The sequence below is a fragment of the Pantoea sp. RIT413 genome, assembly GCF_003057675.2.
Taxonomy (GTDB): domain Bacteria; phylum Pseudomonadota; class Gammaproteobacteria; order Enterobacterales; family Enterobacteriaceae; genus Pantoea; species Pantoea eucrina.
In genome coordinates this window covers 1-57,187 of the sequence record NZ_QBJB02000005.1, presented here as the reverse complement: position 1 = coordinate 57,187, position 57,187 = coordinate 1, and the positions used below count along the sequence as shown (strand labels likewise).

Annotated in this window: 53 protein-coding genes and 1 tRNA gene (1 of these 54 cut by a window edge); 37 read left to right on the top strand and 17 right to left on the bottom strand. The window is 57.5% G+C overall.

The window, feature by feature from the left end:
- The 3 genes from DBY66_RS08950 to tolC all read right to left on the bottom strand — a co-directional run.
- Positions 1-53, bottom strand: partial view of a glutathionylspermidine synthase family protein gene (locus DBY66_RS08950; RefSeq protein ID WP_104085425.1) — the 5' end (the start) only. The gene continues 1,111 nt to the left of window position 1, outside the view; the window shows 53 of its 1,164 coding nt (coding positions 1-53); the start codon lies at positions 51-53; its stop codon lies beyond the left edge, outside the window.
- A 7-nt stretch (positions 54-60) separates the two neighbouring features.
- The gene (locus DBY66_RS08945; RefSeq protein WP_039380215.1) at positions 61-735 is read right to left on the bottom strand and encodes a DUF1190 family protein; all 675 of its coding nucleotides are present in this window, start codon (positions 733-735) and stop codon (positions 61-63) included.
- Positions 736-874: 139 nt separating this feature from the next.
- Complete coding sequence (gene tolC, locus DBY66_RS08940) at positions 875-2,344, bottom strand: outer membrane channel protein TolC (protein WP_104085426.1); 1,470 nt, start codon at positions 2,342-2,344, stop codon at positions 875-877.
- A 213-nt stretch (positions 2,345-2,557) separates the two neighbouring features.
- Here tolC and nudF point away from each other — a divergent pair, with 213 nt between their 5' ends.
- The 6 genes from nudF to DBY66_RS08910 are packed head-to-tail and all read left to right on the top strand — an operon-like array spanning position 2,558 to position 7,940.
- A complete protein-coding gene (gene nudF / locus DBY66_RS08935; protein WP_039380210.1) occupies positions 2,558-3,193 on the top strand; it encodes an ADP-ribose diphosphatase in 636 nt (211 codons plus the stop codon).
- Positions 3,190-3,615 carry a DUF1249 family protein gene (locus DBY66_RS08930; protein WP_039380208.1) on the top strand — a complete coding sequence of 142 codons (426 nt, stop codon included), beginning with the start codon at positions 3,190-3,192 and terminating at the stop codon, positions 3,613-3,615. The genes nudF and DBY66_RS08930 overlap by 4 nt, the downstream gene beginning before the upstream one ends.
- A 42-nt stretch (positions 3,616-3,657) precedes the next feature.
- A complete protein-coding gene (gene cpdA / locus DBY66_RS08925) occupies positions 3,658-4,485 on the top strand; it encodes a 3',5'-cyclic-AMP phosphodiesterase (protein WP_039380205.1) in 828 nt (275 codons plus the stop codon).
- A gap of 3 nt (positions 4,486-4,488) precedes the next feature.
- Positions 4,489-5,070 carry an esterase YqiA gene (yqiA, locus tag DBY66_RS08920; RefSeq protein WP_039380202.1) on the top strand — a complete coding sequence of 194 codons (582 nt, stop codon included), beginning with the start codon at positions 4,489-4,491 and terminating at the stop codon, positions 5,068-5,070.
- Positions 5,071-5,115: 45 nt separating this feature from the next.
- Complete coding sequence (gene parE, locus DBY66_RS08915) at positions 5,116-7,011, top strand: DNA topoisomerase IV subunit B (RefSeq protein WP_039380200.1); 1,896 nt, start codon at positions 5,116-5,118, stop codon at positions 7,009-7,011.
- A gap of 29 nt (positions 7,012-7,040) precedes the next feature.
- A complete protein-coding gene (locus DBY66_RS08910) occupies positions 7,041-7,940 on the top strand; it encodes a LysR substrate-binding domain-containing protein (RefSeq protein WP_039385639.1) in 900 nt (299 codons plus the stop codon).
- Between the two features lie 53 nt (positions 7,941-7,993).
- On the opposite strand, the gene DBY66_RS08905 is transcribed toward DBY66_RS08910, so the two are convergent.
- The gene (locus DBY66_RS08905) at positions 7,994-8,302 is read right to left on the bottom strand and encodes a putative quinol monooxygenase (RefSeq protein ID WP_039380197.1); all 309 of its coding nucleotides are present in this window, start codon (positions 8,300-8,302) and stop codon (positions 7,994-7,996) included.
- Between the two features lie 31 nt (positions 8,303-8,333).
- Positions 8,334-8,915: an NAD(P)H-dependent oxidoreductase gene (locus DBY66_RS08900; RefSeq protein ID WP_071669235.1), complete on the bottom strand. Its 582-nt coding sequence runs from the start codon at positions 8,913-8,915 to the stop codon at positions 8,334-8,336.
- 161 nt (positions 8,916-9,076) lie between these two features.
- Between DBY66_RS08900 and DBY66_RS08895 the strand changes: the two genes are divergently transcribed.
- The 4 genes from DBY66_RS08895 (at position 9,077) to ftsP (ending at position 14,634) form a co-directional block, all read left to right on the top strand.
- On the top strand, positions 9,077-9,841 hold the full coding sequence (locus tag DBY66_RS08895; RefSeq protein ID WP_094110971.1) for a transporter substrate-binding domain-containing protein: 765 nt from the start codon (positions 9,077-9,079) through the stop codon (positions 9,839-9,841).
- A gap of 213 nt (positions 9,842-10,054) precedes the next feature.
- A complete protein-coding gene (parC, locus tag DBY66_RS08890; protein WP_104085428.1) occupies positions 10,055-12,325 on the top strand; it encodes a DNA topoisomerase IV subunit A in 2,271 nt (756 codons plus the stop codon).
- A gap of 38 nt (positions 12,326-12,363) precedes the next feature.
- Positions 12,364-13,101, top strand: a complete 738-nt coding sequence (locus DBY66_RS08885; RefSeq protein WP_039380186.1) for a 1-acylglycerol-3-phosphate O-acyltransferase — start codon at positions 12,364-12,366, stop codon at positions 13,099-13,101.
- Between the two features lie 105 nt (positions 13,102-13,206).
- On the top strand, positions 13,207-14,634 hold the full coding sequence (ftsP, locus tag DBY66_RS08880; RefSeq protein WP_071669236.1) for a cell division protein FtsP: 1,428 nt from the start codon (positions 13,207-13,209) through the stop codon (positions 14,632-14,634).
- Between the two features lie 52 nt (positions 14,635-14,686).
- Here the strand turns inward: ftsP and dkgA are convergent, their stop codons facing one another.
- The gene (gene dkgA / locus DBY66_RS08875) at positions 14,687-15,514 is read right to left on the bottom strand and encodes a 2,5-didehydrogluconate reductase DkgA (protein ID WP_108569913.1); all 828 of its coding nucleotides are present in this window, start codon (positions 15,512-15,514) and stop codon (positions 14,687-14,689) included.
- 193 nt (positions 15,515-15,707) lie between these two features.
- Between dkgA and DBY66_RS08870 the strand changes: the two genes are divergently transcribed.
- Entirely contained in the window at positions 15,708-16,625 is a 918-nt protein-coding gene (locus DBY66_RS08870; RefSeq protein WP_039380180.1) for an AraC family transcriptional regulator, read from the top strand.
- Between the two features lie 3 nt (positions 16,626-16,628).
- On the opposite strand, the gene DBY66_RS08865 is transcribed toward DBY66_RS08870, so the two are convergent.
- Both DBY66_RS08865 and metC read right to left on the bottom strand, forming a co-directional pair.
- The gene (locus DBY66_RS08865) at positions 16,629-17,291 is read right to left on the bottom strand and encodes a DedA family protein (protein ID WP_108569912.1); all 663 of its coding nucleotides are present in this window, start codon (positions 17,289-17,291) and stop codon (positions 16,629-16,631) included.
- A gap of 97 nt (positions 17,292-17,388) precedes the next feature.
- Entirely contained in the window at positions 17,389-18,579 is a 1,191-nt protein-coding gene (metC, locus tag DBY66_RS08860) for a cystathionine beta-lyase (protein ID WP_104085429.1), read from the bottom strand.
- Between the two features lie 246 nt (positions 18,580-18,825).
- Here metC and exbB point away from each other — a divergent pair, with 246 nt between their 5' ends.
- From exbB to DBY66_RS08845, 3 genes are all read left to right on the top strand, one after another.
- Entirely contained in the window at positions 18,826-19,554 is a 729-nt protein-coding gene (gene exbB / locus DBY66_RS08855) for a tol-pal system-associated acyl-CoA thioesterase (protein ID WP_186368988.1), read from the top strand.
- 5 nt (positions 19,555-19,559) lie between these two features.
- Positions 19,560-19,982, top strand: a complete 423-nt coding sequence (gene exbD / locus DBY66_RS08850) for a TonB system transport protein ExbD (RefSeq protein ID WP_039380171.1) — start codon at positions 19,560-19,562, stop codon at positions 19,980-19,982.
- A 202-nt stretch (positions 19,983-20,184) separates the two neighbouring features.
- Entirely contained in the window at positions 20,185-21,507 is a 1,323-nt protein-coding gene (locus DBY66_RS08845) for an MFS transporter (RefSeq protein WP_108569911.1), read from the top strand.
- 39 nt (positions 21,508-21,546) lie between these two features.
- Here DBY66_RS08845 and DBY66_RS08840 read toward each other — a convergent pair whose 3' ends face one another.
- The 5 genes from DBY66_RS08840 to DBY66_RS08820 are packed head-to-tail and all read right to left on the bottom strand — an operon-like array spanning position 21,547 to position 26,745.
- Positions 21,547-22,509, bottom strand: coding sequence for a spore coat U domain-containing protein (locus DBY66_RS08840; protein ID WP_039380166.1), 963 nt, complete (start codon positions 22,507-22,509; stop codon positions 21,547-21,549).
- Positions 22,502-24,889, bottom strand: a complete 2,388-nt coding sequence (locus tag DBY66_RS08835) for a fimbria/pilus outer membrane usher protein (protein WP_233499579.1) — start codon at positions 24,887-24,889, stop codon at positions 22,502-22,504. Before DBY66_RS08835 ends, DBY66_RS08840 begins: the two co-directional genes overlap by 8 nt.
- Before the next feature lie 44 nt (positions 24,890-24,933).
- Entirely contained in the window at positions 24,934-25,623 is a 690-nt protein-coding gene (locus DBY66_RS08830) for a molecular chaperone (RefSeq protein WP_071669240.1), read from the bottom strand.
- A 22-nt stretch (positions 25,624-25,645) separates the two neighbouring features.
- Positions 25,646-26,122, bottom strand: a complete 477-nt coding sequence (locus tag DBY66_RS08825; RefSeq protein ID WP_039385638.1) for a spore coat U domain-containing protein — start codon at positions 26,120-26,122, stop codon at positions 25,646-25,648.
- Positions 26,123-26,175: 53 nt separating this feature from the next.
- A complete protein-coding gene (locus DBY66_RS08820; RefSeq protein ID WP_039380159.1) occupies positions 26,176-26,745 on the bottom strand; it encodes a spore coat protein U domain-containing protein in 570 nt (189 codons plus the stop codon).
- Between the two features lie 403 nt (positions 26,746-27,148).
- On the opposite strand from DBY66_RS08820, the gene DBY66_RS08815 reads away from it, so the two are divergent.
- The 3 genes from DBY66_RS08815 to DBY66_RS08805 all read left to right on the top strand — a co-directional run bounded on the left by DBY66_RS08815 (position 27,149) and on the right by DBY66_RS08805 (position 33,142).
- A complete protein-coding gene (locus DBY66_RS08815) occupies positions 27,149-29,236 on the top strand; it encodes a bifunctional diguanylate cyclase/phosphodiesterase (RefSeq protein ID WP_108569909.1) in 2,088 nt (695 codons plus the stop codon).
- Positions 29,237-29,417: 181 nt separating this feature from the next.
- Positions 29,418-30,020, top strand: coding sequence for a hypothetical protein (locus DBY66_RS08810; protein WP_108569908.1), 603 nt, complete (start codon positions 29,418-29,420; stop codon positions 30,018-30,020).
- A gap of 278 nt (positions 30,021-30,298) precedes the next feature.
- On the top strand, positions 30,299-33,142 hold the full coding sequence (locus DBY66_RS08805; RefSeq protein ID WP_104085436.1) for a bifunctional diguanylate cyclase/phosphodiesterase: 2,844 nt from the start codon (positions 30,299-30,301) through the stop codon (positions 33,140-33,142).
- A 154-nt stretch (positions 33,143-33,296) separates the two neighbouring features.
- Here the strand turns inward: DBY66_RS08805 and ftnA are convergent, their stop codons facing one another.
- Positions 33,297-33,803, bottom strand: a complete 507-nt coding sequence (gene ftnA, locus DBY66_RS08800) for a non-heme ferritin (RefSeq protein WP_039380152.1) — start codon at positions 33,801-33,803, stop codon at positions 33,297-33,299.
- A gap of 429 nt (positions 33,804-34,232) precedes the next feature.
- Between ftnA and prfC the strand changes: the two genes are divergently transcribed.
- From prfC to mrdA, 10 genes are all read left to right on the top strand, one after another.
- Entirely contained in the window at positions 34,233-35,822 is a 1,590-nt protein-coding gene (gene prfC, locus DBY66_RS08795; protein WP_039380149.1) for a peptide chain release factor 3, read from the top strand.
- 257 nt (positions 35,823-36,079) lie between these two features.
- Positions 36,080-36,667 carry a molecular chaperone OsmY gene (gene osmY / locus DBY66_RS08790; RefSeq protein ID WP_065648196.1) on the top strand — a complete coding sequence of 196 codons (588 nt, stop codon included), beginning with the start codon at positions 36,080-36,082 and terminating at the stop codon, positions 36,665-36,667.
- Positions 36,668-36,763: 96 nt separating this feature from the next.
- Positions 36,764-36,925, top strand: a complete 162-nt coding sequence (locus DBY66_RS08785) for a DUF1328 domain-containing protein (protein ID WP_065648197.1) — start codon at positions 36,764-36,766, stop codon at positions 36,923-36,925.
- 171 nt (positions 36,926-37,096) lie between these two features.
- Positions 37,097-38,149: a DUF6363 domain-containing protein gene (locus DBY66_RS08780; protein WP_104085438.1), complete on the top strand. Its 1,053-nt coding sequence runs from the start codon at positions 37,097-37,099 to the stop codon at positions 38,147-38,149.
- Positions 38,146-38,949, top strand: coding sequence for a TatD family hydrolase (locus DBY66_RS08775; protein ID WP_108569907.1), 804 nt, complete (start codon positions 38,146-38,148; stop codon positions 38,947-38,949). Before DBY66_RS08780 ends, DBY66_RS08775 begins: the two co-directional genes overlap by 4 nt.
- 220 nt (positions 38,950-39,169) lie before the next feature.
- Entirely contained in the window at positions 39,170-39,949 is a 780-nt protein-coding gene (gene deoC / locus DBY66_RS08770; RefSeq protein WP_108569906.1) for a deoxyribose-phosphate aldolase, read from the top strand.
- A gap of 424 nt (positions 39,950-40,373) precedes the next feature.
- Positions 40,374-41,696: a thymidine phosphorylase gene (gene deoA / locus DBY66_RS08765; RefSeq protein WP_108569905.1), complete on the top strand. Its 1,323-nt coding sequence runs from the start codon at positions 40,374-40,376 to the stop codon at positions 41,694-41,696.
- Between the two features lie 95 nt (positions 41,697-41,791).
- Positions 41,792-43,015 carry a phosphopentomutase gene (deoB, locus tag DBY66_RS08760; protein ID WP_039380136.1) on the top strand — a complete coding sequence of 408 codons (1,224 nt, stop codon included), beginning with the start codon at positions 41,792-41,794 and terminating at the stop codon, positions 43,013-43,015.
- A gap of 35 nt (positions 43,016-43,050) precedes the next feature.
- Complete coding sequence (deoD, locus tag DBY66_RS08755; RefSeq protein WP_039380134.1) at positions 43,051-43,764, top strand: purine-nucleoside phosphorylase; 714 nt, start codon at positions 43,051-43,053, stop codon at positions 43,762-43,764.
- Positions 43,765-43,912: 148 nt separating this feature from the next.
- Positions 43,913-45,787, top strand: coding sequence for a penicillin-binding protein 2 (gene mrdA, locus DBY66_RS08750; RefSeq protein ID WP_071669246.1), 1,875 nt, complete (start codon positions 43,913-43,915; stop codon positions 45,785-45,787).
- Positions 45,788-45,790: 3 nt separating this feature from the next.
- On the opposite strand, the gene DBY66_RS18100 is transcribed toward mrdA, so the two are convergent.
- The gene (locus DBY66_RS18100) at positions 45,791-47,107 is read right to left on the bottom strand and encodes a PAS domain-containing methyl-accepting chemotaxis protein (RefSeq protein WP_104085440.1); all 1,317 of its coding nucleotides are present in this window, start codon (positions 47,105-47,107) and stop codon (positions 45,791-45,793) included.
- Between the two features lie 196 nt (positions 47,108-47,303).
- Here DBY66_RS18100 and DBY66_RS08740 point away from each other — a divergent pair.
- Positions 47,304-47,379 (top strand) — tRNA-Phe (locus DBY66_RS08740).
- A gap of 255 nt (positions 47,380-47,634) precedes the next feature.
- Entirely contained in the window at positions 47,635-48,828 is a 1,194-nt protein-coding gene (locus DBY66_RS08735; protein WP_039380128.1) for an MFS transporter, read from the top strand.
- 104 nt (positions 48,829-48,932) lie between these two features.
- Here the strand turns inward: DBY66_RS08735 and DBY66_RS08730 are convergent, their stop codons facing one another.
- Positions 48,933-49,439 (bottom strand): DUF892 family protein, encoded by a 507-nt coding sequence (locus DBY66_RS08730; RefSeq protein WP_039380127.1) that lies wholly within the window; start codon positions 49,437-49,439, stop codon positions 48,933-48,935.
- Between the two features lie 18 nt (positions 49,440-49,457).
- Positions 49,458-49,655 carry a general stress protein gene (locus DBY66_RS08725; protein WP_039380126.1) on the bottom strand — a complete coding sequence of 66 codons (198 nt, stop codon included), beginning with the start codon at positions 49,653-49,655 and terminating at the stop codon, positions 49,458-49,460.
- A gap of 562 nt (positions 49,656-50,217) precedes the next feature.
- Between DBY66_RS08725 and DBY66_RS08720 the strand changes: the two genes are divergently transcribed.
- The 8 genes from DBY66_RS08720 to DBY66_RS08685 all read left to right on the top strand — a co-directional run bounded on the left by DBY66_RS08720 (position 50,218) and on the right by DBY66_RS08685 (position 56,983).
- On the top strand, positions 50,218-51,177 hold the full coding sequence (locus DBY66_RS08720; protein WP_108569904.1) for a LysR family transcriptional regulator: 960 nt from the start codon (positions 50,218-50,220) through the stop codon (positions 51,175-51,177).
- A 246-nt stretch (positions 51,178-51,423) separates the two neighbouring features.
- The gene (locus DBY66_RS08715) at positions 51,424-52,878 is read left to right on the top strand and encodes an NAD(P)/FAD-dependent oxidoreductase (protein ID WP_108569967.1); all 1,455 of its coding nucleotides are present in this window, start codon (positions 51,424-51,426) and stop codon (positions 52,876-52,878) included.
- Positions 52,875-53,357, top strand: coding sequence for a hypothetical protein (locus DBY66_RS08710; RefSeq protein ID WP_104085443.1), 483 nt, complete (start codon positions 52,875-52,877; stop codon positions 53,355-53,357). The genes DBY66_RS08715 and DBY66_RS08710 overlap by 4 nt, the downstream gene beginning before the upstream one ends.
- Positions 53,354-53,920: a peroxidase-related enzyme gene (locus DBY66_RS08705; RefSeq protein ID WP_104085444.1), complete on the top strand. Its 567-nt coding sequence runs from the start codon at positions 53,354-53,356 to the stop codon at positions 53,918-53,920. The genes DBY66_RS08710 and DBY66_RS08705 overlap by 4 nt, the downstream gene beginning before the upstream one ends.
- A 9-nt stretch (positions 53,921-53,929) precedes the next feature.
- Complete coding sequence (locus DBY66_RS08700; protein WP_039380122.1) at positions 53,930-54,667, top strand: amino acid ABC transporter ATP-binding protein; 738 nt, start codon at positions 53,930-53,932, stop codon at positions 54,665-54,667.
- Positions 54,668-54,687: 20 nt separating this feature from the next.
- Positions 54,688-55,503, top strand: coding sequence for a transporter substrate-binding domain-containing protein (locus DBY66_RS08695; protein WP_039380121.1), 816 nt, complete (start codon positions 54,688-54,690; stop codon positions 55,501-55,503).
- Between the two features lie 86 nt (positions 55,504-55,589).
- On the top strand, positions 55,590-56,276 hold the full coding sequence (locus DBY66_RS08690) for an amino acid ABC transporter permease (protein WP_199559920.1): 687 nt from the start codon (positions 55,590-55,592) through the stop codon (positions 56,274-56,276).
- A 14-nt stretch (positions 56,277-56,290) separates the two neighbouring features.
- On the top strand, positions 56,291-56,983 hold the full coding sequence (locus DBY66_RS08685; protein ID WP_039380119.1) for an amino acid ABC transporter permease: 693 nt from the start codon (positions 56,291-56,293) through the stop codon (positions 56,981-56,983).
- The last annotated feature ends 204 nt before the right edge of the window (positions 56,984-57,187 follow it).

Below are 57,187 nucleotides of genomic sequence, written 5' to 3'. Positions count from 1 at the left end.
TCAGTGGCTTTTGCGCGCCAGTCCGGGCGTTCGCTGATAGCAATACGTTGCATACGGCGCTTAGCCTCCCAGCGAGCGACTGCTGGTGCCGCTGGCGCTGCTGCGCTGCATACTGTTTTGCTTCGCGACCGTCTCACCAAAGCCACCGCGGGTAATGGTCGAGGTCGTGGCCGGTTTAGGTGCCATGGCGGTTTTAGGCACGTTCATGGTACGGCCAGAGGTCGCTGAGCCATAGTTTTTACCGGCGGCGTCTACGAACTGTCCGTTAGCCGGGCTGGCAGGCGTTTTAGGGGAAAACAGCGGCTGCTGAGCAAAACCGGCGCCGCCGCCCATCATACGTCCCATCATGTAGCCAGCCATCAGCGGCATCCAGAAGCCGCCGCTGTGCTGTGCTTCGGCATTGTTTGCGGTGGTGCCCGCACCCGCCTGAGCCGGTGCCTGCTGGCACTGATTTTCGCCAAATTCCGCCACGCAATCTTCGCGTGAGGCATATTTAGGCGCGGTGCGCTCCGCCTCTTTCAGCGCATTGTTATAAGCGGCTTTACACTGACCGCTCTGATCCGGATTGGCTTTCGCACAGTCGTCAGCATTCTGATAGAGCGAAACTGTTTCGTCGCTCTGTTCGCAGCCTGCCAGCATAAATACTGCAGTGACCGCCAGCGCGACGGGCGTAAGATGACGTGCCTGCCAGCCTTTACGAAAAGCGGCATGACGGATATTTTTTGTCCGTTTCATAGTGATTATCCTGTACCCAGAGTTGCAGTCAGGATAGGTGATGCGAGGGGGGATTTAAAGCGTGAAGCCTGACAGGGCGCGGATCTTTACGTAGCTATACGTTCAAATGCGAAAGGGGCCGCAGGGGCCCCTTTTGCTGTCAGCGGCTGAATGGATTGCCGCTGTTGCGCGCTGCCGGCTGAACAGACGCCGCCGGAGCGGAAGCTGCCGCCTGCGGTGCGCTGTCGGCCTGTGCAGTCTGCTGGCTATTTTCCGGCGCGACAACTTCAGGTGAGGTCGTCACCTCTTTGCCCAGCGCGCTGTTCAGCTGCTGCAGGTCCTGCTCATTGAGAGTCCCCAGCGCATATTTGATATTCAGCTGGTTAATCAGATAGCTGTAGCGCGCGTTGGAGAGCTGCTGTTTAGCGTTAAACAGCGTAGTGGTCGCGTCCAGTACATCAACAATCGTACGGGTACCCACCTGATAGCCTGCTTCAGAGGCGTCGAGTGAGCTTTGCGCAGAGATCACTGCCTGTTTGTACGCATCAATGCTGCTGATTGACGCATTCACGTTGTTAAACGAGGAGCGTACGGTCTGCACCGCGCTGCGATGCGCGCCTTCCAGCTGTTCGCTGGCGGCGACAAAGTTGTACTGCGCCTGTTTCACCTGCGAGGTCACTGAACCACCGCTGTAGAGCGGTAATGAGAAGCTCAGGCCGACCTGATTTGAACCCGAGATCGAGTCGTTATTGGTGATGCTCTGATTCGCCCGGCTGCCGCTATATTTATTGTTAGACAGACCGGTCGACGCCGTCAGATCCAGCGTAGGCATATGGCCCGATTCAGCATAGCGGATCTGCTCACGTGCCAGATCCTGGCTGAGGCGCGCAGAGAGCAGGTTAAGGTTGCGACTCTCAGCCTGCTTCAGCAGGCTGGCGACCGCATCAGGCCGTGCTGTTTTAAAGCGGTCGATGCTCAGCGAGGCCAGGGAGAGGTAGTCCATCCCGGTGATCTGACGCAGCGATTCAACCGCATTATCCAGCGTGTTTCGGGCCGTCACTTCATTCGCCAGCACGCTGTCATACTGGGCGCGGGCGTTCTGTACATCGGTAATCGCCACCAGGCCGACATTAAAGCGCTGCGTGGTTTGATCCAGCTCGCGATAAATGGACTGTTTCTGCGCTTCGGTATAGGAGAGCGTATCAATCGCATTCAGCACGTTGAAATAGGCGGTAGCGGTATTGAGGATCAGATCCTGCTGCGCAACCTGGTAGGTGACATCCTGAATGCCGGCAGTTTTTTCCTGCAGCGTCAGGCTGCGCCACTTTGACATATCAAAAATCGTCTGCGTTAATTGCAGCGAGGCACTTTTGGTGGTGGTATTCAGGCCGCTGCTATCACGATAGCCGTTGTTATAGGTGTAATCTGCACCCAGGCCCAGCTGCGGCAGCAACGGGCTGCGCGCTTCGTTGATCTTTTCAAACGCAGCGTCGCGATCGGCGGCAGAGGCACGCAGATCGGGATTGCTCAGGCGCGCCTGCTGATAAACCTGCAGCAGGTTTTCTGCCTGGCTGGCAAGGCTGAATCCGCCCAGGCTCAGTCCAATAAAAAATGGGAGCAGTTTTTTCATTTGCATTCCTTTTGTTGCAGCCTGTGACGCGAAAAGTGCTGCTGCTAAGCCAAAAAAATAATCGCCGATTTTACAGAGGCGCTGTCAGAGATAGGTTGGCTGAACGTGCCTTCTTTCCCTAATTTACGTAAATAATTCAGAAAGAACCACTCGGATGGAGCACAAGGGTTGGCTTTTCGATGCTCTATCCCAATCTGCATAAGGAACCAGACGATGGCGGGCGAAAAAAAATCCCCTGTGACTTTCACAAAAAACGATGTAGAAATTATTGCACGCGATACCCGTTATGACGGTTTTTTTTCCATCGTCAGCTATCGCTTTCGCCACCGCCTTTTTAATGGCGGAATGAGTGGTGAAGTGGTGCGTGAAGTTTTCGAGCGCGGACACGCCGCCGTGCTGCTACCCTATGATCCCCTGCGCGACGAAGTCGTCTTAATCGAACAGATCCGCATTCCGGCTCTTGATTCCAGCGCCACACCCTGGCTGCTGGAGATGGTGGCAGGTATCATTGAGCCCGGAGAAACGCCGGAAGAGGTCGTACGACGCGAAGCACAGGAAGAAGCGGGCCTGAATGTCGGGCGCGTGAAACCGGTTATCAGTTATTTAGCCAGCCCTGGCGGCACCTCTGAACGGTTGTCGGTGCTGGTGGGTGAAGTGGATGCCAGCCTGGCAGAAGGGAACCATGGGCTGGAGGAAGAGAATGAGGATATTCTCGTACATGTGGTGAGCCGCGAACAGGCTTATCGCTGGGTGGAAGAGGGGATTATTGATAACGCAGCTTCTGTCATTGCGCTGCAATGGCTGGCGTTGCACCATGAAACACTACGACGTGAGTGGAAGGTAAAATGAAACAGCGCTATACCCCTGATTTTCCCGAAATGATGCGCCTGTGCGAAACGAACTTCGCGCAGCTGCGTCGCCTGCTGCCGCGCAGTGATGAAGCAGGCGCCTCGGTGCTCTATCAGGTCAACGGCGCCCGTTATCAGCTGACGATTGAAGAATCAACGCGTTATACCACGCTGGTTGAAATCCGGCAGGTGGCGCCGGCGGTAAGCTACTGGAGTCTGCCCGCGATGTCAGTGCGGCTCTATCACGATGCGATGGTCGCTGAAGTGTGTTCCACACAGCAGATCTATCGCTTTAAAGCACGCTATGATTATCCTAATAAAAAATTGCATCAGCGTGATGAAAAACATCAGATTAACCAGTTTCTGGCTGACTGGCTGCGCTACTGCCTGGCGCACGGTGCTCTGGCCGTGCCTGTTTGCTAAACGCGTCTGACGCATTGATGGCGTGGAGATTAAGGAAACGCTTTGGATAGCCTGCTCACTTTTCCTGCGGCACCAGGATCCGCAATCCGGATCCTGCAGATCACTGATACCCATCTCTTCGCGGGGAAGCACCAATCTTTGCTGGGGGTTAACACCTGGGCGAGCTTCGATGCGGTGCTGGATGCTATCGCGGCACAGCAGCACGAATATGATCTGATTATCGCGACCGGCGATCTGGCGCAGGATCATACCGTGGAAGCGTACCAGCATTTTGTTGCCGGTATTGCCCGCCTGCAAAAGCCATGCGTCTGGCTGCCCGGTAATCACGATTTCCAGCCAGCCATGGTGAATACCCTCGCCGAAGCAGGCATAGCGGCAGATAAACATGTTCTGCTGGGGGAGCAGTGGCAGCTACTGCTGCTCGATAGCCAGGTATCCGGCGTGCCACACGGCATGCTGAGCGACTATCAGCTGGAGTGGCTGGCAGCGTCACTTGCGCGGTTTCCTGGGCGGCACTCGCTCATCCTGCTGCACCATCATCCGGTGCCTTCCGGCTGTACCTGGCTCGATCAGCATAGCCTGCGTAACCCGCACCAGCTGGAAGCGGTGTTACAGGCTTTTCCGCAGGCGCAGCATCTGGTGTGTGGCCACATTCATCAGGAGCTCGATCTTCACTGGCAGGGGCGCCGGGTTCTGGCCTCGCCTTCTACCTGCGTCCAGTTCAAACCGCACTGCACCAGTTTCACCATTGACACGCTGGCCCCCGGCTGGCGCTGGCTGACATTAGCGGCGGATGGCTCACTGGAGACGGAAGTGAATCGCCTGCAAAGCGATATGTTCCGGCCGGACCTTGACTCAGATGGGTACTGATTAATGGCCACGCTGCTCTATCTGCACGGATTTAATAGCTCGCCGCAGTCAGCCAAAGCGACGCAGCTGCAGGCGTGGTGCGCCGCAGCGCAGCCGCACATTAATGTTCTGGTGCCTCAGCTGCCCGCTTTTCCGGAGGAGGCCGCCAGCCTGCTGGAAGAGTTAGTGATGCAGCATACCGGCGAACCGCTGGGGCTGGTTGGCTCATCGCTGGGCGGCTATTTCGCGACCTGGCTGTCGCAATGTTTTATGCTGCCAGCGGTGGTGGTGAATCCGGCGGTACGCCCGTTTGAGCTGCTGACGGATTATCTGGGCGAGAACCGTAATCCCTACACCGGCCAGCAATATGTGTTAGAGTCACGCCATATTTACGATCTGAAAGTGATGCAGATTGACCCGCTTGATGCGCCCGATCTGCTCTGGCTATTGCAGCAGACCGGCGATGAGATCCTCGACTATCGCCAGGCACTGAATTACTACAGCGCATGCCGGCAGACGGTTGAAGCGGGTGGCAATCACGCCTTTATCGGATTTGAACGCCATTTTACGCAGATAGTAGATTTTCTGGGTTTATCCCTCTCCTAAGCTGCGTCATGGGCTCCTTTTTCTCTTGTTCATCAGACAAATACAATGAGCCAATCAAACTATAATGCTGACGCGATTGAGGTCCTGACCGGCCTTGAGCCTGTGCGTCGCCGTCCGGGTATGTATACCGATACCACCCGGCCAAACCATCTGGGTCAGGAAGTTATCGATAACAGCGTCGATGAAGCGCTGGCGGGCCATGCCAGCCGGGTCGAGGTGATCCTGCACGCCGATCAGTCACTGGAAGTGATCGACGACGGGCGCGGTATGCCGGTGGATATCCATCCGGAAGAGGGCGTACCGGCCGTTGAACTGATCCTGTGCCGGCTGCACGCAGGCGGTAAATTCTCCGGTAAAAACTATCAGTTTTCCGGTGGCCTGCACGGCGTGGGCATCTCGGTTGTCAACGCGCTCTCCACGCGGGTGGAAGTGACCGTACGGCGTAATGGTGAAGTGTATCGTATCGCTTTTGAGCATGGCGAAAAGGTTGAAGACCTGAAAGTGATAGGTACGGTCGCCAAACGTAACACGGGCACCAGCGTGCATTTCTGGCCTGACGTCAGCTTCTTCGACAGCCCGCGCTTCTCCGTATCGCGCCTGAAACACCTGCTCAAAGCGAAAGCGGTACTCTGTCCCGGCGTTGAGATTGTCTTTAAAGATAAGGTGAACAACAGCGAGCAGACCTGGCTCTATCAGGATGGTCTGACCGATTATCTGAGTGAGGCGGTCAACGGGCTGCCCACGCTGCCGGAAACGCCGTTTACGGGCAGCTTTGCCGGTGACGTGGAAGCGGTAGACTGGGCGCTGCTGTGGTTACCGGAAGGGGGCGAGCTGCTGACGGAAAGCTACGTTAACCTGATCCCGACCATGCAGGGCGGAACGCACGTAAACGGTCTGCGCCAGGGACTGCTGGATGCCATGCGCGAATTCTGCGAATACCGCAATATTTTACCGCGCGGCGTTAAGCTGTCAGCGGAAGATATCTGGGATCGCTGCGCCTATGTGTTATCGGTAAAAATGCAGGATCCGCAGTTTGCCGGTCAGACCAAAGAGCGTCTCTCCTCGCGACAGTGCGCGGCCTTTGTGTCGGCGGTGGTGAAAGATGCGTTCAGCCTGTGGCTGAATCAGAACGTGCAGGCGGCAGAAATGCTGGCTGAGCTGGCGATCTCCAGCGCGCAGCGCCGTATGCGCGCGGCGAAAAAGGTGGTGCGTAAAAAACTCACCAGCGGGCCGGCGCTGCCGGGCAAGCTGGCAGACTGCACCGCCCAGGATCTGAATAAAACCGAGCTGTTCCTGGTTGAGGGTGACTCAGCGGGCGGCTCGGCCAAGCAGGCACGCGATCGCGAATACCAGGCGATTATGCCGCTGAAGGGAAAGATCCTGAACACCTGGGAAGTCTCTTCTGATGAGGTACTGGCGTCGCAAGAGGTGCATGACATTTCCGTAGCGATTGGTATCGACCCGGATAGCGAAGATCTGAGCCAGCTGCGCTACGGCAAAATCTGTATTCTGGCGGATGCGGACTCCGATGGCCTGCACATCGCCACGCTGCTGTGCGCGCTGTTTGTGAAGCACTTCCGTTCACTGGTGCAGCAGGGACACGTCTATGTTGCGATGCCGCCGCTCTATCGTATCGACCTCGGTAAAGAGGTCTATTATGCGCTGGATGAAGATGAAAAAGAGGGCGTGCTGGAGCAGCTGAAGCGGAAAAAAGGCAAGCCGAACGTACAGCGTTTTAAAGGACTGGGTGAAATGAACCCGCTGCAGCTGCGCGAAACCACGCTCGATCCAAATACCCGGCGTCTGGTACAGCTGACCATTGCCGATGAGGATATTGAGCAGACTCTGCGCGTAATGGATATGCTGCTGGCGAAGAAACGCTCCGAAGATCGCCGCAACTGGCTACAGGAGAAAGGCGATCTCGCCGATCTCGACGTTTAATGACGGCGACGCGCGCTGAGGATAACACGGTGAAAATTACTCTCGAAGAGCTGCGCGCCTGGGTGGCGGTGGTCGACAGCGGTTCGATCACCGCCGCTGCAGAACAGCTGGAGCAGACCACCTCCGGTATCAGCCGCGCGCTCAGCCGGCTGGAGAGTAAGTTACAGACCACGCTGATGCACCGCACCACGCGCCGTCTGGCGCTGACCGATGAGGGCGCGATTTTTCTTGAGCACGCCCGCCAGATCCTCACCTCCGTTGAGCGGGCCGAAGAGCAGATAGCCCGCCGCCGTGAGACGCCTGCCGGGCGACTGCGCATTAACGCCAATACCCCCTTTATGCTGCACGTCATCGTGCCGCTGCTGGCGGAGTTCCGGCAACGCTATCCGCAAATTGAACTTGAACTCAACACCGACGACATCGTTATCGATCTGCTGGAACAGCAAACGGATATCGCTATTCGCATTGGCGAACTGCGCGACTCGACGCTGCGCGCCAGGGTGTTGGGCAGCAGCGCGACGCGACTGGTAGCCAGTCCGGACTATCTGGCAAAACATGGCATACCCGATAGCGTAGCCGCGCTGAGCCAGCACCAGCTGATCGGGTTCAGCCAGCTGGATACCCATAACATCTGGCCCGTCTGGCAGCAGGAGGGGGAGTTTCTGCGTATTAAACCCACCCTGACCGCCTCCAGCGGCGAAACGCTGCGCCAGCTGGCCCTGCAGGGGCTGGGTATTGTCAGGCTTTCTGATTTTGTCAGCCGGGAAGATCGCGAACAGGGGCGGCTGATGGATGTGCTGGCGAGCGAAACCCGGGAGCTACGTTTGCCGGTGCACGCCGTCTACTATCGCAACCAGACGCTGAGTTCGCGCGTCACCTGCTTTCTCGATTTCCTGCAGGAGAAAATCCAGCGTCAGCAGCTGATTTAAGCATTCGGGCGGCAGACGCTCCGGCATAGCCAGAGCGTTGCCTGAGGAGAGGGTCAGCTGGCCGGTTCCAGCACCAGGATTTTCACATCCACCACGTCGTCTTTGATGCGGGCGCGATGTGCATCCATATGCGGCATCTGCTGATGCTGCTCCAGCGCGCGCAGTGAGGCCCACTGCTCCAGCATAAAGATGGAGTCAGGTGAGTTTTGCTTCCATGGCACCTGCGCCTGATGGTCGAGCAGCGCATCATACTGATGGCAACCCTCTTCCTGCAGTACCGCCGGAATCAGCTCATTGATGGCATCCAGCACCGCCTGACGACGGCCCGGTTTAACACAAATTTCAGCGACGACTGTTAACATAGCGCTTCCTCTTTTCCCGTTGTGCTTACAGTTAAGCAAAGATTGCGCTGAGATGAGTCCGATAACGCGCAATATCGCGTGGCACATCGGGCTGTTTAATAACGTCGTTGCAGATAAAGGTGGGCAGCGCCTCCATTCCGAGGAACTGGTTGGCCTTATGGAAGTGCAGATAAAGGCCATCCACGCCCACGCCTTCAAAGAACTGATCGGCTTCAGTAAAGGCTTCCAGCGGCGCGTTCCACGTCAGCGACAGCATATATTTTTTACCCTGAATCAGGCCGCCGGAACCATATTTTTTGCTGGCGTCGCTGCGTGAGCGGCCATCGCTGGCGTAAAGTTTGCCGTGACCTTCGGTAAAGATCTCATCGATATATTTCTTCACCGTCCACGGCTCGCCCATCCACCAGCCCGGCATCTGATAGATCACCACATCGCTGTCCAGATACTTCTGGATCTCCTCTGCGACGTCGTAGTTACTGTCGGCCAGCGTGACAGAGACCTGATGACCGAGATCGCGCAGCTGACTGGCCGCGACGTCGGTCAGCGTATGGTTAAGTTCGCCTTTTGAGTGAGCAAAGGTTTTGCCACCGTCAATGATCAGAATGTTGCTCATACTGTTTTGCACCTGAATGTTAGTTTGATACGGCACACTCTACGCGCGAAAGTTGCGGGGAAAAACGTGCCACGGGTCACAATACTGTTGCTTATAAAGCAATAATGCTCCGGCGTGTGAAACACTCTGTGCGCAACCCGGAATTAAAATAAGAAGAGGCTATGAAAAAACAGATCACTATCGCGCTGCTGCTGGTAGCGGGCACGGCTCAGGCGCAGTCACGTCTCGATCTCATTCAGCAGCAGCAGACGCTGCGCGTCTGTACCACTGGCGACTATAAGCCCTACAGCTTTCTGCGCAGTGATGGAAAATATGAAGGGCTGGATATCAGCATGGCGGAGTCGCTGGCCGCCAGCCTGGGCGCCAGAGTCGCGTGGGTGCCGACCACCTGGAAAAAACTGAGCGCCGATTTTGTTGCCCGCCAGTGCGATATCGCGCTGGGCGGCGTATCGGTCACGCTGAAGCGTCAGAAAATCGCCTGGTTTGCCCGACCGCTCGGCACAGATGGCAAAATTCCGCTGGTGCGCTGTGAGGACAAAGCGCGCTATCAGACCATTGCGCAGATAAACCGGCGTGAGGTGCGGGTCATCGAGCCTGCCGGAGGCACTAACGAAGCGTTCGTGCACAGCCATCTGCCGCAGGCTACGCTGCAGCTGGCAGAGAATACGACCATCTTTCAGCAGCTGGCGGATAAAAAAGCGGACGTGATGATCACCGACGCGTCTGAAGCGCAGTTTCAGCAGCAGCACTATCCGTCGCTATGCGCCATTAATCCGGATAAGCCGATGCAGTATGGTGAAAAAGCTTACATGCTGCCGCGCGATGATATGAGCTGGAAACTCTACGTGGATCAGTGGCTGCATCTGGCGACTGCCACGGGCGAATATGCGGCGATCCAGCAAGCGTGGCTGGGTAAAGTGCCCTGATGCGGTATGACGTCACACCGGGTTTTCTGCAGCAAAATCAGCGGTTTTATCAAAGGGCAAAAGCGGCCGGATCCGCCTGCTGCGCTGTTGTTTTTTAACGCAAACCTTTCTGCCGCAGAGACACGGCTTCTCTGTGACTAACTCGCGTGAATAAGGTACTATCCTCGCCAAATGACCCGCCGGTGCGGGCCACGAAGTGAGGATGCAAACGTAATGAGCGAAATGACGCAGGATGGTGCAGAGCGTCTTGCCCTGCACAAGTTTACCGAAAAAGCGTACCTGGACTACTCCATGTATGTGATTATGGATCGCGCGCTGCCCTATATCGGTGACGGTCTGAAGCCGGTGCAGCGCCGTATCGTCTACGCCATGTCAGAGCTGGGCCTGAGCGCCAGCGCCAAATTTAAGAAGTCAGCGCGCACCGTCGGTGACGTGCTGGGCAAATATCATCCGCATGGCGACAGCGCCTGTTACGAAGCGATGGTATTAATGGCGCAGCCGTTCTCCTATCGTTATCCGCTGGTTGATGGTCAGGGTAACTGGGGCGCACCGGACGATCCCAAATCTTTTGCCGCGATGCGCTATACCGAATCGCGCCTCTCTAAATATGCGGAAGTGCTGCTCAGCGAGCTGGGCCAGGGCACGGTTGATTACATCCCGAATTTTGACGGCACGCTGCAGGAACCCAAAATGCTGCCGGCGCGGCTGCCCAACATTCTGCTTAACGGCACCACCGGTATCGCCGTCGGCATGGCAACGGATATCCCGCCGCACAATCTGCGCGAAGTGGCTGAAGCCGCGGTGCGGCTGATCGACAAACCCAAAACCACGCTGGATGAGCTGCTGGATATTGTGCAGGGTCCTGACTATCCGACGGAAGCAGAGATCATCACACCGCGTGAAGAGATCCGCAAGATCTACCAGAGCGGGCGTGGATCGGTACGTCAGCGCGCTGTCTGGAAAAAAGAAGAGGGTGAGGCAGTGATCACTGCGCTGCCGCATCAGGTCTCCGGCGCGCGCGTGCTGGAGCAGATCGCCGCCCAGATGCGTAACAAAAAACTGCCGATGATTGAGGATCTGCGCGACGAATCCGATCACGAAAACCCGACGCGGCTGGTGATTGTGCCGCGTTCTAACCGCGTCGATCTCGATCAGGTCATGCACCATCTCTTCGCCACCACCGATCTGGAGAAGAGCTACCGCGTTAACCTGAACATGATTGGTCTGGATAACCGTCCGGCAGTGAAAAACCTGCTGGAGATCCTCTCTGAATGGCTGGTCTACCGGCGCGATACGGTCACGCGCCGTCTGAATTACCGGCTGGAGCGCGTGCTGCGCCGCCTGCATATCCTTGAGGGGCTGCTGGTCGCGTTTCTGAACATTGATGATGTGATCCACATTATCCGCAGTGAAGATGAACCCAAAGCGGTCCTGATGTCGCGCTTTGCAATCAGCGAAACGCAGGCCGAAGCGATTCTGGAGCTGAAGCTGCGTCATCTTGCGAAACTCGAAGAGATGAAGATCCGCGGCGAGCAGGCCGAACTGGAGAAAGAGCGCGATCAGCTGCAGGCCACGCTGGCGTCTGAGCGGAAAATGAACAGCCTGCTGAAGAAAGAGCTGCAGGCTGACAGCCAGGCATACGGCGACGAGCGCCGCTCGCCGCTGCACGAGCGCGAAGAGGCGAAAGCGCTGAGTGAAAATGAGCTGGTGAGCGCTGAGCCGGTGACCATTGTGCTGTCGCAGATGGGCTGGGTGCGCAGCGCCAAAGGGCACGATATCGACCCTGCCGGCCTGAGCTATAAAGCGGGAGACAGCTATCGGGCGGCGGCGCGCGGCAAGAGCAATCAGCCGGTGGCATTTATTGACTCCACCGGCCGCAGCTATACGCTCGATCCCACCTCGCTGCCGTCGGCGCGCGGGCAGGGGGAACCGCTGACCGGCAAGCTGACGCTTCCGCCGGGCGCAGTGATGGAGCAGGTGCTGATGGAAGCGGACGATCAGAAGCTGCTGATGGCCTCTGATGCCGGCTATGGCTTTATCTGTACCTTTGCCGATCTGGTATCGCGCAACCGCGCCGGTAAAGCGCTGCTGACGCTGCCGGAGAATGCGCGCGTCATGACGCCGCTGGCGGTCAATTCCGGCGATGACATGCTGCTGGCAATCACCCAGGCGGGCAGAATGCTGATGTTCCCGGTGGCTGACCTGCCGCAAATGTCTAAAGGCAAAGGCAATAAAATTATCTCAATTCCTGCCGCAGATGCTGCCTCCGGTGCCGACCGGCTGCAGTGGCTACTGATTCTGACGCCGGGCAGCACTCTTACCCTCTATGTGGGTAAACGTAAGCTGATCCTGCGCGATGAAGATCTGCAGAAAGTGCGTGCCGATCGCGGCCGTCGCGGCAGCGTATCACGCGGCCTGCAGCGTATTGACAGCGTTGAAGTCAACGCGCCGGCACGCCCTAAGCGTGACGCAAGTGCAGAGTAATCAGGTTATCTGCGAAGGAGTATTTTTTTGAGGACGCTATGTTACTAATTTTACGCGCGATAATTATTATCATCTATTCCGTACTGGTCTGTGTCTTCGGCAGCATCTGGTGCCTGTTTTCGCCGCGCAACCCGCGCCATGTCGCGACGTTTGGCCATCTTTTTGGCCGACTCTCCGGAGTGCTGGGCGTTAAAGTTGAGCTGCGTAAGCCTCCTGAGGCGGCGAATTACGGTAATGCTATCTATATTGCAAACCATCAGAACAACTATGACATGATCACGGCGGCGAAAATCGTACAGCCGACCACCGTTACCGTGGGCAAAAAGAGCCTGTTGTGGATCCCGTTTTTCGGGCAGCTCTACTGGCTAACAGGCAACCTGCTGATCGATCGCGACAACCGGGCGAAAGCGCACGGCACTATCGGAGAGATTGTCGGGCAATTTAAAAAGAAGCGTATCTCATTCTGGATGTTCCCGGAAGGCACGCGCAGCCGCGGACGTGGCCTGCTGCCGTTTAAGACCGGCGCGTTTCACGCTGCCGTCGCCGCTGGCGTACCCATTATCCCGATCGTCGTCTCCAATACGCATGGCAAAATTAATATGAATCGCTGGAAGAATGGCCTGGTGATTGTAGAGATGCTGCCACCGGTCGATACCGCACAGTTTGAGACCACCTCTGTGCGTAAGCTGGCGACCCACTGCCGTGAAATAATGTCTGCTAAGCTGGAAGAGTTAAACGCAGAAGTCGCTGAACGCGAAAAAAACGGTAAAATCTGAGCCCTATCCGGGGGTGGTGGATGCCACCCCCGTGCACCACAGCAAAATTAACAACAACAACATGGACACGGCGTTTTACGCCCCGCTCAAAAGGTCTGAAGTTTTATGTCTTGCAGCAGACGTCACTTTATTCAGCTTTCTGCCGGCGTTGCGCTGGCCTCCCCGGCACTGACTTTTTCAGCCCGCGCCGCTACTCCGGCTGGCGATGTCCCGCTGCCGGTCCCGCCGCTGATTGAATCCCGCCGCGGACAGCCGCTGTTTCTGACGCTGCAGCGCAGCCACTGGTCGTTTACGGGCAGCGGCAGCAAAGTTCCGGTCTGGGGCATTAACGGCCTCTATCTGGGGCCGACGGTGCGGGTTTACAGCGGTGATGACGTTAAGCTTATCTACAGCAACCGGCTTAATGAGCCGGTGGCGATGACGGTCAGCGGCCTGCAGGTGCCGGGCGCGCTGATGGGCGGGGCGCCGCGCATGATGTCAGCGGGTGCTGACTGGTCGCCGGTGCTGCCCATTCGGCAGGGGGCGGCGACGCTGTGGTATCACGCCAGCACGCCGAATCATATGGCCCCGCACGTCTATAACGGCCTGGCGGGAATGTGGCTGATTGAAGATGAGGTCAGCAAATCGCTGCCGCTGCCTAAGCACTACGGCGTGGATGATTTTCCACTGGTGATTCAGGATAAGCGCCTCGATAACTTCGCCACCCCGGTCTATAACCCGCCATCAGAGGGCGGGTTTCTTGGTGATACGCTGCTGGTTAACGGCGTGCAGAATCCCTATGTGGATGTTTCCCGCGGCTGGGTGCGCCTGCGCCTGCTGAATGCCGCCAATGCGCGCCGCTTTGACCTGCGTTTTTCAGACGGTCGCCCTTTTACCGTTATTGCCAGCGATCAGGGGTTTCTGCCTTCGCCGGTCGCGGTGCAGACGCTCTCTCTGGCGCCAGGCGAACGGCGTGAGGTGCTGGTGGATATGTCGCAGGGGGATGAAGTGTCAATCACGGCGGGCACGGCGGCAGGGATTATGGATCGCCTGCGCGGCCTGTTTGAACCCTCATCCATTCTGACCAACACGCTGGTGCTGACGCTGCGCCCGACCGGTCTGCTGCCGCTGGTCACCGATAACCTGCCGATGCGACTGCTGGCCGATCAGATCCTCGACGGCGTGGCGGTGCGGACGCGCGAATTTCGTATTGGCGACAGCGTACCGGGCATTAACGGCGCGCTGTGGGATATGAACCGCATTGATACCACAACGCAGCAGGGAACGTTTGAGCGCTGGATTATTCACGCCGATCGCCCGCAGTCGCTGCATATTCAGGGCGTCATGTTCCTTATCAAAAGCGTCAACGGCGCGCAGTCGATGGGCGAAGATCGCGGCTGGAAAGATACCGTCTGGGTTGACGGCAGTGTGGAACTGCTGGTGAGTTTTCCGCAAAGCGCCAGCGATCACTTCCCGTTTGTCTATTACAGCCAGACGCTGGAACTGGCCGATCGCGGTACGGCAGGGCAGATGGTCGTCAATCCGCTTTCCTGAAGCAGAGTGTGAAAGGGCCGCCGCTGAGGGCGGCCGCAAACATCATACTGCTTTAGCCGTTAAATGCTTCCGGATCGGGTCCCAGACGCTGGCCCTTATCCAGTTTGGTGATTTCACTGATCTCACTTTTCTCCAGCCGGAAATCGAAGACGTTAAAGTTCTCTTCAATGCGTGCCGGGGTGACTGATTTCGGGATCACCACCAGGCCGCTGTCCAGATGCCAGCGGATCACAATCTGCGCGGCGCTCTTGCCATACTTTTTCGCCAGCGTGCGGATAATCGCCTGATCGAACACCCCTTCGCCGCCCTGCGCCAGCGGGCTCCAGGACTCAGTCTGGATCTGATGCAGTGCGTTCCAGGCGTGCAGCGTACGCTGCTGCAGCATCGGATGCAGCTCAATCTGATTCACGACGGGCGTCACGCCGGTTTCATCAATCAGGCGTTTCAGGTGGGCCTCATGGAAGTTGCAGACGCCGATGCTTTTGGTCAGACCCTGCTGCTGCAGCTCAATCATCTTCTCCCATGCCGCAACGTAGTGATCTTTTTCCGGGCAGGGCCAGTGCATCAGGTAGAGATCAACGCTGTCGAGCTGCAGTTTCTCCAGGCTGGTCTCCATCGCCTGCTGCACATTTTGCTGGTCATCATTCCACAGCTTGGTGGTGACGAAGATATCGTCGCGCGCTACCGGCGTATCCTTCAGCGCCCTGCCAATCGCCTCTTCATTTTTATAGGCGGCAGCGGTATCGATAGAGCGATAACCCACTTCCAGCGCTTTCAGTACGGCGGTATGCGCCTCTTCCTGACTTGCCTGCCAGACACCGAGGCCAAGCTGCGGCATCATATTGCCGTCGCGCAGTTTGATAATAGGTTGATCTGCCATAGGGGCTCCTTTTTCATTGCGATCGCTGAATGGAAAAACTGTGTGCTTAAGTCTAGACAACAAACGTGCAGTGCGGATCGCTCTGCCAGAGCGGACTCTGACCCTTTTCTGCAAAAATCTTGCCTGATCCTCCAGGGGAGTAGAGCTTTGTGCAGCGTTGCGGCACACTGAATTTTTTATCCGGAAAGCCGCCATGTCCCATGACGCCCTGTGTCGCCAGCTTGCCCGCCGGGTCGTCGCGCTAATGTGCGACCCGCAAAAACCGCACTGTGCAGTGAAAAATGTCCGGCTCATTTACGCCAGCGAAACGCTGCCGCGTACGCCGATGATGTATCAGCCCGGCATTGTGATCCTGTTTCAGGGACGCAAAACCGGCTATCTCGGCAGCACGGTCTTTCACTATGACGCCAGTAAATATCTGATGCTGACGGTGCCGTTGCCGGTTGAGTGCGAAACGGAAGCCACGCCCGATGCGCCGCTGGCGGGCATGTGTCTGAGCGTGGATACCGCTTCGCTGCAGGATCTGCTGCTGGATATCGGTGACGATGAGCAGTTTCAGCCCGCGGTGCAGACCTCGGGTATTCATTCTGCCTGGCTGAGCGAAGAGATGCTGTGTGCCGCAGAGCGGCTGCTGGATGTGATGAGCCATCCGCGCGATGCACGGGTGCTCGGCCCGCAGCTGGTCCGGGAAATCCTTTATTATGTGCTCACCGGTCCGATTGGCGGGGCGCTGCTGTCGCTGGTTAACCGGCAGACGCAGTTCAGTCAGATTGCGCGTGCGCTGCGGCGGATAGAAACGCATTTTGCCGGCAGCCTGAGCGTTGAGACGCTGGCGGCCGAGGTCAACATGAGCGTGTCCGCTTTCCACCACAACTTTAAGGCGGTAACGCAGACGTCCCCGCTGCAGTATCTCAAACGCTATCGCCTGCATCAGGCGCGGCTGATGATGCTGCAGGATGGCGTAAAGGCGAGTACAGCCGCGCTGCGGGTAGGGTATGAGAGTCCGTCACAGTTTTCCCGGGAGTTCAAACGGCTGTTTGGCACAACGCCGGGTGAAGAGGTCAGCCGCGCGCGTCAAACGGTGCAGACGCTGCCGTTTGACGCGGCGTGATAATTAAGAGGTTTTCTGACGGCGTTTTTTCCAGATCACCACAATGCTGCCGGCCAGCCCGGTAAACAGCAGCACCAGCGGCAGGATCATCAGAATAGCCATAACCTGATCTTCATGCCGCTTGATAAACGGCACCTGGCTGATGCCGTAGCCCATCGTAACGACAATGCCGACCCACAACACGCCGCTTAACCAGTTAAACAGCTGAAAACGGCTGTTACGCAGTCCGGAGATACCCGCCATGGTAGGCAGCAGCGTGCGCACAAACGCCAGGAAACGGCCCACCAGCAGCGCCATCAGGCCGTGGCGGTTAAACAGATGCCAGGCGCGCTGATGGTACTGCGCGGGCAGATGCATCAGCCAGCTTTTGACCAGCTTTGTATTGCCCAGCCAGCGCCCCTGCAGATAGCTCAGCCAGCAGCCGAGGCTGGCGGCAGTGGTCAGGATCACCATGGTCGGCACAAAGTCCATTACGCCTTTAGCAATCATGGCGCCCGCCAGCAGCAGCAGGCTGTCACCCGGCAGAAACGACGCCGGCAGCAAGCCATTTTCCAGAAACAGCGTCAGAAACATCACGCCGTAGACGATCCATACGACATCCGGATTGGCCAGCGCAGCAAAATCCTGATGCCAGAACGCCTGGACAATCTCATGTAAAACACCCATCTGCTATCCCGTCGAGTTACAAGGCTTTTATAGTAGCCCTCCGCAGCCGCCGGCGCGTTGATCTGACACGGCGAGCCACGGATGGTTGAAGGTTGGTTTAATTCGTTAAGCGGTCAAAACCCGCCTGCAGATCGGCCAGCAAGTCGCTGACGTGCTCCAGACCGATATGCAGACGTATCAGCGTGCCCGTAAAGTCGACGCCGCCTGCCGGGCGAATCGCCGCCAGCTCTTCGGGCTGGCTGGCCAGAATCAGCGACTCATAACCGCCCCACGAATAGGCCATGCTGAAATGATGGAAGCGATCGAGATAATTTGCCAGCTGCTGCGCATCCAGCCGCTCATGCAGCACAAATGAAAACAGGCCGCTGCTGCCGCTGAAGTCGCGCTGCCAGAAACGGTGTCCCGGGCTCTGCGCCAGCGCCGGATGATTGACCCGCGCCACTTCAGGCCGGCCAGTCAGCCACTCCGCCACCTGCAGCGCGCTCTCTTCGTGCTGGCGCAGGCGGGTGCCTAAGGTGCGCAGACCGCGGCTCGCCATATAGGCCGTATCCGCATCGACCATCTGCCCCATCAGGTAAGAGTTCTCACGCAGCTGCGGCCAGCAGCGGGCGTTGGCCACCGCGGTGCCAATCATGGCGTCGCTGTGACCAATGATATATTTGGTGCCGGCCTGGATAGAAATATCAATCCCGAACGACAGCGCGTTAAACAGCACGCCCGCCGCCCAGGTGTTGTCCAGCATGATAATCGCCTCGGGCGCTTTGGCACGTACGGCGGCAACAATCGCCGGGATATCCTGCACTTCCATCGTCACCGACGCCGGCGACTCAAGAAACACCACGCGGGTATTGGGCTGCACCAGTTCACCGATCTCACTGCCAATACAGTGATTAAACCAGGTGGTGGTGACCTGCATTTTGGTGAGGATTTTGCTGCAGAAATCCTGCGTCGGTTCGTAGACCGCTCCGCTCATCAGCACGTGATCGCCCGCTTCAACAAACGCCAGAATGGCGTTGGCAACGGCGGCTGCGCCGCAGGGATAGAGTGCACAGCCTGCGCCACCTTCCAGTTCGGTCATCGCATCCTGCAGCGAAAAGTGCGTAAGCGTGCCGCGACGGCCATAAAAGAGTTCGCCTTCAGCCCGCCCGGCGGTGGCGCGCTGTTTATCCGCGACGGTATCAAAAACCAGGGATGAGGCGCGCTGTATTACGCTGTTCACCGCGCCCTGCGTATAACGTTTATTACGTCCTGCGCTCACCAGCGCGGTATCCAGTTTTTTCGTAGCCATCACTGCCTGTCCTGACCCATCTTACAAAGCATTCACGTTACCACGAATCAGGGGAGGGGTTGAGCCTGTTTACCGATTATCAGAGTGGCACCAGCCCGGCAGTGCAGGCACAGCAGCAGCAGGCGCTGCTTTGTAAATAGTAATGAGAACGACTATCACTTAGATCCTTTTTTTTGCTATGATCGTCTCTTCAGTCGTGAACTCTACAACAGAATCTGGAGATGCAGCGTGGTAGCCAGTGATTTAATGCAGACAGACCTCTCCGTCTGGGGGATGTACCAGCATGCCGACATCGTGGTTAAAATTGTCATGATTGGCCTGTTACTGGCATCCGTCGTGACCTGGGCCATCTTTTTTGGCAAATATGCTGAACTGAGCGCCGCGAAACGTCGCCTGAAAAAAGAGCAGCAGGCGCTGGGCGCAGCACGCTCGCTGGCTGACGCTTACCGTACGGCAGAGAGCTTTAAAGCCAGCAGTCACAGTGCTGTACTGCTGGCCGATGCGCGCGAGGAGCTGACGCTGTCAGCGGGCACAGACGATCTGGCGGGCATCAAGGATCGCACCAGTTTTCGCCTTGAGCGTCGGGTAGGGGCGTTCGGTCGTCATGCCGGGCGCGGCAATGGTTTTCTGGCAACCATCGGTTCCGTGGCGCCTTTTATCGGCCTGTTCGGTACCGTATGGGGCATTATGAATAGCTTTATCGGCATCGCTAAAACGCAGACCACCAATCTTGCCGTGGTCGCGCCTGGCATTGCTGAAGCGCTGCTGGCGACAGCAGTCGGCCTGGTTGCCGCTATTCCTGCCGTGGTTATTTACAACGTTTTTGCGCGCATGATTGCCAATTATAAAGCGTCGCTGGGTGACGTCGCAGCCCAGGTGCTGCTGCTGCAAAGCCGCGATCTCGATCTCGGCACGGCGCACGTCGCGGCGGAAACCAGCCGTCCGGCCGCTACGCATAAGCTGCGCGCAGGATAATCATTATGGCGATGCGTTTAAACGATGAGGCCGCTGGCGACAGCGAAATGCATGAGATTAACGTCACGCCGTTTATCGACGTTATGCTGGTGCTGCTGATTATCTTTATGGTGGCGGCACCACTGGCAACGGTAGATGTACGCGTTAACCTGCCAGCGTCCACCAGCGCACCGCAGCCGCGCCCGGAGAAGCCGGTCTATCTCTCAATCAAAGCGGATAAGCAGATCTATATCGGCAATGATGCGGTGACGAAAGAGACGCTGGTAAACGCGCTGACTGCGCAGACCGCGGGAGATAAGCAGACCACTATCTTCTTCCAGGCCGATCAATCAGTGGACTATGCCACGCTGATGGCGGTGATGGACCAGCTGCGCGCAGCGGGCTATCTGAAGATTGGCCTGATGGGAATGGAAACGGCCGGCAAATAGCCGGACTGTTTTGCCGAAGAGAAAGCCGCTGATAACAGCGGCTTTTTTTATACCTGCTTTCTGCAGAGCGGCTGTCAGAACCGCCCCGCATTGTTAATTTCCTGTTACCTTTTGTCAGTCTTTGTAAAGCACAATGGTGATTCAGATCACATTCATTCCTGGCTTAGCAGGCTACAACGGGTAAAAAACCAGGAAGGACAGTATGAGCAGCCAGTTATCTCTGCAAAAACCTGCGCGCAGCGGGGCGAAAACCATCTTTAGCGTTACCAGCGGTAACTTTCTTGAGATGTATGATTTTATGGTCTTTGGCTACTACGCCACCGCCATCGCGAAAACCTTTTTTCCCGGCGACGATCCCTTTGCCTCTCTGATGCTGACGCTGATGACCTTCGGCGCCGGATTTCTTATGCGTCCGCTGGGCGCCATTGTGCTGGGTGCCTATATCGACCATCACGGCCGGCGCAAAGGCCTGCTGCTGACGCTGGGGCTGATGGCGATTGGCACACTGACCATTGCGCTGGTGCCGGGTTACGCCACGCTTGGCGCCGCGGCACCAATTTTGATCCTGCTCGGACGCCTGCTGCAGGGCTTCTCCGCGGGGGTAGAACTCGGCGGCGTCTCAGTCTATCTCGCAGAAGCTGCGCCCAAAGGACGTAAAGGGTTCTGGGTCAGCTGGCAGTCGGGCAGTCAGCAGGTGGCGGTGATTTTCGCTGCGCTGCTGGGACTGGGGCTGAATCATTTACTGGCGAAAGAGGCCGTTACCGAATGGGGCTGGCGTATTCCGTTTGTGGTGGGCTGTATGATTGTGCCGTTTCTGTTCTGGATCCGCCGCATGCTGGAGGAGACAGAGGCGTTCAGCCAGCGTAAAACGCATCCTTCGATGCGCCAGATTGTGCGTTCAGTCGGACAGAACTGGGCGCTGGTGCTGGCGGGCATGCTGATGGTGGTCACCACCACCGTTATGTTCTACATGATCACCGCTTTCACGCCAACCTTTGGCAAAACGGTGCTGATGATGAGCGATAAGCAGAGCTTTCTGGTAACGCTGTTTGTCGGAATATCCAATCTGTTCTGGCTGCCGGTTATGGGGGCACTTTCCGATCGGGTCGGACGGCGACCGCTGCTGATTATCTTTACCGTGCTAATGATCCTGACGGCCTGGCCGGTGCTGCACTGGCTCACCGGTTCCGCGAGCTTTGCGCATCTGGTCGAAGCGGAGCTGTGGCTCTCTTTTCTCTATGCCAGCTACAACGGTGCCATGGTGGTCTATCTGGCAGAGATTATGCCGGCAGAGGTGCGCGCATCCGGCTTTTCCCTGGCCTACAGCCTGGCGACCGCACTGTTTGGCGGCTTTACGCCAGCCATCTCCAGCTACCTTATTCATGCCACCGGCGATAAAGCGATGCCCGGCATCTGGCTCTCATTTGCTGCCGTCTGCGGACTGGCAGGCACACTGCTGATTGGCCGGATGGTGAGACAGTATCAGCAGCGCCACGCGGTAACGCCCGCCAGCGCCTCACTCTGATACTTTTCCGGCCGCGCCCTGCGGCCGGCTCTCTCCCCGCTAAAACGCCACGTCCACCACCACGTTATCCGTGTAGTTTCCGGCTGCCGGCGTCGCCTGCGTCGTCAGTATCCGGGCCGTGTAGGTAAAGTTGCGCGTTACCGTATCGGGATTCAGCGAGGTTGACGTTGTGCTGCTCCAGCGATCGCTGCCGGAGGGTCCCCAGCGCGAGGTCGTGGCCGCGTCTTTATAAATGTCATAGGCCAGCCGGCTGGCTCCATTTGCCATCTGCCGCGCGGTGCCGCTGAAATTATTGCCGTTGCTCAGCCCAACGCTATAGGTGCTCCCTTTAGAGCAGACCACGCTGATGGTCTGCTGAACGGCAGAGAAGCTGCCCGCCAGCGGCGCGCTGCCAAAGTTGAGGTTCGGGGCGGTAATGGTGGTGCAGTCGTTGGTGACCACCAGCGTCACGGTCAGCGGCAGGGCGGTGCCGCTGCTGGCTTGCACGGTTCCCAGACAGATACCGGCCACGCCGGCGCTGGTACAGACGCTGTAGCTTACCGTCAGCGTCAGGGTGGTGGTGTATGTGCCTGCCGCAATCACCTGGCCCGGCACGGTGCGGAAATAGAGCGGGATAGTGAAGTTGAGGCTGTTGCCCAGCGCCAGCAGCGCCGAGGCGTTCCAGCGATAGCTGTTGCCCTGACGCAGCTCGGTGGCGCAGGCGCTGTCAACACAAAGCTGGATCGGAACGTTATCGCTGCCGCCGGCGCTCGCTTTCAGCGTGGCGCGGGTCCCGTTCAGGTAGCTGGCAGCGGTAAACGCATAGGCAATATAGTCGTTGCCCAGCAGATTAAGCGTGGCGGAGCCGCAGTTGACATTCGTATTGGCGGACGTGGGGATAACCTGGGATTGCACAGAAAAGGTGGTCTGGCTGCCAAAGCTGGCCGGCGAAGCGGAGAGCGGGCAGAGCGCATAGCTGGCGCCGGGCAGCAGCAGTGCCAGCATCAATAGTAACTTAATCATGTTGTAATCCTGCTGAGGGTGTCTGCGCCAGCGCACCGGCGCCGGGCTGCGGGAGAGGTAGCGCGCAGACCAGCGGGCCATAGGTTTTCAGCGCCTCTGGTTCGCCGCGCGCGACGCTGAACGTGGTTTCACACTGGCGGCCATCGGGCGTGATAACCTGCAGCGTATTACGCGCCTGCAAATTCTCCAGCCAGACGATGCCGTCCCAGCCGACATAGCTGCTCTCTTTACCTGCGCGCAGCACCTGACTGGCAAGCGGCAGCGGCTGACCGCGCGTGTCGTGCAAAATAACGCTGGCGGCACGCAGCGGCTCAATCGGGAAGTCGAGCAGAAAACCGCTTTTACGCTTCACGGCAATGCGCTGCTCAACCCGGGATGCGGCGACGCTGGCAGGCAGATCCAGCGTATCGATATCATATTTTGCGCCGTAGTAGCTGCTGACCGCCGGGACCAGTAGATAGCCCTGGCCGTCAGTTTTCCCCATCGCCTGATTCTCGTAGCGCACGGTCACGCCGGGATAGCGGGTTTTCACCAGCACAAAGGCGTCGTTGATATCATTAGCAGCAAAGAGGCGGTTATCCATCAGCACCAGCGCACCGGAGAGATCTGCCCATTGCGTTGTATTGTCATCATCGCCCCAGAATCCGGCTGAGGTATCGATCCGGTTATTGCGATAGCGCAGGCTGCCCTGACGATAATCGCCGCTGTCGCCCCCCTGACGTGCCCAGGAGGCGTCCCAGGCGATCCTCCCCTCGGTGGGCATTGCCCGCGAGGCATACAGCCGCTGGTTACTGCGCCCCTGGCGATCGCGCTCCACGCTGACAGAGGCGCTGCTCTGTTCACCAAACGGGATCACCAGTGAAATCGCTCCGTCCCAGCCACCGAGGTCGCGATCGCGGCTGGCTGAGATATAGAGACTGCTGTTGCCCCACAGGTTTTTGCTCCAGGTCAGGTTCCACAGACGCGTGCGCTCACCGTAGCCGCCGCTGATATCGAGATAAGCGAGTCCCAGACTGCCGTAGTCGCTGAGCGACAGGCTGGCCGTATATTGTGCGCTGCGACGTGCGAGTGAATAGCGGCTGTCGGCGCTTTCACTGCGGCTGCCGATCAGCGCCAGATTACTGAACGTGGTATCGCGCAGAATGTGCTGGGTGCCAAGGCTGAACCAGCTGTTGTTATATTGATATCCCCAGCTGTACTGCGTGCCGCTCTGGCCCTGCGCGTCGCTCTGCGCCACCGCCGCGTTGATAACGCCCAGGCTTCCCGCTTTCAGCAGGCCGCCCGCACCGCCCATGACAACGTCATCACTGCCTTCAGCGTGCGACTCCAGCGTCAGCCAGTCGCTGATACCGTAGCGATAGGAGCCACTGGCAGCGGCAGCGCCGTAGTCGGCACTCTTCACACCATAATTTTGCCGGACAGCGCCGGCAGAGAAGGCGTAATCAGACAGGCCACTTTTTAACAGGCTGGCCGACACGTAAAAGGGCAGCGTGGTGGTGACCTGACGCCCCAGCGCATCGGTGGTGGTGATCACCGCATCCCCGGCACCATTGACAAAGGGGATGTTGGTCAGCGACCACGGACCGGGCTGCACCGCCGTTTGCGCACTGCGATAGCCGTTAATAAACAGATCGACCGAGGAGGGCACCGCCGCCTGGCCGCTGAAGGCAGGCAGCGGATAAGTTACTAAATCGGGACGCACGCTGAAATCACGCGCTATCTGCACCCCGCCCAGCCGCACGCTGTTGCTCCAGCTCAGGGCGTCAGTGATAAGGTCGCCCACCCGCCAGCTGAGCGCGGCGTCTTCATTCTCATTGCTGAACCAGGTGTCGTAACGCAGATATCCCTCCTGCTGACCGCTGAGCGATCCATTCAGCTGCTGCGTATAGACGCCGTTAGAGGAGAACTGTCCTGCCGGGCCGAACAGCCGTAACTCATTCCACGAGGAGAGGCGTGAGCCGGCCCGGTCGGTGTGGGTCAGATAAACGTCGTAATTCAGCAGCGCCCCGTTGCTGGCGCGCGCCGGAAAGCGGGGACGCTGCTCAGCCTGCCCGAGCCGCTGCGCCGGCAGCCAGGCCGGCGGCACCGTCAGCAGCAGCCGCTGCCGGGTTTCATCATAGGTGACATCCGCGCCAGGCAGCTGCCGAAGATCGACCCGCTCATCCGGCAGCTTTTCCGCCGCCACGCCCGCCTGCAGCAGATCGCTGCGGCGCAGCCAGAAATGATCCTGCTGATGTTCAACGGCAACAATATCGCCGCGCGCGCGCTGATTGATAATTAACTCCAGCATCAGCTGCTGCCCCTGTGCGCTGCTTTCCAGCGCGGGCGGAGGCGGCAGCGCAGACCAGCTCTCCGCACGCCCGTGCGCGGGCAGGATCATCAGTACGCTGCCCAGCAGCAGATAACGCGAGGGCGCAGGCGTCATTAGCGTGCGGCAGTACTGCGCCAGGCGCGGTTGTTGACATCGGCTGCCAGCTCTCCGCGCAGGGGCTGGCTGACCGGCCAGCGCTGGCTGCTGTGTGCCAGCACATAGCCAAACAGGCCGTTGCCCAGGGCGGCTCCGCCGGCGCGGACATTGCTCAGGCGCGCATGGCCGCTGCCGCTGTTGGTCAGCTCCAGCCAGCGCCTGCCGCCGCTGCTGACTTCGCGCCAGCTCAGCACCGCTTTCGCGCTGTCGCGCGTCAGACCGCTGCCGTAGACAAACAGCGGAACGGAATAGCGCATCTGAAAGTTAAGCCCGGCCTGATTATCACCGGGCTTACGCGGCGACGGGATCTCATCAAGTACCACGCGATAGGCGCTCTCCTGACCGGCAGGGGGCGGCGTCTGTTTGATCAGGCGCACCAGCTGTTTTTGCCCCGGCTCCAGCCGCACCATAGGCGGACTGGCGGCGACCTGCTGCTGCGTCTGATACTGCTCCTGGCCCTCGCGCTGCTGCCAGGCAAAAATGCGTACCTGCATAATGGTGCTGCTGCTGCCGCGGTTCTCCAGCCAGAGCTCGCTGGCTTTATCTTCAGAGGCTATGGCGGGGTCAATGGGCCAGATCATCAGCGAGTTGGCGGCCCGGACTGAGGGGATGATTAACAGCAAAAGCAGCGCGCACAGGTTTCTCATGGTTCATCCTTTTTTTTCAGCATCACCAGCTCAGGGTGACGGTCAGCGTGTCGGTATAGGTTCCGGCTTGCGCGGTGCCAGGCAGCGTCAGCTGACCATAAACAGGCAGCGTAATCGTATTCGCATTGCTATAGTTCAGCGCTATAGCGCTGTTAATGGGTATAGGCGCAGTCAGCGCAGCGTTACTGAAGAGCCGGTAGGCAACGGTATTGCTGCTGCTGGTGTGTTTGAGATTGCGGACAGAGGTGTAGTTAGCGCCGCCGTCAATACTCATGCTGACGGCGGTGCCTGGCGTGCAGGCCAGGTTCAGCGTTGTGCTCTGCAGGTAGCTTGCGCTGAAGTTTCCCGTAGCCACGCCGGAGTGCGAGCCAAAGTTGAGCGTACCAAACACGCCCGTATTGCTGCCCGACACCACGCAGCCCGCCACGATGGACGCAGCGACCTGAAAGTTTGCCACAGGCAGCGCATCTGCCGGCAGGCAGGCGAAGGCTGCTATCAGCCCCGCCGCCCGCCAGAGAGAGAGGGATAGCCTCACTGCGCGCGCACCCGTGCTCAGTAATTCACCGCCACGTTTATGGTGTCGGTATAGGTACCCGCCGGGATAAGCGGGTTAAAGCCGCCGCCGACGACCCGACCATAGATGGCATAGTTGGTGCCCAGCGTCGGATCGGTGGTGCCGCTGGCGGCAATGTTGGTGTTGTTCGCTATCGCGGTGGTAAAGGCGGCGTCGCTGTAGAGGGTATAGGCGATGCCCCGCGTATTATCCGAGCCCAGAATGAGGTAGCGCGGCTGGCCGCTGACGGTGCCGTAAATCGTGCCCGGCGCGCCGTTGCTGCTGGTGACCTGTACATTAAAGGTCTGTCCGGTTGTGCAGCGCACATAGATACCGCTGCCGGCCGCGCCCACCAGCGTGGCATTCAGCGTATCAAAGGTAGCTGCGCTGCTGCCAAAGTTCAGGGTACCGAAATTGACGCCGGTGGTGGCTGACTGACCGTTGACCAGGCAACCGGTCGTCAGCGTGAGCGTGGCGTTGATCGCCCCGGTAGTGGTGGCTGCCAGGGCCGTTACGGACGTCAATCCTGTGTACAGGCCTGCGGTCATAAGAAAAAGCTTGAGTTTCATAATCATTCCTTACTGATTATCCGGAGTCGATGCTTTTCCACCTGGCCTGTTAATAAAAAACGAACCCGTAAAATGCCGCTGGCAAAGAGAATTAAGGCGATATATGGCGCTTCCCCCAGATTAGCACTGAGGTTGCTTTATGATTTACATCAGTTTTATTTACTATAGTTCAGCCTGGTAGTACGTCTAATCTCTGACACGCTTTTTCTACTCATTATTTTTGCCCGCAGGCCGATAATAGAGTCATAACAGTGGCTGGCCTTGCTGCCAGCCTGCTGTCGTCTGGCGCGGGAAGAGGGCTGGATTTCTGCCTCGTTCAGGAAGGGCGATAGCGGTTCAAAAGCTGCAGGGATGCCGTTTACACGACTTTATAGCTGGAAACAGCGTTAATCCGGACTTCCCTATGCTGGTAACGTCATACGACTCATTCACGGTTATCGTTTCAATTATTGTCGCCATGCTCGCCTCCTTTACTGCGCTGGATATGGCAGGCCGGGTCGCCTCCTCGTCAGGTCGCGTCGCGCTCATCTGGCTGCTGGGTGGCGGTTTTGCCATGGGCGTAGGAATCTGGGCGATGCATTTCATCGGCATGCTCTCCATGAATCTCGATATGGAGATGAGCTATGATCCGGTGCTCACTGCAGCCTCCATGCTGGTTGCTATTCTCGCCTCGATTTTTGCCCTGCGGCTGGTCTGCGTGGGAGAGCTGCCGTGGCGGCGACTGGCTGGCGGCGCGCTGGTGCTGGGGTCGGGCGTAGTGGCTATGCACTATACCGGCATGGCGGCGCTGATGTTTATGCCGGGTATTATCTGGAACCGGGGCTGGATCGCCGTCTCGGTGCTGATTGCGCTGCTCGCATCAGGGGCTGCGCTCTGGCTGGCCTTTCACCTGCGTCACAGCTATGGCCGGGTAACGCTGCTGCGTTTTGGCGCCTCGGTTGTCATGGGGTGCGCCATTGCCGGCATGCACTACACCGGTATGGCGGCGGCCGGATTTCCGGCGAGCAGCCACGTCACACATCACGGGGTAAACAGCGACTGGCTGGCGATGATTGTCACCGTGGTGACGCTGGCGATACTCGGCATTACGCTGCTGGTCTCTATGCTGGATGCGCGTATGCAGGCGCGCACGTCAATTCTGGCGCGCTCGCTGGCAGAGGCGAACCGTGAACTGGCCCAGCTGGCGCTGCATGACAACCTGACCCGGCTGCCCAATCGCATTTTACTGGAGGATCGGCTCGATCAGGCGATCAACAAAGCCAATCGCGAGAAGTCGCAGTTTGCACTGATGTTTATGGATCTTGATGGTTTTAAAGCGGTTAACGATGCGTTCGGGCACCATATCGGCGATAAACTGCTGGTGAGCGTAACGGAACGTATGATGAGCCAGATGCAGGGGCACTATACGCTGGCGCGAATGGGCGGAGATGAGTTTGTGCTGCTGCTGGAGATTGACGATCCCAACGACGCCGCCTCGGTGGCCGATATGCTGGTGAAGGCCGTTGACCGGCCGTTTGCCATATCGCGTTATGAGCTGGTGGTCTCTTTAAGTATCGGGATTGCCGTCTATCCTGGCGACGGCAGAGATGAGCGCGAGCTGATGTTTAACGCTGATGCCGCGATGTACCACACCAAACACAATGGCCGCAACGGTTACACCTTCTTCCAGCCCTCAATGAATATTCTGGCGCAGTCGCAGCTGCAGCTTAACAACGATCTGTGGCAGGCGCTGGATAACCGTGAACTGCGGCTGTTTTACCAGCCGAAGTATTGTGCCCCCGGCGGGCCGATTCTCGGTTTTGAAGCGCTGCTGCGCTGGCAGCACCCGCAGCGCGGTCTGCTTACGCCTGATCTGTTTCTGCCTGGCGCAGAAAAAACCGGTTTAATCATAAATATAGGTAACTGGGTGATCGATGAAGCGTGCCGCCAGCTGCACTGCTGGCATCAGGAGGGGCATACCGCCTGGTCAGTTGCGGTGAACCTCTCTGCGCTGCAGTTTGAGCAGTCCGGGCTGATTACCACCGTGACGCAGGCGCTGAAAACGCATCAGATCCCGGCAGAGCAGCTGACGCTGGAGGTGACAGAGACCACGGCGATGCGCGATCCGGAAGAGAGCGTGCGTATCCTGACTGAACTCACCAGCATGGGGGTAAAGGCGTCGATTGATGACTTCGGAACCGGCTACTCCAGCCTGCTCTATCTGAAGCGGCTGCCCGCCAGTGAACTGAAGATCGACCGCGCGTTCGTGAATGAGCTGCAGGCAAATTCCGAGGACGCCACTATCGTCTCCGCTATTGTCGCGCTGGCGCAGTCGCTGGATCTGAAAGTGGTCGCGGAAGGGGTGGAGACGCCCGATCAGCAGGCTTTTCTGACCGGCCTTGGCTGCGACACGCTGCAGGGATACCTGCTCGGCAGGCCGCTGCCACCTGAGCGCGTAAATGAACTGCCCGATTTTGTCAGCAGCCAGTGCGATCTGGATAAAACCGCCTGAGTGTGCGTCTGCAACCTCTTTGCCGGAGAGCGATCGCTATCACAAACCGGCAACGCCGAAACGAAAAATTTGGCTTAAGTTACTAAGCGACTAATTAACAGGGATTTTTTCAGATATTGCCACATTGCATTACCGCCTGAAATTGCCACAATTAATTAACATTATTTGTCGGAGCACGTTCATGGCGTCCTGTTCTTCCAGCCTGCTGTTATCGATGTCGTTTGCTGCCGGCACCTTTTCAGCAGGCGCCTCCTTTAACCCGCAGCATCTGCGGCTCTCTCACGCCAGCGGCGGCGTGCCGAACAGCCCGCTGCCGCTGATTATCTGGCCGCGAGTGGTGCCGGATGACACGGAAGATAGCGCACGCTGGTTTGAAACGACCTTTACCGCCAGCGGCTGGCCTGCCGCATGGCGCGCGCCGGTATTCCCTTATACCCACTATCATCCGAATACGCATGAGGTGCTGGGCGTCGGGGCGGGCTGGGCTGAGATCCTGCTGGGCGGCGACAGCGGGCGTATGGTGGTGCTGCGTGAAGGTGATGCCGTGCTGATCCCGGCAGGCGTCGGGCATAAACAGGTTTACGCGTCAGACGATTTTTTCATGGTCGGCGCTTATCCGGAAGGAATGACGCCCGAAACAATACGCAATGAACCCTCGCGGCTGCGTGCAGCCAGAGAGCAAATTCAGCGCGTTCCTCTGCCCCCGCGCGACCCGCTTACCGGCGGCAAAGGGATGATGACCGACCTGTGGCTGCCGGTTATGCAGCAGCTGGCAGCCCGATAGGCCAGCGACAGCGTCTCGTCTCTCTGCCCATACCGGCTCTCTCCGGTATGCGGCTTTCCTGCACGCTCTTCCCCGACTGACCTGCCATAAATAGCAGGTAGCCACGAGGAATGATGCATTTCTCTGAACGTTTTCTCGCCACTGCCGATAACACTCCTGCCAGATTTTGTCTGAAATCGATTAGCGCTTGTCAGCGCTGCACTTTTGCGTTTAAGTCTGAAATAATTAAGAATCTTCTGAAAAGCCGATGCTGTATCAGGCCGGAACAGGCACAAAATATGAACAATAACTCTGATGTAATGTATCGGCTGCTGGTGCAGAGCGTCGTAGATTACGCCATTTACATGCTCAAACCTGACGGTACCGTTGCTAACTGGAATACCGGTGCGCAGCGCGCCAAAGGGTATACGCCAGATGAGATCGTTGGTAAAAATTTTGCGCTGTTTTATAGCGAAGAGGAGCGCAAAAACGGCGCGCCGCAGCGCGGTCTCTCTGTTGCTGCCGCAACCGGTAAGTTTGAAACCGAAGGCTGGCGCTATCGCAAAGATGGCAGCGCGTTCTGGGCTCACGTCGTGATTGACGCTATCCGGGATGAGCAGGGCGAGCTGCTGGGTTTTGCCAAAATCACCCGCGACTACACACAGCAGCAGGCGCAGCAGCGCAGGCAGCGTGAACAGGAGCAGCGCTTTCGTTTACTGGTAGAGGGCGTAACCGACTATGCGATTTATATGCTGGATCTGGAGGGCAACGTTGAGAACTGGAATGCCGGGGCTCAGCGGACAAAAGGCTACGTGGCAGAGGAAATTGTCGGACAGCACTTCTCCCGCTTTTACAGCGCGCAGGATCGTCTGAACCATCTACCGGAAAAGAATCTTACGACCGCGTTTAAAACCGGACGTTTTGAAGATGAGGGGTGGCGCTATCGTAAAGATGGTTCCGCTTTCTGGGCGCACGTTATCATCGACGCAATTCGCGACGACGCCGGGAAACTGATTGGCTACGCAAAAATTACCCGCGACTGCACTGAACAGCAGGCGCTGCTGCGCCAGCAGCGCGAACATGAAAAAACGTTTCGGCTGCTGGTGGAGGGCGTCACCGATTACGCTATCTACATGCTGGACCTGAAGGGGCGAGTCGTTAACTGGAACGCCGGGGCGCAGCGCGCTAAAGGATATCGCGCAGATGAGATTGTGGGGCAGCACTTCTCACTCTTTTACAGCGCGCAGGAGCGCCAGCTCCATCTGCCGGATGCAAACCTCGGCATTGCGCTAAAAACCGGGCGGTTTGAAGATGAGGGATGGCGCTACCGGAAAGATGGATCGGCTTTCTGGGCGCACGTGGTAATTGACGCGATTCATGATGAGAGTGGATGCCTGATCGGATTTGCCAAAATCACGCGCGACGTGACGGAGCGGCGTGAACATGAGCAGCAGCTTCTGCGCGCGCGCGATCTGGCACAGGCGCAGAGCAGCAGAATGTCGGAGCTGTCGACCTTTCTCGACACCATCATCAGCAACATCCCCTCCTGCGTGATTGTGGAGGATGCTATCAGCCGCGAAATTCTGATGGTGAATGCCAAGGCTGAGCAGCTGTTTGGGCTGAGCCGATCGCTGCTCATGCATAAGCGTCCGCACGAGTGCATGTCTGCCGAACTGAGCGACTACTTTAATAGCCTGGCGGATATTGCGCTGCGCAGTGAAGGCATTCACGCCCGCGAGCAGCTGCTGCTGACCGCCAGCGGTGAGCGGGTTCTGCATACCCGCGCCACCACCATCACCGGCAAAGATATGCGGCAAAATTATGTCATGCTGATCGTGGAAGATGTGACTGACCAGCGCGAAGCGGATGCGCGTATTCACCATATGGCGCATCACGACAACCTGACCAGCCTGCCTAACCGCATTCTGTTCCGGCAAAAACTCAGCGAAGCGCTGCGTAACGACACGGCACAGAACCAGATCAGCGCCACGCTTTGTCTCGACCTCGATAATTTCAAAAACGTGAATGATGCGCTTGGCCACCAGATTGGTGACGATCTGCTGCGCGCGGTGGCTAAGCGGCTGCGCAGCGTGCTGCGTGAGCGTGATACGCTGGCCCGCATCGGCGGCGACGAATTTGCTATTGTGCTGCCCGATATCCACAACGCTGACGAAGCGGCCACGGTGGCGCAGCGCCTGATCGAGGCGATTCAGCCGCCCATGAATGTCGAAGGGCATAATCTTACCGTGGGCCTGAGCGTGGGGATCGCCCTGACCACCCAGGCCGTCAACACGCCGGAACATATGCTGCGCTGCGCCGATATGGCGCTCTACGAGGCGAAGCGTAACGGCCGTAACCGCTATGAGCACTTTACGCCAGAGATGGATGACCAGGCGCGCAGCCGGCGCATCATTGAAAACGATCTGCGTGATGCGATTACCGGGCGGCAGCTCAGACTTTACTATCAGCCCATTACCAGTCAGAGCGGCATTATTGGTTATGAAGCGCTGATGCGCTGGCACCATCCGGTCAAAGGCTTGATCATGCCGGTGGATTTCATCCCGATTGCTGAAGAGACCGGGCTGATTCATATGCTGGGTGCCTATGCGCTGTATGAGGCGTGCCGCGAAGCGCAGAGCTGGAACACCGAACAGTCCGTTTCGGTAAATCTCTCACCGCTGCAGTTTAAAAACAGCTCGCTGGTGTCGGTGGTAGAGGGGGCGCTGAAGGAGTCAGGTCTGGCACCGCATCGGCTGGAGATGGAGATCACGGAGTCGGTGCTGCTGGACGATACGCTGGGCAATATCCGGACGCTGCAGAACCTCAAAGCGCTGGGCGTACAGATTGCGCTGGATGATTTTGGCACCGGCTACTCTTCGCTCAGCTATCTGCGCTCATTCCCGTTCGATAAGATCAAAATCGATAAATCTTTTATCAACGATATGGGCGACAGCCGCGAAGCGCTGGCGATCATCCGGGCAATAACCGGCATGAGCCGCAGCCTGGATATTCAGATCACGGCGGAAGGCGTGGAGAACAGCGAACAGTTTGCGAAGCTGCGTGAAGAGGGCTGCACGCTGTTTCAGGGGTATCTGTTTGGCCGCCCGCAACCCTCAGAGCTGCGACTGAAAGCGCTGGAGTAAGATGGCGCCATGGATGACGACGTGACAACGCAGAGGGCGCATTTATGTGCTCCTGACTGTCTGCAGGCTCGTCGTCCTCTGAGCGCACGCTTTCAGCATAAAAAAACGCCCGGCAAAACCGGGCGCTGCTGCTTGCTGTATGTCATCTTTTTTATTATTGACCGTGACCTTCCACGTTCATGCGGCCCAGGTCCTTGTCCACCAGGAACAGACCTTCACCTTTGTTACCCACCAGCGCCAGTTTATCGAGCACGGTTTTAAACAATTTCTCTTCTTCATGCTGCTCTGCCACATACCACTGCAGGAAATTAAAAGTGGAGTAGTCCTGCGATGTCAGCGCGGTGTGCACCAGTTCATTGATTTTCTGCGTGATCAGCTGCTCATGCTTCAGCGCTTCGCTCAGCACATCGCTCAGAGAGTTCCAGCTGACAGCCGGTGCCGCTATGCTGCCCAGTACCGGCATGGAACCCGCGTCGCTGACGTAATCAAACAGGCGCTGCATATGCTCCATCTCTTCACGCGAATGCATTTTCAGGAAAGAGGCGGCCCCTTCAAATCCTTTATCGCTGCACCAGGCGCTCATCTGCAGATAGAGGTTGGCAGAGAAGAACTCCAGATTAAGCTGGTCGTTCAGGCGAGAGGTCATTTCAGCAGTTAACATAGCTGCGTCCTTATTAAGCAGTCAGAAAAATTACGGCGAATTATGCAGCAATATCAGCGTTTATGTGAAGGGTTTTTTGCACGAAATTTTAATTTATATCATTGAATATAAATGGAATTATTCAATATTCTGAATGCGACGAATTCTCATTGTTAACTGATTGCCATTCGCCTGCCATGACCGGACGCGGACGGAGCCGTAAGAGGTTACCTGCGCGCTACAGTCGTGATTTCCCCGCCTGCTGAAATATTGTATGCTATGCCGCCTCAACGCTGACCGGATAACCGGAGCACCGCCAGCGCAGCCGCGAACCGCTGCTGTGCAGTGACGCCACGGCGTTGCCACTGGCACTGTTACCCACCGGACAGGTTCCGGAACGATTTATCTGCCGCGCGTTACAGACGCGCCGCCCTGAAGAAGAACGCACTCATGTCTAATGCTCCCTTTTTAGAAGAAGTGGCGCGCCGCCGTACCTTTGCGATTATCTCGCATCCGGACGCCGGTAAAACCACAATTACCGAAAAAGTCCTGCTGTTCGGACAGGCTATCCAGACTGCCGGTACTGTTAAAGGCCGCGGCTCCAGCCAGCATGCTAAATCAGACTGGATGGAAATGGAGAAGCAGCGTGGTATTTCAATCACCACCTCGGTGATGCAGTTTCCCTATCGTGAAAGCCTGGTCAACCTGCTGGATACGCCGGGGCATGAAGACTTCTCGGAAGATACCTATCGCACGCTGACCGCCGTTGACTGCTGTCTGATGGTTATTGATGCCGCGAAAGGGGTTGAGGATCGTACCCGCAAGCTGATGGAAGTAACCCGCCTGCGCGATACGCCCATCATCACCTTTATGAACAAACTGGACCGCGACATCCGCGATCCGATGGAGCTGCTGGATGAGGTTGAGAGCGAGCTGAAGATCGCCTGCGCCCCCATTACCTGGCCAATCGGCTGCGGCAAGCTGTTTAAAGGGGTTTACCACCTTTATAAAGATGAAACCTATCTCTATCAGAGCGGTAAAGGCCATACTATTCAGGACGTGCGCGTTGTAAAAGGATTGAATAATCCCGATCTCGACGCGGCGGTGGGCGAAGAGCTGGCACAGCAGCTGCGTGATGAGCTGGAGCTGGTGCAGGGCGCCTCACACGAATTTGAGCAGTCGCTGTTTCTCAACGGCGAGCTGACGCCGGTGTTCTTCGGCACTGCGCTGGGCAACTTTGGTGTCGATCATATGCTTGATGGCTTGGTCTCCTGGGCACCTGCGCCGATGCCGCGTAAAAGCGATACCCGTATTGTGGAAGCGCGTGAAGAGAAGTTCAGCGGTTTTGTCTTCAAGATTCAGGCGAATATGGATCCCAAACACCGCGACCGCGTTGCGTTCATGCGTGTGGTATCGGGTCGTTATGAAAAGGGTATGAAACTGCGTCAGGTGCGTACCGGCAAAGATGTGGTGATCTCCGATGCGCTGACCTTTATGGCAGGCGATCGTTCGCACGTTGAAGAGGCGTTCCCGGGCGATATCATCGGCCTGCATAACCACGGCACGATTCAGATTGGCGACACCTTTACCCAGGGTGAAGCGATGAAGTTCACCGGCATTCCGAACTTTGCGCCAGAGCTGTTCCGCCGTATCCGTCTGCGCGATCCACTTAAGCAGAAGCAGCTGCTGAAAGGTCTGGTTCAGCTCTCTGAAGAGGGCGCCGTGCAGGTATTCCGTCCGGTGCATAACAACGATCTGATTGTTGGTGCCGTCGGCGTGCTGCAGTTTGATGTGGTTGTCGCCCGCCTTAAGAGCGAATACAACGTTGAAGCGATCTATGAAGCGATCAACGTCTCCACCGCCCGCTGGGTAGAGTGCAGCGACGCGAAGAAGTTTGACGACTTCCAGCGTAAAAATGAGGTCAATCTGGCGCTGGATGGGGGAGATAACCTCACCTATATCGCGCCTACGATGGTTAACCTGAATATTACGCAGGAGCGCTATCCTGACGTGGTTTTCCGCAAAACCCGCGAACACTGATCCCGCCTCGCTATCAGGACCAGTCATTACTGGTCCTGCTTTTTTTGTTACAGACTCCTCTTAATTACGCTGTCATTCTGACTTTCTGGCGAGATATCAACCACAAAAGCCAGCAAAAGCTGTAATCCCTACTATGATTATTCTGTCGGACGAAAAAACAGGCCTGCGAGTTTGGTTACGTCCATCAAGGCAACGGCGCCGTTAGCTGTTGTGCATTCGCGCTTGCGGGTGAATTAACTGATAGAAGGATCATATCGATGAATAAGACTAAGATTGCCAAGACCCTGATTGCTGCACTGGCCGGTACGGCGCTGTTAAGCGGTGCGGCATTTGCTGCTGATACCAGCTCGACGGGTTCCAAAATCGATAGTTCTATGAAAAAAGTCGATGGTTTTATGGATGACAGCGGCATTACAGCCAAAGCCAAAGCGGCGCTGGTTGATGATGACGCGATTAAAAGCACGGATATCTCCGTCAAAACGCAGCAGGGTGTGGTGACATTAAGCGGTTTCGTTGCCTCGCAGGATCAGGCTGAAAAGGCTGTCGCTCTGGTGCAGAAAGTTGAAGGAGTGAAATCCGTCAGTGACAAACTACACGTCAGAGACAATAAAGAAGGCTCGCTGAAAGGTTATGCCGGTGATGCCGCCACAACCAGCGAAATTAAAGCTAAGCTGTTAGCAGACGACATTGTTCCATCGCGCAATGTGAAGGTGGAAACCACCGATGGCGTGGTTCAGCTGTCAGGAGAAGTTGCGAATCAGGCACAGTCTGAGCGTGCTGAGAAGATCGCAAAAGCCATTGAAGGCGTGAAAAGCGTGAAGAATGACCTCAAGGTGAAATCTTAACGCAGCCGGAACGGCATCGCTCTGATGCTGTTCCGCAATAAAACAGTGAAGTGAAGAATAAGCAGTTCGATTTCTACTATGGTAAAGGAGAGGCTTATGTTTCGTTGGGGTATTATCTTTCTGGTCATTGCACTGATCGCGGCAGCCTTAGGATTCGGCGGTCTGGCAGGTACGGCAGCATGGGCAGCTAAAATTGTCTTTATTGTCGGTATTATTCTGTTCCTGGTTAGCCTGTTTACCGGGCGCAAAAAACTCTGACCAGACACATCAATTGCAGTAACCCGCTAGTGATGTAAAGCGGAGGCCAGTCATTGACGGCATTGTCTGCCGTCGCAGCTGCCCGTGCAGTGGGTCAGGGAATGACAATGACTGGTTCTCCGGGATGCCGCTCTGGCCTCCCTCAGAGCAGTAACTACTGAGGGTACGCCATTGGGTATACGCATTCCGGTTTCACTTGGTTCCTTTGAACCGCTGGCGCTTCAGCCATTTAAATCCCGCAAAATTGCACTTGTCTGTGAAGGCGGCGGCCAGCGCGGAATATTCACCGCAGGCGTACTGGACGCATTCCAGCGGGCCGGATTTAACCCTTTTCATCTGATGCTGGGCACCTCCGCCGGCGCGCAAAATCTCTCCGCCTTTGTCTGCGCTCAGCCGGGCTATGCCCGACGTGTTATTACCCGCTATACCACCAGTAAGCAGTTTTTCGATCCGCTGCGCTTTGTGCGCGGTGGACATCTTATCGATCTCGACTGGCTAATCGATATTACCCGCAGTGAATTTCCTCTGGCGTTCAGCAGCGCGCAGAAACTGTTTGCCGGTGGCAGCGAATTTTATATGTGCGCCTGCCGCAGTGACGATTATCAGGCACGCTATTTCAGGCCTGATGAGCTGACCTGGCATGACATTATCAAAGCATCCAGCGCTATTCCTGGCTTTTATCGCAGCGGCGTGCTGATGGATGGCGTCAGCTATCTGGATGGCGGCATCAGCGACGCCATTCCGGTGCGTGAAGCCGCGCGACGCGGCGCGGATACCATTGTGGTGATCCGGACCACGCCTTCGCAGATGTTCTATACGCCGCAATGGTTCCAGCGGATGGAGCGCTGGCTGGGTGACAGTGCGCTGCAGCCGATGATCAACATCCTGCATCATCATGAAGCGAGCTATCGCGAGATCCAGCAGTTTATTGAACAGCCGCCGGGTAATCTGCGCATTGTGGAAATTTGCCCGCCGCGCCCGCTGGCCAGCATGGCGCTCGGCAGCCGCGTGGCCGCGCTGAACCACGATTATCATCTTGGCCGACGCAGCGGACGCTACTTTCTGGCTACGCTGGGGCAGTGGTTGAGTGATGCAGAGCCGGCACGCCGATCGCTGCCGATTGCACCGCCCGCCGCCGCTGCCAATGCACCGCATACGCGACCGCTACACACGCCGCCGCTGGCGGGGAACGATGCTGCCTGGGATGAAGGATCGCTGGCATGAAATTTATCGACACGCACTGCCATTTTGATTTCCCGCCGTTTGTTGATGATGCGGTCGCAAGCATTGCCCGCGCCGCCGCCGCCGGCGTAGAGCGCATTATTGTGCCATCGACAGAAGCGAGTCGTTTTGCACGCGTTATGCAGCTGGCAAAAGATCACTCGGCGCTCTATGCGGCGCTGGGCCTGCATCCGATCAATATTGCCCGTCATCAGGACGATCATCTGGATCTGCTCGCGCAGTATCTGGCACAGGCAGAGAGCAACTGCGTAGCGATCGGTGAGATCGGACTGGATCTCTATATGAACGATCCCGATTTCGACAAGCAGACGCGACTGCTGAACGCGCAGTTCATTCTGGCAAAACGTTTTGATCTGCCGGTGATCCTGCACTCCCGCCGCACCCACGATCAGCTGGCGATGCTGCTGCGGCGCCATAATCTGCCGCGGCGCGGCGTCGTGCACGGCTTTGCCGGCAGCCAGCAGCAGGCAGAGCGCTTTATCCAGCTCGGCTATGCCATCGGCGTGGGAGGCACCATTACCTGGGAGCGCGCCAGCAAAACCCGCCATACCATTGCCAGCCTGCCGCTGGCGTCGCTGCTGCTGGAGACTGACGCACCGGATATGCCGCTGCAGGGTTTTCAGGGAGAGCCCAACCGGCCTGAGCGGGCGCGCAATGTGTTTGAGGTATTGTGCACGCTGCGTCCTGAACCGGCTGACGTGATTGCCGATGCGCTGTGGCAGAACAGCCTGCGTATATTTGCATTTTCTTCCCGATCGCCGTCCGGCGATCTATCAGAGTGATACCATTCAGCGCGCGATTTTGTGATAATAATTACATCTGCGTTGCGATCTGTTTAGCCATGCATTCACGTCAAAAAGAGATCTTAAGCAGATTTTCTATGTAATTTCGAGCTGCTATCTCTTTTTTATGTGATCTGATTCGCAATGGCAGTTCCCGACAATTGTTAAAATAATCACATTATCCGGCAGCTCGCTGCTGGCCTGACATCCGGAGCCTGTTATGACTGACCTTAATGCTGCTGCGCAGCGCGCGCTGCAACTGATGGATCTCACTACCCTGAATGACGATGACACTGATGAAAAAGTCATTGCGCTGTGTCATCAGGCCAAATCCCCTGTGGGCAACACTGCCGCTATCTGCATCTATCCGCGCTTTATCCCGATCGCCCGTAAAACGCTGCGCGAACAGGGTACGCCTGAGGTGCGCATTGCGACCGTGACCAATTTTCCGCATGGTAATGCGGATATTGAGATCGCTCTGGCGGAAACGCGCGCCGCTATCGCTTACGGCGCTGACGAAGTGGATGTGGTATTTCCCTATCGCGCTCTGATGGCTGGCGATCGTGATACCGGCTTTGCGCTGGTTAAAGCATGCAAAGAGGCGTGTGCGGCAGCGGACGTGCTGCTGAAAGTGATTATCGAAACCGGCGAGCTGAAAGAAGAGGCGCTGATCCGTACGGCATCAGAAATTGCGATTGATGCCGGCGCTGATTTTATTAAAACCTCAACCGGTAAAGTGCCGGTGAACGCCACGCCGGAAGTTGCCGCCATCATGCTGCAGGTTATTCGCGATAAAGGCGTGCAGCAGCAGGTGGGTTTTAAACCAGCCGGCGGCGTGCGCACCGCAGAAGATGCCGCTCTTTACCTGAAGCTGGCTGACGACACCCTCGGTGAGGGCTGGGCTGACGCCCGTCACTTCCGCTTTGGTGCCTCCAGCCTGCTGGCAAACCTGCTCAGCACGCTGGGCCACGCAACCAGCGGCAGCAAAACGGGTTACTGATAGCGGCCTGTGGCCCCTGCGGGGTATGGAATCCAACATTCTCGTAGGAGCCGCATCAATGCGGCCCGGGTTAGATCCGGTCACGGCATCCGGCCAGGGGCCGGAATCGAATATTGTCGTAGGGGCCGCATTAATGCGGCCCGGGTTAAATCCCGTCGCGGGGTGCGGAATCCAATATTCCCGTAGGGGCCGCATTGATGCGGCCCGGGTTAAATCCCGTTACGGCATCCGACCAGGGGCGCATGAATGCGCCCCCTACGGGTACCGGGGTTAAATCCCGTCGCGGGGTGCGGAATCCAACATTGCCACAGGGGCCACATTAATGCGGCCCGGGTTAAATCCCGTTACGGGGTACAAAATCCAATATTCCCGCAGAGGGCGCATTTATGCGCCGCGTATATACCAGCAATCACAGGAGGCAACCTTGTTTCTGCCACAGGAAATCATCCGGAAAAAACGTGACGGGCAGCCGCTGAGTGAGGCGGAGATCCGCTTTTTCATCGATGGCGTGCGCGATGAAACCGTTTCGGAAGGGCAAATCGCTGCGCTGGCGATGACCATCTATTTTAACGATATGAACCTGCAGGAACGCGTTGCCCTGACCATGGCGATGCGCGACTCAGGATCGGTTCTGGAGTGGCAGTCGCTGCAGCTCAACGGTCCGGTAGTGGATAAACATTCAACCGGTGGCGTAGGCGATGTTACCTCTCTGATGCTGGGACCGATGATCGCCGCCTGCGGTGGATATGTGCCGATGATCTCCGGACGCGGTCTGGGTCATACCGGCGGCACGCTGGATAAGCTGGAGGCCATTCCGGGCTTTGATATTTACCCCAGCGACGACCGTTTCCGCGACATAATTAAACAGGTGGGGGTAGCGATCATCGGGCAGACCCGCTCGCTCGCGCCTGCAGATAAACGCTTTTACGCCACGCGCGATGTCACCGCCACGGTTGACTCCATTCCGCTGATCACCGCCTCGATTCTCGCCAAAAAACTCGCAGAAGGGCTGGATGCGCTGGTGATGGATGTCAAAGTGGGTTCAGGCGCCTTCATGCCCACCTTTGCCGCCTCGGAACAGCTGGCGCAGTCGATTGTGCGGGTGGCGAACGGCGCAGGATGCAAGACCACCGCGCTGCTTACCGACATGAATCAGGTACTGGCCTCAACCGCGGGTAACGCTCTGGAAGTGCGCGAAGCGGTGCAGTTCCTGACCGGTGAGGCGCGCAATCCGCGTCTGTATGAGGTCACGATGGCGCTTTGCGCTGAGATGCTGGTGTCCGGCCAGCTGGCAGCGAATGACACCGAGGCGCGGCAGAAACTGCAGCAGGTGCTGGATAACGGTAAAGCTGCCGAGGTATTCGCACGCATGGTGGCGGCCCAGAACGGGCCGGCAGATTTTATCGAGCGGATGGATCACTATCTGCCGGCGCCGGCTTTCAGCAGGCCGCTCTATGCAGAAGAAGCGGGGATCGTCAGCGCGATGGATACGCGGGCGCTGGGCATGGCCGTTGTGGCGCTGGGCGGCGGGCGGCGGCGGGCCACTGATACAATCGACTACAGCACAGGCCTGAGCGACATGATTGCGCTGGGCAGCCGGGTTGATACGCAGCGGCCGCTGGCGATGATCCATGCCGCCTCGGAAGCGCAGTGGCAGGAAGCCGCGCAGGCGGTCAGAACCGCCATCGTACTGAGCGACCAGGCACCTGAAACCACGCCCGTGGTATATCGCCGCATCAGTGAATAGTGGCGTTACTGCGTGCCAGACAGCAGCCATTCAGGTATACTGATCTGATCGCTTTTTTTTGACTTGTCATCGCGCCTGGCGCGCAGGAGACTTGCATGAAACGTGCTTTTATTATGGTTCTCGACTCCTTCGGCATCGGTTCCAGTAAAGATGCTGATAAATTCGGTGATGCGGGTTCAGATACGCTTGGCCATATCGCTGAAGCCTGTTTTGAAGGTCGCGCAAACGAAGGGCGCGAAGGCCCGCTACATCTGCCAAACATGACCGCGCTCGGTCTTGGCAAAGCGGCAGAACTCTCGACCGGCCGCTTTCCGCCAGGGCTGGATCCAAATGCTGAAATCATCGGCGCTTACGCTTACGCCAGCGAACTCTCTTCCGGCAAAGATACCCCCTCCGGCCACTGGGAAATTGCCGGTGTCCCGGTTCTGTTCGACTGGGGCTACTTTAGCGATAAAGAGAACAGCTTTCCGCAGGCGCTGCTGGATAAGCTGGTGGAGCGCGCCGATCTGCCGGGCTATCTCGGCAACTGCCACTCTTCCGGTACGGTGATCCTCGATCAGCTGGGTGAAGAGCACATGAAAACCGGTAAGCCGATTTTCTATACCTCAGCAGACTCGGTGTTCCAGATCGCCTGTCACGAAGAGACCTTTGGCCTTGAGCGGCTGTATGAACTGTGTGAAATTGCCCGTGAAGAGCTGACGGAAGGCGGCTACAACATCGGTCGCGTCATTGCCCGTCCGTTTGTGGGTGATAAAGCGGGCAGCTTTGAGCGTACCGGCAACCGTCACGATCTGGCCGTTGAGCCGCCATCACCGACCATGCTGAAAAAGCTGGTCGACGAGAAGGGCGGGGAAGTGATCTCGGTAGGTAAAATTGCCGATATCTATGCGCATCAGGGCATCACGCAGAAAGTGAAAGCGACCGGTCTCGACGCGCTGTTTGACGCCACGATTGAGCAGATGAAAAAGGCGCCTGACACCTCTATCGTCTTTACCAACTTTGTTGATTTCGACTCAACCTGGGGTCATCGCCGCGATATCGCAGGCTATGCCGGTGGACTGGAGCTGTTTGACCGCCGTCTGCCAGAGCTGATGGCGCTGGTGCAGGAGGGCGATATTCTGATCCTGACCGCTGACCACGGCTGCGATCCCAGCTGGGAAGGCACTGAGCATACGCGTGAGCATATCCCGATTCTCATCTACGGTCCGGGCGTCAAGCCGGGATCGCTGGGTTATCGCGACACCTTTGCCGATATCGGCCAGACCATTGCCGCGTACTTTGGCCTCTCCAGCATGGACTACGGTAAAAGCATGCTGTAAAACAGCGCACACTTTTTTGAAAAGGAATAAGAACCATGGCAACGCCACATATTAATGCAGAAATGGGTGATTTCGCGGACGTCGTGCTGATGCCTGGCGACCCGCTGCGCGCAAAGCATATCGCTGAGACTTTCCTGGACGATGTTGTGGAAGTCAACAACGTACGCGGTATGCTTGGCTTCACCGGCACCTATAAAGGCCGTAAGATTTCGGTAATGGGCCACGGTATGGGGATCCCATCCTGCTCAATCTATACCAAAGAGCTGATCACCGATTTTGGCGTGAAGAAAATCATCCGCGTCGGCTCATGTGGTGCAGTACGTGCTGACGTGAAACTGCGTGATGTGGTGATTGGTCTGGGCGCCTGCACCGACTCCAAAGTAAACCGTATGCGTTTCAAAGATCATGATTTTGCGGCGATTGCTGACTTTGACATGGTACGCAACGCGGTTGACGCAGCAAAAGCGCTGGGCGTTGACGCGCGCGTCGGCAACATCTTCTCTGCGGATCTGTTCTACACGCCCGATCCGCAGATGTTTGATGTCATGGAGAAGTACGGCATCCTCGGCGTTGAGATGGAAGCCGCAGGGATCTACGGCGTGGCGGCAGAGTTTGGTGCGAAAGCGCTGACCATCTGTACCGTCTCTGACCATATCCGCACGCACGAACAGACCAGCGCGGCAGAGCGTCAGACCACCTTCAACGATATGATCAAAATTGCACTGGAATCGGTGCTGCTGGGCGACTAACTTCGCCTGTGTCCGGAGCGCATTAATGCGCTCCGGTCCTCCCTCCGTAAACATCTGACACACTTTTACCCAGGCTTGTGCATCTTCAGGCTGGCTCTGACGCTCACGCTGTTTATCATTAGCGCGATAATGAAGAGACCCTTTCCTGATGAATTTTCGCAATTTCGAAGCTGAAGAAAAACTGTTTGCCCGGCGGGCGCTGGTGGCATTTGCGCTGGTGGTGACCTGCTTTATCGTTCTGGGAATCAATCTTTATCGTCTGCAGGTCCGTCAGCACCGCTACTACCAGACGCGCTCCAACGAAAACGACATTAAAATGATCCCCATCGCGCCTACACGCGGGCTGATATACGATCGCAACGGCATTCCGCTGGTACACAATGTCACCTGGTATGACGTACTGGTCACGCCCTATAAGGTCAGCGATATGGCGGCCACGCTCCGCGCCCTGACGCCGCTGCTTGATCTGACGCCCGATGATATTGAAGCATTCAGGCATGCGCTGCAGCACAGCAGCCGCTATAAACCGGTCGAGCTGAAAGCGGAGCTTACCGATCGTCAGGTGGCACGCTTTGCCGTGAACCAGTTTCGTTTCACCGGCGTCAGCGTATCGACTTATCAGGATCGGGAATACCCCTACGGCGCTGACCTGGCGCACGTGGTGGGCTACGTCTCCAAAATCAACGACGCTGACTACAGGCGGCTGAACGAGGCGGGCAGAGGGGAGAACTACGCCGCGGACCATAACATCGGCAAGCAGGGCATTGAAGGCTACTATGAGGCATTGCTGCACGGCAAAACCGGCTACCAGGAAGTAGAGGTCGACAACCATGGCCGCATCGTGCGCGTGCTGAAAGAGGTTCCGCCGGTGGCTGGCAAAAATATCTGGCTGACCCTCGATCTGCATCTGCAGCAGTATGTTGAGCAGCAGCTGGCCGGCCAGCGCGCGGCGGTACTGATTGAAGATCCGCACGACGGCAGCGTGCTGGCGATGGTCTCCAGCCCCAGCTACGATCCCAACCCGTTTGTGAAAGGCATCAGTTATAAAGCCTACAAAGCGCTGCTGCAGAATAAAGATTTACCGCTTATCAACCGCGTCACGCAGGGCCTCTATCCGCCCGCCTCGACGGTAAAGCCATATATGGCGATCTCTGCACTGCTGACCCACACTATCACGCCCGCGACCACCTTCTTTGGCGGACCCACCTGGACCCTGCCCGGCACGCACCGCACCTGGCGCGACTGGAAAAAAACGGGCCACGGTATGCTGGACGTCACTAAAGCGATTGAGGAGTCGGCAGACACCTTTTTCTATCAGGTGGCATTTATGATGGGTATCGATCGCATTCATACGATGCTGAGCCAGTTTGGCTATGGCAAGTCAACCGGTATCGATCTTAACGAAGAGTACACCGGTCTGCTCCCCGATCGCGCCTGGAAAAAGCGGGTGCATAAACGGGCGTGGTATCAGGGCGATACGGTATCAGTCGGGATCGGGCAGGGCTACTGGATCGCAACCCCGATCCAGATGGTCCGGGCGATGGTCGCGCTGATCAATAACGGCAAAGTGATCACGCCGCATCTGCTGGCTAAAGCGCAGCGTGGCGGCTGGCAGCAGCCTTATCAGCCCGTCAGGCCGCAGCCGCAGATTGGCGAGGCGAACTCGCCATACTGGGGGCTGGTGCGCCGGGCGATGTTTGGTATGGCTAACGCCCCTAACGGCACCGGATATAAATATTTTCATACCGCGCCATACGGCATTGCAGCGAAGTCCGGGACGTCGCAGGTGTTCAGCCTGAAGCAGAACCAGACCTATAATGCGAAAGCGATCCCGATCCGGCTGCGCGATCATATTTTTTATACCGCGTTTGCACCATTCAGCGATCCTAAAGTGGCGATTGCGTTGATTCTGGAAAATGGCGGAAACGAGAGCGTGAGCGCCGCGCCGGTAATGCGCAATATTCTCGATCATATCTTCCTGCCGCCGGCATCCGACGCGCCGCTGCAGACGGCAGGGCAGTAGCGGCTACTCTTCTTTTAACGTCGCGGTGACGTGGCCGATAGCGCGGACCACGTCACCTGAGCTGCCGCGGATCTCCGCCATCATGTCGCCCGCCTCCTGAGCAAGCAGTACGCCCTGATCGGCGCGCTTCAGGTTAGATGCAATGCCCTGCAGCGCTTTCTCTGCCAGCAGATGGTTATCGCGCACCCGGTTTTCGATTTCAGTAGTGGCGCGATTGATATTTTCCGCCAGCGCACGCACCTCGTTCGCGACGACGGCGAAGCTGCGTCCATGCTGTCCGGCCCGCGCCGCCTCAACCGCCGCGTTCAGCGCCAGCAGATTGGTCTGTTCGGCAATACGGCGGATGCTTTCGACAATCGCGCCAATGCGATCGGAGGAGTCGCTGAGATTGGTAATATCACCGGAGATACCGTGCAGTTCGCCTGCCAGCGCATTCATGGTCTGCACGCTGTTCTCCAGCACGGTAGCGCCCAGGCGGGTGCTTTCGCTGGTCTGCAGCGCCGTCTGATACGCCTGCTGCGCAGCGTCACGCTCCTGCTGGCTCTTCTCCACCTGCGGGGTCACATCAGTGGCGAATTTAACAATTTTATAGAGAGTGCCCGCCTCATCGAAAACCGGATTATAGGTGGCGCGCAGCCAGACGGTACGGCCCTGTTTATCCACGCGCTGAAACTGGCCGGAGATGTATTCACCCTGATTCAGCTTCTGCCAGAAACGACGATAGGCGTTGCTCTGCTGCGTTTCTGGCGGACAGAACTGACTGTGGTGCCGGCCAAGGATCTCCTGCTCCCGATAGCCCATGGTTTTAAGAAAATTGTCATTTGCCATCAGCACTTCGCCCTGCAGATTAAAGGCGATAACCGCCATTGAGCGATCGATAGCCGCCGTCATGGCGCGCTGCTCCTGCGTATCCAGAATGTGTGCCGTAATGTCACTCGCCAGCTTAACAATCTTTATTACCCGGCCGCTGCGGTCCTGTACCGGCACATAATTGGCTTCCAGCCAGACCGGACGGCTGTGTTTCGCCACGCGCAGAAACTTATCGCTGAACCCCTCGCCGCGGTTGAGCCGTTGCCAGAAATTGCGATACGCGGCCGAGTGCACCATATCGGGCGTACAAAACAGAGCGTGGTGCTGCCCGACGATCTCCGGCAGGGTATAGCCCATGCGCTCCAGAAACAGATCGTTGGCGGTGATAATTTTGCCGTCCGGCGTAAACTCAATCATGGCGATAGCATCCTGCAATGAACTGAGCGTCGCGCGGCTGCGCTTTTGCCACGCAAGGCGTGACATAATACCTGATACAATAGTGCTGAACATGGCGGACCTTTTTATGTTTATTGGATGTCAGCACGGTTATCGGCAGCCGGATGCGAAAATCCATCGCGACAGCGCAGCAGAGTGTGTCAGAATTTAACCAGTAAGCGCAGCGGATGCTCTAAAAGTCAGCAGTCAGCGCGTATTTGCTGAAAAGCGTTTGACGCTGCGGCCGGGGTAGGGTTTAATGCGCCCCGTTGCCCGAATAGCTCAGTCGGTAGAGCAGCGGATTGAAAATCCGCGTGTCCCTGGTTCGATTCCGGGTTCGGGCACCACAATTCAGAAAACCCGGCCTTATGGCCGGGTTTTTGCTTTTCTGCGCTCCCCATATTCGCTCTGCGCTCCGGCGTATACGCTCCACTCCTGGTCTGACACAGTCAGCACCTTCATCTGCACGATCGCACCCCGGATACAGACAGACAGCTGCGAACACTGCTTTCATTTAGTTACTTTTACACTACGTGACTTTTCCTGAATCTTTGCCATTACTTAACAGGCGGACCCGCACTAAAAAATCAGGAATATGAGCAATGCCGATACGATCGCTGCAGGCGCTTTGTCTGGTGAGCTTTTTTCTCGCCGACGTGCGCGACGGGCTGGGACCTTTTCTGGGGATATTTTTAACGCAGCGTGGCTGGCAGCCAAATGATGTCGGCCTGGTGATGACGGCGGGCGGGCTGGCGGGGCTTATCGCCACGCTGCCTGCCGGGATCGTTACGGATGCCACGCGCTACAAACGTCTGCTGCTGCTGGGTGGCTGCGCGCTGATTACCGTTGCCACGCTGTGGCTCTGGTATTCACAGCAAAGCTGGGTGGTAGCAATTACGCAGATCATCAGCGGCGTTTCTGCCGCGTTTATTGCCCCGGTGCTGGCAGGGATTACGCTGGGTCTGGCCGGACAGCGCGGTTTTAACCGGCAGATGGGGCGCAACGAAGCGTTTAACCACGCCGGGAATATGAGCGCTGCGCTGATTGCCGGGGCCGCGACATGGTACTGGGGGACCGGCTCGGTATTTATTCTGATGACAGCGATGGCGCTGCTGACCTCACTCGCTATCCTGGCCATCCGCGGAAAAGATATTGATCATCAGGCAGCGCGCGGTCTGGATGCGTCTGCGGGCGGCGCGGTTCCCCGCCTCTCTGACCTGACGCGCAACGCACCGCTGATGACCACAGGCATCACGCTGCTGCTGTTCCATCTCGCGAATGCGGCACTGCTGCCGATGCTCAGTATGCGCGTAGCCGCCTCGCCCGGCGGCATGAATCCTGGCGTTTATGCTGCTGCAACCGTTATTATCTCGCAGGCGGTGATGATCCCGGTAGCGCTCTGGACGGCGGCGCGCGCCGAAACGCTGGGGTATCAGCGTCTGATTATGCTGGCGCTGCTGCTGCTGCCGCTGCGCGCCGTACTCGCCGCCAGCTTTACCAACCCCTGGATGATGATCCCGGTTCAGGTGCTGGACGGCATCGCGGCCGGTACGCTGGGCGTCGCCGTGCCTGGCTACATTGTGCAGCTGCTGCGCGGCAGCGGCCATGTTAATGCCGGGCAGAGTGCGGTGATGCTGATGCAGGGAGCGGGTGCCGCCTTTAGTCCGGCGCTGACCGGCATGATTGTCAGGCACTACTCTTATAGCGTGGCGTTCAGCACGCTAAGCGTGATTGCGCTGACAGCGCTGCTGATCTGGTGGCAGGCGAGGCGGTTCGCGCCGGTAAGTGAGGCATAAAAAAGGCCAGCACAGAAGCAACCTCACTATGCTGGCTGGCCAGCTGGCCGATAAATAATATGCAATGTCAAAGTCCGGGGAAGAAAATCAAAGCGCAGCCAACGCTATTTCTTTGCTTCTACGCCTGGTGTACTGGAGCGGATAAGGAACTGCTTTGTAACGTCGCCCAGATGATTGGCTGTCCAGTCGGCCATCGCCTGTTCCTGCTCGCGAATGCGGGTGAAAATTGACACGCTCTCGCTGTCGTTAAGCTGTTCCGCCGCGGCAATGAGCGCAGTGTAATTCGCGATCTCAAAGTTCTCAAAAACGTTGCCGCTGATGGCGCCTTTCACCACCTCATCTTCGGTCATCATTCCGCCAACTGCCTGGCCAAACGCCGACAGTTTTCCTGCGGCATCTTTGATCACCGAACGGGACGTGTCGTAACGGTCAATGACGCTCTGCACCAGCTGCTGCTGTTCACGTGTTTCATCAATGTGCTGCTCAATACGCGCTTTAAGATCGGGATAGTGTTCGAGCCGGGCTGCCATTTTTTCCAGCATGCTCTCCGCCTGCTTCTCCATAGCGTGTGCATCTCTGACCCAGTCAATAAAATGTTCTTCGTAAGTCATTAGATTCTCCCGTTAATGTTAAGCCTGTGCACCCTGTGCAGCATCTTTATCTGTGCCACGACGACTCTTTTTACCCCCTTTACGGCCCGCTTCAATTGCGCGCTCAGGGTTATTGCGAAAGTTACCGCCGCTGACCTGACCGCCTTTTTTCCCCGCTTCGCGGGCACGTTCAGGATTCAGGGCAAAATTACCGGCACCGCCACGTGGATTGCTCATCATTTACTCCTCAGAGGGTAAAGCATATTAAAGTATTTAGTTTGCAACTTAAGGTTAGCGTTATTTTCCGGATTAACAAGGGCGCCAGTCAGGAATAATCTTAATTGGGGTTTTTATATTTTTTATTTCTTTAAGAGCTAATTTATAAAATCACGATTCGTTTTGTGTACAGAGAAATACTATTTGTACAATAAATTTTATCTCGGTATTTTTAGATATTTATCCTTTATTTTTAGTGCCTTACTTCAATTAAGGGTGGTTTTTATAAGTTGTACGATTTTACTGTGTGTTGTACAGATTTATATTGCAAGGTAACAGAGTGTCGTATGAAGGGAATTAAGCGCAGCGGTGGAAAATATTTCTTAAATTTAACATGTAATTTTTTGTCAGTTGATTTTTTTGACTGAGATCATTTCAGCCAGGGCAATAATATATTCTGGAGTGGTCATTACCTGAATTGAGACTTTCAGGTTATGCAGTGACTTAACGGGGCTCTGCACCTTATGATGGCGGCATCACTTATGCTCAGCCCGGTGAGCAAGCATGCAGGAATCACCCCGTAATGAATTTACTCAACGATCTCGATCTGCGTCAGCTGGAAGCGTTCGCAGCGGTTATTGCAGCGGGCAGCGTGACCGCCGCAGCCAAAGCGCTGAATCGCTCACAGCCTGTGGTGTCACGCCAGCTGCAGGAGCTGGAGCTCTCTCTGGGCTATCCGCTCTTTATCCGCAACGGACCGCGTATTCACCCCTCCGAAGAGGCGCTGCAGCTGCATCAGTATGTGCAGAAAGCGCTGCTCTCTTTACAGCAGATCCGGCTGCGTGCGCAGGAGATCGCGCAGCAGCAGCAGCGGCCACTCAGCATTGCGGCCACGCCGGCGCTGGCTGCAGGGCTGCTGCCACAGGCGCTGGCGGCGATTGGCCTGCACAATAAAGTGCAGATCATCAGTGAGTCTGCGGCGCAAACGGCGCACGCGGTGATCACCGCTGAGGCGGACATCGGCCTCTGCAGCCTGCCGCTGGAGCATGATGCAGTGGTACTGCACTGGATTGGTCACGCGCGCTGCGTGGTGGCGCTGCCGGATAGCGACCCGCTCGCGGCGCAGCCGCAGATATCGCTCAGCCAGCTGGCGGGACGGCGACTTATCGCCCCCTGGAACCCGCAGCGCCTGCGCGGGCGCTATGAAAAAGCGCTGAAGCGTGTCAATACGCCGCTGCCGGAAACCATTGAAACAAATTCATCGGCAAATATTCTTGGCTGCGTCCGCGCCGGGCTGGGCGTGGCTATTCTGGAGCCGGTTTCCGGCTGGGGAATGCCGCTGGCTGGCGTCACTATCTGTACGCTGGAAGAGGATATCCCCTACTACTTTGGCGTGGTCACGCCGCAGGGCCGGCAGATCACCGCGGCAGTACAGGCGCTGGTAGAAGCGCTCGCCGCCGCGGCTGCCGCGCTGTTGCCCGATTTTCAGCGGCTGGCCTCAAGCGAACACACCCGCGTTATGCGGCTTATCAATCAGCTTTAAGGCATCTGCAGGGCGTGGCAACTGGCTTATACCCATTCCGGCATAAGATATAAGAAATCCATTGGTTAAATGCTGAGCGCTATTATTGACTCCGCCCGGTCGCAGGAGGAGTATGCAAAGCCTCAGCTTTTACTATGCGTATTAACAATCATTGGCCGGTAACTATGTGTTATCAGGATAATAAATCCGGCGGTTGTGGGTATGCGTTTGACAGCGTTTTTTGCGCTGACATCAGGGGATACTTATATGACTTCAGCTGCCGACGGTCTGGCTGCGCTGGAAGCTCAGCTACAGCAGGACCTGGAATACCTTGAACTGCCCGCAAAACCCTGGGTGCCTGTGCACACGGCTTATGACCAGCCGGTGCGCGATGTCGTCGTGATCGGTGCCGGAATGTGCGGCCTGGCGGCGACGGCCCGGCTGCAGCTGGCGGGCATCACCAATAGCATCGCTTACGACACTGCACCAGCAGGGGAGGAGGGGCCGTGGGTCACCTTTGCCCGCATGGAGACGCTGCGTTCACCCAAATCACTGCAGGGACCGGCACTCGGTCTGGCCTCGCTGACCTTTCGCGCATGGTACACCGCGCAGTGGGGAAAAGCGGCCTGGCAGGCGCTGGACAAAATCCCGAAAGAGATATGGATGAACTATCTGGTCTGGTACCGGCAGGTACTGAATCTGCCGGTACAGAACGGCGTCCGCGTTACCGCCATTGAACCTGCCGGGTCGCTGATTGCGCTGACGCTGGAAGGCGCAGCGCCGGCACGCGTCTATACCCGCCGGCTGGTGCTGGCAACCGGCCGTTCCGGCCTGGGCGGCGTCGCCGTTCCCCCCTTTTTGCAGGGCGTCGATCGCCGCTTCTGGGCACACTCCGCCGACAACATCGACTTCCGTGCGCTGCAGGGTAAGCGGGTTGCGGTGATCGGTGCCGGTGCTTCGTCAATGGATAATGCCGCAACCGCGCTGGAGCAGGGCGCTGCCAGGGTGGATCTGCTGATCCGCCGTAAAGCGATGCCGCGCATCAATAAAATGACCGGTATCGGCAGTCAGGGCGTGGTACACGGTATGCACCAGCTGCCGGATATGTGGAAATGGAAGTTTGTTGATTATACCGCTGCCACCCAGACGCCGCCGCCGCGCGCCTCCACCCTGCGCGTTTCGCGTCATGAAAATGCCCGTTTTTTGCTGAACTGCGCTATCAATGCCGTCAGGCCCGAAGGGGATGAGCTGGTCATTGAGACGACGCAGGGGCCGCTGCGCTATGACTACCTGATTGCGGCTACCGGTTTCAGCAACGATTTCAGCGGCCGATCCGAATTCGCCGCCATCGCCCCGCACATCCGCCGCTGGGCAGACGGTCGCTATCAGCCTGCCATGGGGCCGGCGCGCCAGAATATGCTGGAGGCGCCTGACCTGGGACCCGGGTTTGAGTTTCGCGAGCGCTCCCCCGGCGCCTGCCCGATGCTTTCACATATTCACTGTTTCAATGATGCCGCGATGCTGACGCACGGCAAAGTCTCCGGTGATATCCCCGCGGTCAGCGCCGGTGCCGATCGGCTGGTGCGGGCGATTGCGGCCTCGCTGTTTGCCGAGGATGTGAAGCAGCACTATGCCAGCCTGCAGGCGTATGACACGCCTGAATTACAGGGCGATGAATGGGTGGACGCCACCCCCTTACTGAATCAGGAGAACGCGTTATGAGTGACGCTATCGATCGCGCCGCCGGGCTGACCCCTGACGCGGCGCTCTACCAGACGCGGCGGCTGCGGCCGGAGTTTGTTGATGGCGCCGAGGCGTGCCGTCGCTCCGTGCTGACACCGGAAGATGACCAGGGGCTCTCTGCAGTCCTGCGGCTGGCGCTGGCGCAGCGCATGGCGCGGCTGAATCAGGATAGCGCGCTGGAGCAGGCGTATCAGCATGAGCTGGCGCAGCTGCAGCCGGCAGATGAGCTGCTGGCGCTGGCAGAAGGCGCGATGCCGGCAAGTGAACCGCTGGCGACGATTGTGCGTCATACCGATCTGGTCACGTCTCAGCCGGTGCAGGCCACCGAGCAGCATATCCGGCTGCTGGAGCAGGCGGGGCTGAATAACCCGCAGATTGTGGCGCTCTCTGAGCTGATCGCCTTTGTTAACTTCCAGACGCGCGTGGCGGCTGGCCTGCGCCTGCTGAGGTCAGCATGATCCCTTCTGTTTCCCTGAAGCCGCTGCACTGGCACCCCTATATTGCGCCGGTCAGCGTAGACGACGCCACGCCGGCCCAGCGCGATGCGATGAAAATCACACCGTCTAACAAGAAGGTGTCGGAGTATGTCCGCACGCTGGTACACGATCCGGAAAGCTACACCGCACGCACCGGGCTGTTCAACGCCATCATGTATGTTGAAGGCGGCCTGAATCGCGCCGATCGCGAGCTGGGCGCGCTGGGCGCGTCAATCGTGAACGGCTGCCGCTACTGCGCGGTGGTGCATGCGCGCCGGCACGTGCAGCTGGCTGAAAACGACGCGGTGGTCAGTGCAATCTATTTTGACCGCGCCGATGCGCTGGGCGAGCGCGACGCCGCGATCTATCACTTTGCCCGCCGCCTGTCGGTCACGCCAGCCGAAGCGACGGCAGAAGATATTGCGCCGCTGCGTGCGGCCGGAATGGACGATCGGGAGATTATCGACCTGATCCACGCTATCGCCATCTTTGGCTGGGCCAACCGTCTGATGCATGTGCTGGGCCATGCTGACCTGAATAAATAGGGCAATGCCATGTTAGAACTTAATAATATTACGCTCGCCTATGGTAACAACCCGATTCTGAAAGGGGTCGATCTGACGGTAAAGCGGGGCGATGTGGTGTCGATTATCGGGCCAAGCGGCACCGGTAAAACCACGCTGCTGCGCTGCATTAATTATCTGGCAAAGCCCACAGCCGGAACGATCGCGCTCGATCAGATCCGCATGGATTATCGCAAACCCGATAAAGCGGCGATCCAGGCGATCCGCCTGCGTACCGCGATGGTATTTCAGCAGTTCAACGTCTTTAAGAACATGACGGTGCTGGAGAATGTGATGGATCCGCTGATCGTGATCCAGCGCAAAAGCCGCCAGGAGGCGCGGACCATCGCGCTTGAGGAGCTGGAGCGGGTCGGACTCGGCGCGAAAGCCGATCACTATCCTTCCCAGCTATCTGGCGGACAGCTGCAGCGCACCGGCATTGCCCGCGCACTGGCGGTGCGGCCGGAGGTCATTCTGTTTGATGAACCGACCTCTTCGCTGGATCCGGAGCTGGTGGGTGAGGTGCTGAAGGTAATCAAAGATGTCACCTCCTCAGGCATCACCTCGCTGCTGGTCACGCATGAGATGCAGTTTGCGAAAAGCGTCTCTAACCGCATTGTGTTTATGGATCAGGGGGTGGTCGCCGCGCAGGGTACGCCGGCAGAGATGTTTGAAAACCCGACCCTGCCGCGCCTTGCCCAGTTTCTCAGCTCAGAACGCATATTCTAATAATCAGAGGAATCAAGATCATGCCTGCACTTAAAACAACATTACGTCGCCTGGCCGCGCCTGGCATCATCGCACTGGCGCTGGTCAGCGGCAGCAGCTTTGCCGATGCGGTTCGCACCATCAAAATCGCTACCGCTGCAGAGTCCAAGCCGCTCTCCTGGGGCGCGATTGGTCATGAGCCGCAGGGCTATGAGCCCGACGTGCTGAAAGCGATTAATGCCAGACTGCCGCAGTACAAATTTGTGATGGAAGGCGCCGCGGATATCGCTCAGGAGACCGGGCTGGCGACCGGCAAATATGATATGGCAACCGGCGGCTACTATAAGGCCCCGGCGCGTAGCAAGCAGTTCCTGATCCCGGATGCACCGATGGGTGCCAGCCTGATGAAGATCTACAGCCGCAGCGACAGCACCATTCAGGGCATGAAAGATCTGGTGGGCAAAAAGGTTGTCCCGGTGACCGCTGGCGGTGGCGTCTACAAATTTGTGACGCAGTGGCAGCAGGATAATCCGAACGACAAGATCGCCATTAAAGCCTCCAGTGCTGGCGTGCCCTATCCGGATCGCCTGAAAGAGGTGCAGAACGGCAAGTATGACGCGCTGATCCTGCCATCAAACCTCGGCGAGCAGACGGTCATTGATAACCAGAAACTGGCTATCAAAGCGAGCGAACCGGTGGCGATCAACAACACCTATGTGCTGCTGCATCGTTCGGCAGAGAATCAGGCGCTGAGTCAGGACATTACAAAGGCGCTGCAGGATCTTAAGGCGGACGGCACGCTGGATAAGCTGGCGCAGAAGTGGTTTGGTGAAGACGTCACGAAATATATGCAGTAACGGATTCACAAGCAGATACCGCGCCGGCTCGCTGGCAGGCGCGGCTCTATAGTAAGCAGGAGTGTTTCACCGTGAATCTATCCGCCATGATCCCCGAGCTGCTGTCAGCGCTGCCGCTGACGCTCGGTATTATGTTTGTTGCGATGCTGGCTGGCTTTGTTCTGGCGCTCATCACGACGCTTTTCCGCGTCCGTCGTATTCCGCTGGTCAGCCAGCTGGCCGATCTGTACGTCTCTTATGCGCGCAGCGTGCCGGTGGTTCTGCAGCTGTTTGTCGCTTTCTACGGCCTGCCGCTGATTACGCAGCAGCTCGGCTTTACGGATTTTGTTTCACCTAATCTGGCCGCCATGATTGGCCTGAGCTTCTATCACGGCGGCTATCTCTCCGAAGTGATGCGCCCGGCGTTTCTGGCGGTAGAGCGCGGTCAGCACGATGCGGCGGACAGCCTGGGTTACGGCTTTTGTCACAAGATGCTGCGCGTGGTAGGACCGCAGGCGGTGCACTTTGCGCTGCCGGGCTATGGTAACGCGATAATTTACCTGATCCATAACGTTGCGCTGGTGATGTATATCGGTGCCGCTGATGTCATGGCGACGGCGCATCTGATTATGGAGCGCGATTATAACCAGTATCAGTTTGGTACCTATCTGGTGCTTGCGGTGATCTATTCGCTGCTCTGTCTGGTCGCCTGGCTGATTATTCGTTTCTTTGAACAGCGTCATGCGAAGTACAGCGCCAAAACGGCGCGCGTCAAGCTGACCGCCAGCGTCTGAGCAGGAGAGCGCGCATGTTTGATACTGAAGTACTACTGCCCGATTTCTGGAGCATTCTGGATGCGGTGCCGGTTACGCTGCTGATGGCGGTAACGGTGTTTATCTGTTCCACGCTGCTGGGCGGGCTGTTTGCATATATTGAGCATCAGCGTATTCCGCTACTGCGTCAGCTGGTGATGGTTTACAAAATTGCCTTTAAAGGCGTGCCGATGGTGGTGGTGATTTTTCTCGCCTACTACGGTCTGCCATCCGCGCTGCATTTCTTCGCTACGCTGTTTAACGTTGAGGTGAATGCTCACTCGCTGCCTAACTGGGTGATTATCATCGTCGCGCTGAGCGCCTGCGTAGCGGCGTTTCAGGCAGAAGTGTGGAAAGGGGCGCTGAACTCGTTTGACAGCGGCCAGTCCGACGCCGCGCTGTCGCTGGGTTACAGCGGTGGCCAGCTGTTCCGGCGCGTGATGTTCCCGCAAATCATCGTGGCGGCGATCCCGGATCTGGCCAACGCCTTTATGGTGATTATGAAAGCGCTGTCGCTCGCCTTTGCTATCGAAGTCGTGGATATCTTTGCGCAGGCGCAGCTGACGGCGGCGCTGAACTTCTACTATCTCGAAGCGTTCCTGATTGCCGTGGTGTTTTATATGGTGATTGCGTGGGTGGTGACCAAGGTCGCCGATATGATTGAAGCGCGGTTGCGCGTCAGGACCTGAGAGAGAGAGGAGGCTGACGCCGGTTCTGTTCGCCACGGGGGCGTGGGGCACGGGACTGGTTCCGTTCGCCGTCAGCTGTGGGGCGCTGATTAAGCGCCGGTTCCGTTCGCCGTCAGCTGCGGCAGCAGCCTGTGCCCCGGTACGGCGACCGGGCAGAGGGCGCCTGGCCGCGCCCTCTGCACTCCCCGGCCCTGCGCCAGCCCC

Bases quoted from the DNA above. Each gene is read 5' to 3' on its own strand.
- DBY66_RS08865 (WP_108569912.1), bottom strand. From the start codon at position 17,291: ATGGGTGTTTTACATGAGATTGTCCAGGCGTTCTGGCATCAGGATTTT.
- DBY66_RS18100 (WP_104085440.1), bottom strand. From the start codon at position 47,107: ATGTTCAGCACTATTGTATCAGGTATTATGTCACGCCTTGCGTGGCAA.
- deoC (WP_108569906.1), top strand. From the start codon at position 39,170: ATGACTGACCTTAATGCTGCTGCGCAGCGCGCGCTGCAACTGATGGAT.
- osmY (WP_065648196.1), top strand. From the start codon at position 36,080: ATGAATAAGACTAAGATTGCCAAGACCCTGATTGCTGCACTGGCCGGT.
- tolC (WP_104085426.1), bottom strand. From the start codon at position 2,344: ATGAAAAAACTGCTCCCATTTTTTATTGGACTGAGCCTGGGCGGATTC.
- DBY66_RS08900 (WP_071669235.1), bottom strand. From the start codon at position 8,915: ATGAGCAACATTCTGATCATTGACGGTGGCAAAACCTTTGCTCACTCA.
- parE (WP_039380200.1), top strand. From the start codon at position 5,116: ATGAGCCAATCAAACTATAATGCTGACGCGATTGAGGTCCTGACCGGC.
- DBY66_RS08820 (WP_039380159.1), bottom strand. From the start codon at position 26,745: ATGAAACTCAAGCTTTTTCTTATGACCGCAGGCCTGTACACAGGATTG.
- DBY66_RS08885 (WP_039380186.1), top strand. From the start codon at position 12,364: ATGTTACTAATTTTACGCGCGATAATTATTATCATCTATTCCGTACTG.
- DBY66_RS08735 (WP_039380128.1), top strand. From the start codon at position 47,635: ATGCCGATACGATCGCTGCAGGCGCTTTGTCTGGTGAGCTTTTTTCTC.
- DBY66_RS08835 (WP_233499579.1), bottom strand. From the start codon at position 24,889: ATGATCCTGCCCGCGCACGGGCGTGCGGAGAGCTGGTCTGCGCTGCCG.
- DBY66_RS08840 (WP_039380166.1), bottom strand. From the start codon at position 22,509: ATGATTAAGTTACTATTGATGCTGGCACTGCTGCTGCCCGGCGCCAGC.
- DBY66_RS08945 (WP_039380215.1), bottom strand. From the start codon at position 735: ATGAAACGGACAAAAAATATCCGTCATGCCGCTTTTCGTAAAGGCTGG.
- deoD (WP_039380134.1), top strand. From the start codon at position 43,051: ATGGCAACGCCACATATTAATGCAGAAATGGGTGATTTCGCGGACGTC.
- nudF (WP_039380210.1), top strand. From the start codon at position 2,558: ATGGCGGGCGAAAAAAAATCCCCTGTGACTTTCACAAAAAACGATGTA.
- DBY66_RS08930 (WP_039380208.1), top strand. From the start codon at position 3,190: ATGAAACAGCGCTATACCCCTGATTTTCCCGAAATGATGCGCCTGTGC.
- exbD (WP_039380171.1), top strand. From the start codon at position 19,560: ATGGCGATGCGTTTAAACGATGAGGCCGCTGGCGACAGCGAAATGCAT.
- DBY66_RS08805 (WP_104085436.1), top strand. From the start codon at position 30,299: ATGAACAATAACTCTGATGTAATGTATCGGCTGCTGGTGCAGAGCGTC.
- exbB (WP_186368988.1), top strand. From the start codon at position 18,826: ATGCAGACAGACCTCTCCGTCTGGGGGATGTACCAGCATGCCGACATC.
- DBY66_RS08685 (WP_039380119.1), top strand. From the start codon at position 56,291: ATGTTTGATACTGAAGTACTACTGCCCGATTTCTGGAGCATTCTGGAT.
- dkgA (WP_108569913.1), bottom strand. From the start codon at position 15,514: ATGGCAGATCAACCTATTATCAAACTGCGCGACGGCAATATGATGCCG.
- DBY66_RS08810 (WP_108569908.1), top strand. From the start codon at position 29,418: ATGGCGTCCTGTTCTTCCAGCCTGCTGTTATCGATGTCGTTTGCTGCC.
- deoB (WP_039380136.1), top strand. From the start codon at position 41,792: ATGAAACGTGCTTTTATTATGGTTCTCGACTCCTTCGGCATCGGTTCC.
- DBY66_RS08730 (WP_039380127.1), bottom strand. From the start codon at position 49,439: ATGACTTACGAAGAACATTTTATTGACTGGGTCAGAGATGCACACGCT.
- ftsP (WP_071669236.1), top strand. From the start codon at position 13,207: ATGTCTTGCAGCAGACGTCACTTTATTCAGCTTTCTGCCGGCGTTGCG.
- DBY66_RS08775 (WP_108569907.1), top strand. From the start codon at position 38,146: ATGAAATTTATCGACACGCACTGCCATTTTGATTTCCCGCCGTTTGTT.
- mrdA (WP_071669246.1), top strand. From the start codon at position 43,913: ATGAATTTTCGCAATTTCGAAGCTGAAGAAAAACTGTTTGCCCGGCGG.
- parC (WP_104085428.1), top strand. From the start codon at position 10,055: ATGAGCGAAATGACGCAGGATGGTGCAGAGCGTCTTGCCCTGCACAAG.
- DBY66_RS08715 (WP_108569967.1), top strand. From the start codon at position 51,424: ATGACTTCAGCTGCCGACGGTCTGGCTGCGCTGGAAGCTCAGCTACAG.
- metC (WP_104085429.1), bottom strand. From the start codon at position 18,579: ATGGCTACGAAAAAACTGGATACCGCGCTGGTGAGCGCAGGACGTAAT.
- DBY66_RS08845 (WP_108569911.1), top strand. From the start codon at position 20,185: ATGAGCAGCCAGTTATCTCTGCAAAAACCTGCGCGCAGCGGGGCGAAA.
- DBY66_RS08785 (WP_065648197.1), top strand. From the start codon at position 36,764: ATGTTTCGTTGGGGTATTATCTTTCTGGTCATTGCACTGATCGCGGCA.
- DBY66_RS08725 (WP_039380126.1), bottom strand. From the start codon at position 49,655: ATGAGCAATCCACGTGGCGGTGCCGGTAATTTTGCCCTGAATCCTGAA.
- DBY66_RS08830 (WP_071669240.1), bottom strand. From the start codon at position 25,623: ATGAGAAACCTGTGCGCGCTGCTTTTGCTGTTAATCATCCCCTCAGTC.
- yqiA (WP_039380202.1), top strand. From the start codon at position 4,489: ATGGCCACGCTGCTCTATCTGCACGGATTTAATAGCTCGCCGCAGTCA.
- DBY66_RS08705 (WP_104085444.1), top strand. From the start codon at position 53,354: ATGATCCCTTCTGTTTCCCTGAAGCCGCTGCACTGGCACCCCTATATT.
- DBY66_RS08700 (WP_039380122.1), top strand. From the start codon at position 53,930: ATGTTAGAACTTAATAATATTACGCTCGCCTATGGTAACAACCCGATT.
- DBY66_RS08695 (WP_039380121.1), top strand. From the start codon at position 54,688: ATGCCTGCACTTAAAACAACATTACGTCGCCTGGCCGCGCCTGGCATC.
- DBY66_RS08895 (WP_094110971.1), top strand. From the start codon at position 9,077: ATGAAAAAACAGATCACTATCGCGCTGCTGCTGGTAGCGGGCACGGCT.
- DBY66_RS08815 (WP_108569909.1), top strand. From the start codon at position 27,149: ATGCTGGTAACGTCATACGACTCATTCACGGTTATCGTTTCAATTATT.
- DBY66_RS08870 (WP_039380180.1), top strand. From the start codon at position 15,708: ATGTCCCATGACGCCCTGTGTCGCCAGCTTGCCCGCCGGGTCGTCGCG.
- prfC (WP_039380149.1), top strand. From the start codon at position 34,233: ATGTCTAATGCTCCCTTTTTAGAAGAAGTGGCGCGCCGCCGTACCTTT.
- DBY66_RS08720 (WP_108569904.1), top strand. From the start codon at position 50,218: ATGAATTTACTCAACGATCTCGATCTGCGTCAGCTGGAAGCGTTCGCA.
- DBY66_RS08905 (WP_039380197.1), bottom strand. From the start codon at position 8,302: ATGTTAACAGTCGTCGCTGAAATTTGTGTTAAACCGGGCCGTCGTCAG.
- ftnA (WP_039380152.1), bottom strand. From the start codon at position 33,803: ATGTTAACTGCTGAAATGACCTCTCGCCTGAACGACCAGCTTAATCTG.
- DBY66_RS08710 (WP_104085443.1), top strand. From the start codon at position 52,875: ATGAGTGACGCTATCGATCGCGCCGCCGGGCTGACCCCTGACGCGGCG.
- DBY66_RS08690 (WP_199559920.1), top strand. From the start codon at position 55,590: ATGATCCCCGAGCTGCTGTCAGCGCTGCCGCTGACGCTCGGTATTATG.